The sequence below is a fragment of the Microaerobacter geothermalis genome (assembly GCF_021608135.1).
Classification (GTDB): domain Bacteria; phylum Bacillota; class Bacilli; order DSM-22679; family DSM-22679; genus Microaerobacter; species Microaerobacter geothermalis.
This window is the reverse complement of sequence record NZ_JAKIHL010000024.1, coordinates 1-49,525: the sequence shown is the minus strand read 5'-3', so window position 1 is coordinate 49,525 and position 49,525 is coordinate 1. Positions and strand designations below refer to the sequence as shown.

The 49,525-nt window shown below is 41.1% G+C and carries 43 protein-coding genes, 1 tRNA gene, 1 pseudogene and 1 riboswitch; of the genes and pseudogenes, 36 read left to right on the top strand and 9 right to left on the bottom strand.

Annotated elements, in window-relative coordinates; translation table 11 throughout:
- A pseudogene (locus L1765_RS10075) lies at positions 1-126 on the bottom strand (transposase); the annotation flags it as partial.
- A gap of 178 nt (positions 127-304) precedes the next feature.
- On the opposite strand from L1765_RS10075, the gene L1765_RS10070 reads away from it, so the two are divergent.
- The 7 genes from L1765_RS10070 (at position 305) to L1765_RS10040 (ending at position 7,579) form a co-directional block, all read left to right on the top strand.
- Complete coding sequence (locus tag L1765_RS10070; RefSeq protein ID WP_236406847.1) at positions 305-1,324, top strand: HD-GYP domain-containing protein; 1,020 nt, start codon at positions 305-307, stop codon at positions 1,322-1,324.
- A 170-nt stretch (positions 1,325-1,494) separates the two neighbouring features.
- On the top strand, positions 1,495-2,379 hold the full coding sequence (gene phnD, locus L1765_RS10065; RefSeq protein WP_236406844.1) for a phosphate/phosphite/phosphonate ABC transporter substrate-binding protein: 885 nt from the start codon (positions 1,495-1,497) through the stop codon (positions 2,377-2,379).
- A 62-nt stretch (positions 2,380-2,441) separates the two neighbouring features.
- Positions 2,442-3,200: a phosphonate ABC transporter, permease protein PhnE gene (phnE, locus tag L1765_RS10060; RefSeq protein ID WP_236406855.1), complete on the top strand. Its 759-nt coding sequence runs from the start codon at positions 2,442-2,444 to the stop codon at positions 3,198-3,200.
- Entirely contained in the window at positions 3,200-3,937 is a 738-nt protein-coding gene (gene phnC, locus L1765_RS10055; RefSeq protein ID WP_236406841.1) for a phosphonate ABC transporter ATP-binding protein, read from the top strand. Before phnE ends, phnC begins: the two co-directional genes overlap by 1 nt.
- A gap of 107 nt (positions 3,938-4,044) precedes the next feature.
- Positions 4,045-4,156, top strand: a riboswitch (SAM riboswitch).
- 72 nt (positions 4,157-4,228) lie between these two features.
- Positions 4,229-5,995: a PLP-dependent aspartate aminotransferase family protein gene (locus L1765_RS10050; RefSeq protein WP_236406840.1), complete on the top strand. Its 1,767-nt coding sequence runs from the start codon at positions 4,229-4,231 to the stop codon at positions 5,993-5,995.
- Positions 5,996-6,186: 191 nt separating this feature from the next.
- On the top strand, positions 6,187-7,356 hold the full coding sequence (locus L1765_RS10045) for a trans-sulfuration enzyme family protein (protein ID WP_236406837.1): 1,170 nt from the start codon (positions 6,187-6,189) through the stop codon (positions 7,354-7,356).
- A gap of 126 nt (positions 7,357-7,482) precedes the next feature.
- Positions 7,483-7,579: transfer RNA gene (locus L1765_RS10040), tRNA-Sec, on the top strand.
- A gap of 76 nt (positions 7,580-7,655) precedes the next feature.
- On the opposite strand, the gene L1765_RS10035 is transcribed toward L1765_RS10040, so the two are convergent.
- Positions 7,656-8,174: a DUF7310 family coiled-coil domain-containing protein gene (locus L1765_RS10035; RefSeq protein WP_236406836.1), complete on the bottom strand. Its 519-nt coding sequence runs from the start codon at positions 8,172-8,174 to the stop codon at positions 7,656-7,658.
- A 330-nt stretch (positions 8,175-8,504) separates the two neighbouring features.
- Here L1765_RS10035 and ric point away from each other — a divergent pair, with 330 nt between their 5' ends.
- From ric to L1765_RS09970, 13 genes are all read left to right on the top strand, one after another.
- The gene (ric, locus tag L1765_RS10030; RefSeq protein ID WP_236406834.1) at positions 8,505-9,215 is read left to right on the top strand and encodes an iron-sulfur cluster repair di-iron protein; all 711 of its coding nucleotides are present in this window, start codon (positions 8,505-8,507) and stop codon (positions 9,213-9,215) included.
- Positions 9,216-9,540: 325 nt separating this feature from the next.
- Complete coding sequence (locus tag L1765_RS10025; protein ID WP_236406833.1) at positions 9,541-10,011, top strand: low molecular weight protein-tyrosine-phosphatase; 471 nt, start codon at positions 9,541-9,543, stop codon at positions 10,009-10,011.
- Positions 10,012-10,071: 60 nt separating this feature from the next.
- Positions 10,072-10,449: a 4'-phosphopantetheinyl transferase family protein gene (locus L1765_RS10020; RefSeq protein ID WP_236406831.1), complete on the top strand. Its 378-nt coding sequence runs from the start codon at positions 10,072-10,074 to the stop codon at positions 10,447-10,449.
- 562 nt (positions 10,450-11,011) lie between these two features.
- Entirely contained in the window at positions 11,012-11,290 is a 279-nt protein-coding gene (locus L1765_RS10015) for an SDR family oxidoreductase (protein WP_236406829.1), read from the top strand.
- 36 nt (positions 11,291-11,326) lie between these two features.
- Complete coding sequence (locus L1765_RS10010; RefSeq protein WP_236406828.1) at positions 11,327-11,830, top strand: Rossmann-fold NAD(P)-binding domain-containing protein; 504 nt, start codon at positions 11,327-11,329, stop codon at positions 11,828-11,830.
- A gap of 391 nt (positions 11,831-12,221) precedes the next feature.
- Positions 12,222-12,968, top strand: coding sequence for a tetratricopeptide repeat protein (locus L1765_RS10005; RefSeq protein WP_236406826.1), 747 nt, complete (start codon positions 12,222-12,224; stop codon positions 12,966-12,968).
- Between the two features lie 611 nt (positions 12,969-13,579).
- Positions 13,580-14,911 (top strand): S8 family serine peptidase, encoded by a 1,332-nt coding sequence (locus L1765_RS10000; RefSeq protein WP_236406824.1) that lies wholly within the window; start codon positions 13,580-13,582, stop codon positions 14,909-14,911.
- A gap of 129 nt (positions 14,912-15,040) precedes the next feature.
- Positions 15,041-16,390, top strand: a complete 1,350-nt coding sequence (gene bioA / locus L1765_RS09995) for an adenosylmethionine--8-amino-7-oxononanoate transaminase (protein ID WP_236406821.1) — start codon at positions 15,041-15,043, stop codon at positions 16,388-16,390.
- Positions 16,391-16,458: 68 nt separating this feature from the next.
- Positions 16,459-17,148: a dethiobiotin synthase gene (bioD, locus tag L1765_RS09990; protein ID WP_236406819.1), complete on the top strand. Its 690-nt coding sequence runs from the start codon at positions 16,459-16,461 to the stop codon at positions 17,146-17,148.
- Positions 17,149-17,187: 39 nt separating this feature from the next.
- A complete protein-coding gene (gene bioF / locus L1765_RS09985; RefSeq protein ID WP_236406817.1) occupies positions 17,188-18,387 on the top strand; it encodes an 8-amino-7-oxononanoate synthase in 1,200 nt (399 codons plus the stop codon).
- Positions 18,384-19,148 (top strand): alpha/beta fold hydrolase, encoded by a 765-nt coding sequence (locus L1765_RS09980; RefSeq protein ID WP_236406816.1) that lies wholly within the window; start codon positions 18,384-18,386, stop codon positions 19,146-19,148. Before bioF ends, L1765_RS09980 begins: the two co-directional genes overlap by 4 nt.
- Positions 19,141-19,965, top strand: a complete 825-nt coding sequence (bioC, locus tag L1765_RS09975) for a malonyl-ACP O-methyltransferase BioC (protein WP_236406814.1) — start codon at positions 19,141-19,143, stop codon at positions 19,963-19,965. The genes L1765_RS09980 and bioC overlap by 8 nt, the downstream gene beginning before the upstream one ends.
- A 67-nt stretch (positions 19,966-20,032) precedes the next feature.
- Positions 20,033-20,818: an FRG domain-containing protein gene (locus tag L1765_RS09970; RefSeq protein WP_236406813.1), complete on the top strand. Its 786-nt coding sequence runs from the start codon at positions 20,033-20,035 to the stop codon at positions 20,816-20,818.
- Between the two features lie 74 nt (positions 20,819-20,892).
- On the opposite strand, the gene L1765_RS09965 is transcribed toward L1765_RS09970, so the two are convergent.
- Together L1765_RS09965 and L1765_RS09960 are read right to left on the bottom strand one after the other, a co-directional pair.
- On the bottom strand, positions 20,893-22,194 hold the full coding sequence (locus tag L1765_RS09965; protein WP_236406811.1) for an ammonium transporter: 1,302 nt from the start codon (positions 22,192-22,194) through the stop codon (positions 20,893-20,895).
- A 1-nt stretch (position 22,195) separates the two neighbouring features.
- On the bottom strand, positions 22,196-22,561 hold the full coding sequence (locus tag L1765_RS09960; protein WP_236406809.1) for a P-II family nitrogen regulator: 366 nt from the start codon (positions 22,559-22,561) through the stop codon (positions 22,196-22,198).
- Positions 22,562-22,770: 209 nt separating this feature from the next.
- Here L1765_RS09960 and L1765_RS09955 point away from each other — a divergent pair, with 209 nt between their 5' ends.
- Together L1765_RS09955 and L1765_RS09950 are read left to right on the top strand one after the other, a co-directional pair.
- Positions 22,771-24,135: a glucose-6-phosphate isomerase gene (locus L1765_RS09955; protein ID WP_236406807.1), complete on the top strand. Its 1,365-nt coding sequence runs from the start codon at positions 22,771-22,773 to the stop codon at positions 24,133-24,135.
- 137 nt (positions 24,136-24,272) lie between these two features.
- Positions 24,273-24,860, top strand: coding sequence for a TetR/AcrR family transcriptional regulator (locus tag L1765_RS09950; RefSeq protein ID WP_236406805.1), 588 nt, complete (start codon positions 24,273-24,275; stop codon positions 24,858-24,860).
- 95 nt (positions 24,861-24,955) lie between these two features.
- Here L1765_RS09950 and L1765_RS09945 read toward each other — a convergent pair whose 3' ends face one another.
- A complete protein-coding gene (locus tag L1765_RS09945) occupies positions 24,956-25,690 on the bottom strand; it encodes an N-acetylmuramoyl-L-alanine amidase family protein (RefSeq protein WP_236406802.1) in 735 nt (244 codons plus the stop codon).
- Between the two features lie 241 nt (positions 25,691-25,931).
- Between L1765_RS09945 and L1765_RS09940 the strand changes: the two genes are divergently transcribed.
- From L1765_RS09940 to pfkA, 4 genes are all read left to right on the top strand, one after another.
- Complete coding sequence (locus tag L1765_RS09940; protein ID WP_236406800.1) at positions 25,932-27,128, top strand: ROK family protein; 1,197 nt, start codon at positions 25,932-25,934, stop codon at positions 27,126-27,128.
- A gap of 281 nt (positions 27,129-27,409) precedes the next feature.
- A complete protein-coding gene (locus L1765_RS09935; RefSeq protein WP_236406797.1) occupies positions 27,410-28,519 on the top strand; it encodes an ABC transporter ATP-binding protein in 1,110 nt (369 codons plus the stop codon).
- 12 nt (positions 28,520-28,531) lie between these two features.
- Positions 28,532-29,500, top strand: coding sequence for an ROK family glucokinase (locus L1765_RS09930; protein ID WP_236406794.1), 969 nt, complete (start codon positions 28,532-28,534; stop codon positions 29,498-29,500).
- 198 nt (positions 29,501-29,698) lie between these two features.
- Complete coding sequence (pfkA, locus tag L1765_RS09925; RefSeq protein ID WP_236406792.1) at positions 29,699-30,658, top strand: 6-phosphofructokinase; 960 nt, start codon at positions 29,699-29,701, stop codon at positions 30,656-30,658.
- A 295-nt stretch (positions 30,659-30,953) separates the two neighbouring features.
- On the opposite strand, the gene L1765_RS09920 is transcribed toward pfkA, so the two are convergent.
- Positions 30,954-31,967, bottom strand: a complete 1,014-nt coding sequence (locus tag L1765_RS09920; RefSeq protein WP_236406852.1) for a LacI family DNA-binding transcriptional regulator — start codon at positions 31,965-31,967, stop codon at positions 30,954-30,956.
- A 308-nt stretch (positions 31,968-32,275) separates the two neighbouring features.
- On the opposite strand from L1765_RS09920, the gene L1765_RS09915 reads away from it, so the two are divergent.
- From L1765_RS09915 to L1765_RS09875, 9 genes are all read left to right on the top strand, one after another.
- Entirely contained in the window at positions 32,276-33,829 is a 1,554-nt protein-coding gene (locus L1765_RS09915) for an alpha-amylase family glycosyl hydrolase (protein ID WP_236406790.1), read from the top strand.
- Positions 33,830-34,087: 258 nt separating this feature from the next.
- Complete coding sequence (locus L1765_RS09910) at positions 34,088-35,404, top strand: sugar ABC transporter substrate-binding protein (RefSeq protein ID WP_236406788.1); 1,317 nt, start codon at positions 34,088-34,090, stop codon at positions 35,402-35,404.
- A 90-nt stretch (positions 35,405-35,494) separates the two neighbouring features.
- Positions 35,495-36,802, top strand: coding sequence for a carbohydrate ABC transporter permease (locus L1765_RS09905; RefSeq protein ID WP_236406784.1), 1,308 nt, complete (start codon positions 35,495-35,497; stop codon positions 36,800-36,802).
- 17 nt (positions 36,803-36,819) lie between these two features.
- Positions 36,820-37,656, top strand: coding sequence for a sugar ABC transporter permease (locus L1765_RS09900; protein ID WP_236406848.1), 837 nt, complete (start codon positions 36,820-36,822; stop codon positions 37,654-37,656).
- 85 nt (positions 37,657-37,741) lie between these two features.
- Positions 37,742-39,490: a glycoside hydrolase family 13 protein gene (locus L1765_RS09895; protein ID WP_236406783.1), complete on the top strand. Its 1,749-nt coding sequence runs from the start codon at positions 37,742-37,744 to the stop codon at positions 39,488-39,490.
- A 69-nt stretch (positions 39,491-39,559) separates the two neighbouring features.
- Positions 39,560-41,227, top strand: a complete 1,668-nt coding sequence (locus L1765_RS09890; RefSeq protein ID WP_236406778.1) for a glycoside hydrolase family 13 protein — start codon at positions 39,560-39,562, stop codon at positions 41,225-41,227.
- A 108-nt stretch (positions 41,228-41,335) separates the two neighbouring features.
- Complete coding sequence (locus tag L1765_RS09885; RefSeq protein ID WP_236406777.1) at positions 41,336-43,018, top strand: glycoside hydrolase family 13 protein; 1,683 nt, start codon at positions 41,336-41,338, stop codon at positions 43,016-43,018.
- A gap of 209 nt (positions 43,019-43,227) precedes the next feature.
- Positions 43,228-44,268: a sugar-binding transcriptional regulator gene (locus tag L1765_RS09880; RefSeq protein WP_236406774.1), complete on the top strand. Its 1,041-nt coding sequence runs from the start codon at positions 43,228-43,230 to the stop codon at positions 44,266-44,268.
- Positions 44,269-44,397: 129 nt separating this feature from the next.
- Positions 44,398-45,399, top strand: coding sequence for an ArsJ-associated glyceraldehyde-3-phosphate dehydrogenase (locus L1765_RS09875; protein WP_236406770.1), 1,002 nt, complete (start codon positions 44,398-44,400; stop codon positions 45,397-45,399).
- Between the two features lie 141 nt (positions 45,400-45,540).
- On the opposite strand, the gene L1765_RS09870 is transcribed toward L1765_RS09875, so the two are convergent.
- The 3 genes from L1765_RS09870 to L1765_RS09860 all read right to left on the bottom strand — a co-directional run bounded on the left by L1765_RS09870 (position 45,541) and on the right by L1765_RS09860 (position 48,698).
- Positions 45,541-45,732 carry a hypothetical protein gene (locus tag L1765_RS09870; protein WP_236406767.1) on the bottom strand — a complete coding sequence of 64 codons (192 nt, stop codon included), beginning with the start codon at positions 45,730-45,732 and terminating at the stop codon, positions 45,541-45,543.
- Positions 45,733-45,912: 180 nt separating this feature from the next.
- On the bottom strand, positions 45,913-46,791 hold the full coding sequence (locus L1765_RS09865) for a GGDEF domain-containing protein (protein ID WP_236406766.1): 879 nt from the start codon (positions 46,789-46,791) through the stop codon (positions 45,913-45,915).
- A 20-nt stretch (positions 46,792-46,811) separates the two neighbouring features.
- The gene (locus L1765_RS09860; protein WP_236406764.1) at positions 46,812-48,698 is read right to left on the bottom strand and encodes an EAL domain-containing protein; all 1,887 of its coding nucleotides are present in this window, start codon (positions 48,696-48,698) and stop codon (positions 46,812-46,814) included.
- A 393-nt stretch (positions 48,699-49,091) separates the two neighbouring features.
- Between L1765_RS09860 and L1765_RS09855 the strand changes: the two genes are divergently transcribed.
- Positions 49,092-49,334 (top strand): DUF2249 domain-containing protein, encoded by a 243-nt coding sequence (locus tag L1765_RS09855; protein WP_236406762.1) that lies wholly within the window; start codon positions 49,092-49,094, stop codon positions 49,332-49,334.
- Positions 49,335-49,525: the final 191 nt, after the last annotated feature.

Here is a 49,525-nt window from a genome sequence, read left to right as displayed (position 1 = left end):
ATGATTACCGGGACATACACCTGCCCATGAAGCAAGATGCTGGGCTGTCGGAAACTTGGTCATATCGATTCCGATCTCTGCAATAATTACAGCAGCTACGTTCCGATCAACTCCTGGAATGGCATCCTTGACCCTTCGGGTCATGTAAGTTTAGTTCCGTCCATATAGAATCTTTGAACATCTCTATAAGATAAGAGGTATGTTCGAATGGAGATAACCTCTTATTTTTTTGGGGTAGGAGAATAGTCTTATTTTATTTTTATTGTTATCATAGGGTTGTGAACTTTGGATTTGGGGGAAAACCATGAGATATATTCATTTGGATAATACAGAACCGGGACAGATTTTAGGAAAAAGTATATATACAAGTGAAGGAAGGACTTTGCTGAATTCGGGCGTTCAACTAACTGTAGGAATGATCAATAAGCTCCGCCGGGTTGGAGTATCCATGTTATACATTTTGGATGACCGGTTTGACGATTTGGTGATGGAAGATGTTGTTGCAGAGGAGACGAGAAGAGAGGCCTTAAAGAATATCTCTGAGGCCGTTCATTGTGTTCAATCCGGAAAGGATTTTGATACAAAGGAGATCACAAATTCTGTTAAAAATATTATCGATGAAATCTTAAGAAACAAAAACGTTCTACTTAATTTAACGGATGTCAGAACCCAGGACAACCAGCTTTTTGTTCATTGTTTAAACGTGGGAATAATGGCGACCATTATTGGAGTCAACATGGGCTTTAATCAGAATCAGCTTCAGGATTTGGCTATTGGTGCTTTTCTTCATGATATCGGCAAATTGGTAAAGGATAATAGTTTGCAGGAAGATCATACATGGAAAGGATTTAATCTGCTGAGGAAAAAACATGAATTTAGCATCTTGTCCGCCCATGTTGCCTTACAGCATCATGAAAATGTGGATGGAAGTGGAACGCCCAGGGGAATTGACGGGGAAGAAATTCATCAATTTGCCAAGATTACTAGCGTCGCCAATTATTATGATAATTTAATATCCCCTTTTTCGGGAGAGAGGCCCTATCTTCCCCATGAGGCGACGGAGCGGATAATGGCATTGGCCAACAAAATGTTTGATCATGACATTGTGATTCAATTTTTACGGTCCATCGCCATATATCCCACCGGCGTATCCGTCAAGCTAAGTTCGGGAGAAATTGGTGTGGTTGTAGGACAGCATAGAGGGCTTCCAGCCCGGCCTATTGTTCGGATTATCGGTCAAACGGATGAAGCTGACTATAACGAGGTAAAGGAAATTGATCTGGCTAAGGCAACCACTTTGTTTATCAAGCAAGTTCTTCAATAATTTTACATCTCTCTTTACAAAATATTGACTTAGGTATATATTGTTTTATGTTACTATAATATTTATAGTAGATTTTTTTGAATATACCCTTGTTTTTGCAAATAAAGAGATGGAACCAAAGATTTACACGTCTTATATAGTTGGTGAAATATTGGTGGGGAGGGTTTTTTATGAAAAAATGGAGTCATTCCTTTTTAATTATTTTTTTGGTTGGTATTTTAAGCGTTCTCCTGTTATCAGGGTGCAGTTCAAAAGAGGGGGAACCATCGTTTAAAATTGGTGTGATTCCCTCCCAAAACCAGGGAAAAATGCAACAGGCCATGGACAAATTGACGGAAGCTCTGGAAAAAGGGACCGGGATGGATGTGTCTATTGAAGTATATCCGGACTATAACGGCGTAGTGGAAGCAATGAATAATGGAATGATTAACATGGCATACTTCGGTCCCCTTACTTATGTCATTGCCAATGCAGAGAACGGAGCACAGGCCATTGTTACTCAACTGGTGGATGGAGAACCCTTCTATTATTCCTATATCATCACCCATAAGGATGCACCGTATAATTCTTTAGAGGATTTATTGGCAGATAAAGAAAATGTAACCTTTGCCTTTGGAGACATCAATTCCACTTCCGGCTCCCTAATTCCCGGAATTGAATTAAAAAAACGGGGGGTATTCAAGGATGCCAATGATCATCAATTTAAAAATGTATTTTATACCGGCGGCCACGATGCAACAGCCATTGCTGTAGAAAACAAGCAAGTGACGGCAGGTGCCATTGACAGTGCCATCTTTAATATTTTAATAAAGAATGGTAAAGTAGATGGAGATCTTTTTAAAGTAATTTGGAAGTCAGACAAATTATTTCAATATCCATGGGCTGTGGCAAAAGGAACTGATCAAGCGACGATTGAAAAGTTACAAGAGGCTTTTTTAGGCATCACGGATCCAGAAATTTTAAATGCCTTTGGAGCGTCCGGATTTATAAAAGCTTCAGACAGCGATTATGAATCCATTCGCCAGGCTGCTAAAGCCGATGGCAGAATCAAGTAATACCCTTACTTTCTCATTTTTGAACAGGATTTTATTCGAGTAGAGTACCATACTGACAGGTGATGATGGTGAAAAAATGGAACTGGATAGTACTGGCCTTGTTGTCAGTGCTTTTTTTATCGTGGAGCATGAGAGTCACCCAATTTGATTGGAGTGCTTTATTAGATATAGAAAAAAGTTGGAACTTTTTAAAAACCAAATGGTTCCCTCCAGACTGGAGTGTTCTGCCCCTTGCTTTTAAGAATACGGGCATTACTCTGGCTATTGCTTTTTTAGGAACTTTTTTGGCGGTAATTGCGGCTATACCTGTCAGTTTTTTGGCTGCATATAATACCAGTCCTAAGGGGCTTTATCATCTTATCAGAAGCATCCTGACCTTTATCAGGACGATTCCGGAAATTGTGCTAGGACTTATATTTATTGCCACCTTTGGACTGGGGCCCTTCCCTGCCGTCATCGCGATTATGGTTCATAATATAGGAGTATTGGGAAAACTTATTTCTGAATTGGTGGAATCCAGCGACAGGGGACCGGTAGAGGCGATCACCTCAGTGGGAGCTAAAAAGACTATTATTGCTCTCTATGGTATCCTGCCGCAAATCTTGCCCAACATTTTGTCCCATTACTTTTACAGGTTTGAAGTAGCGATCAGAACCTCATTGATTTTAGGTTTGATTGGCGGCGGTGGATTGGGGAACATGTTGTTTATTGATTACAAAATTTTCAATTATACAGCCGTTACGGCAGAAGTGGTTGTATTTATGGTATTGGTTTTTTTGGTGGATTACCTTAGCACCTTTGTTCGGAAGAAGGTGATTTAATGCTACTGGTTCAGAACTTGGTAAAACATTATCATAAAGAAATCGCTCTGGATGGTGTATCCATGGAAATTAATGAAGGGGAATTTGTCGCCATTCTTGGCTCCAGCGGAGCCGGAAAGTCCACTTTTATTCGATGTATTAACCGGTTGCTAGAACCCACATCAGGTTCGATTATTTATAAAGGGATGGATATGGGACAGCTGAGGAAGAAACAGCTAAGGGAAATTCGCAGGGAAATGGGCATGATCTTTCAGGATTTTCATCTGATTTCGAGATTTAATACCCTTCAAAATGTTCTGGTTGGAAGCTATGGTCGATATCCGGTTTGGAGAATTTTATTAAACCGATTACCGAGGAAAGAGTGGAAACTGGCCGAAGAGTTAATCTCCAAGGTAGGAATGGCGCCATTTGCCAAGAAACAGGTAAGGGATTTAAGCGGAGGACAACGGCAAAGGGTGGGAATTGCAAGAACATTAATGCAGTATCCGTCTATAATCCTTGGGGATGAGCCGGTAGCCAGCTTGGATCCGGTCACCAGCCGGGCCATTATGGATTTATTAAAAGAAATTAATGAGAAGGACCGCATCACCATGATTATTAATCTCCATGATACGGAAATCGCCAGACGGTATGCCACCCGTATCATTGGTCTGGCAAAAGGAAGGATCGTTTTCGATGGCCAGCCTGATGCATTAACCGAAGAACAGATCTTAAGAATATATGGAGAAGCTGGATAGGCCGTAGAATAGACCGTAGAAAGAATTTTTCTTGACGATGGGCTTAAACTGAATTACAATAAATTTCAAGTTAAGAAATTGCCTTTAAAATTTCATATATGTTTCGCCTTTTATCCAGAGAGGTGGAGGGACTGGCCCGATGAAACCCGGCAACCGCTATTTCCGTGTGGAATTAGACAGGTGCCAATTCCTGCAGGATGTTTTCCTGAAAGATAAGAGGAAGGAGGAAAATTGTGAACATTGGACCTTCTTCTTATTGAAGAAGGTTTTTTATTTTAAGGAGGGGAATAAATGAGTAAACAACCGGAAACTTATCAATTGGAGACATTATTGCTGCATGGAGGGCAGGCAGTTGATCCTACGACCGGATCGAGGGCTGTCCCCATTTACCAAACCAGTTCTTATGCCTTCACAAGCACAGAACATGCCCAGAGATTATTTTCTCTGGATGAAGCAGGGAATATTTACACACGTATTGGGAATCCCACATCAGATGTGTTAGAAAAAAGAGTGGCCCTGCTGGAGGGAGGAGTTGGGGCATTGGCCACTTCAAGCGGTCAAGCAGCCATCAGCCTTTCTATCATGAATATTGCGGAAGCAGGGGATGAAATTGTTGCGGCCACAACCTTGTATGGGGGAACCTACAATTTATTCTCTACAACTCTCCCTCGCTATGGAATTAAGGTGAAGTTCGTTGATCCATCCAATCCAGACAATTTTAAAGAGGCCATTACGGAAAAAACAAAAGCCATATTTGGTGAGACTATTGGGAATCCGCGATTAAATGTATTAGATATCGAAGCGGTAGCCAAGGTAGCCCATGATGCAGGAATTCCTCTCATCATCGACAATACTTTTGCCACGCCTTATCTGTGCAGACCCATTGAATGGGGAGCGGATATCGTGGTTCATTCGGCGACAAAGTGGATTGGAGGCCATGGAACCTCCATTGGTGGAGTGATTGTGGATGGAGGGCGCTTCCCATGGAATAACGGGAAATTCCCCCGCTTTACCCAAGAGGATACCAGTTATCATGGGGTTCGCTATCATGAGGATTTTGGTTCATTAGCTTTTATTACGAAGGTTAGGGTCCAGCTTCTGCGTGATCTAGGTTCTTGTATCAGTCCCTTCAACGCGTTTATGCTCCTTCAGGGGCTGGAGACCCTTCATGTGAGAATGAAAGAACATTCCAACAATGCAAGGGAGATTGCTTCCTATTTGAAAGAGCATCCAGCCGTGGAGTGGGTCTCTTATCCGGGATTTGAAGATCATCCTACCCATCATTTAGCCGTGAAATATCTGGATAAAGGCTTTGGTGGAATGGTTATTTTTGGGATTCAAGGGGGAAGGGAAGCTGGTGCTAAGTTCATCGACAGTCTTTCTCTTTGGTCCCACCTGGCCAATGTGGGAGACGCCAAATCCCTGGTGATTCATCCGGCAAGTACCACTCACCAGCAATTATCTAAGGAAGAATTAATTGCAGCAGGAGTCTCTGAGGATCTGATTCGTCTGTCTGTGGGATTGGAATCCCCTGTTGACTTAATGACGGATTTGGATAATGCCTTAAGGAAAGCCAACGGGTTAGGTTATTCTCCCACTGGAGAAGGACCGGATGGAAGAAGAATCATCGTCAATGACGAAGGAATCATTAAATGGGTTTGTCAGAACCCCAGGACCATTGCCATCGTCGGCTTATCTGGCAATCCGGCCCGACCCAGCTATAGAACTGCAAGAAAAATTCAGCGGCTTGGGTATAAAATTATCCCTGTAAATCCAAAGGAAACGGAGATTTTGGGTGAAAAGGTATATCCTGATCTAGCGTCGATACCTGAACCGGTAGATGTGGTTCTGGTATTCCGGGCTCCTGAATATGCCGTGGAAGTTGCCCATAAAGCAGCCAAAATTAACCCCCATGTATTCTGGCTACAAGAAGGAGTAATCAGCCCTGAAGCGGTGGAAGTGGCCGCCAGCCATGGTATGGAAGTGGTGCACAATCGATGCATTTATAAGGAAACTCAAAGGCTAAAAGGGACGATCATCACATACTGTCCTATTTAAATTCCATCAATCCCGACTATAGATATGGAATTAAAGGTACACACGTTTGCTAGTCGAGTTTGAGCGAGAAGTGTTCAGGTCCGCTCGAAGACGAAAGAACGGAGTCTTCAAAAACATTCCATCAATAATAGTATGCGTGTGAATGTTAAGTTGACCTAAGGATATGTTAGAGTAATGAGAGGCGGTAAAAGATGAAACAGGGATTTTCAACCACATCTGTCCATGGCGGAAAAAAGAAAGAAGAATTAAACGGGTCCAAAACCTTACCTATTTATCAAACGTCTGTATTTACGTTTAAGGATTTGGATGAATCAGAAGCCTATTACCAACACGGGGATCGGTATATGTATACCCGAATGGGAAATCCCAATCAACGGGCTCTGGGGGAAGCAGTGGCTCAACTGGAAGATGGAAGTGATGGAGTTGCAACCTCTTCCGGTATGTCTGCGATATTGGCTGCCATTCTTACTTATGTCGGTCAAGGGGATCATATCTTATGCAATGAGGAAATTTATGGAGGAACCTCCACTCTCCTTGAACATGAATTAAGCCGTTTCGGCATTGAAACTACCTTTGTGGATTTGACCGATGAGCTTTCCTGGTCAAAGGCCATTAAGAAAGAAACGAAGCTTCTCATTACTGAGGTGATTACCAATCCCCTGTTAAAGGTAATTGATATCAGAAGGGTGGTGGAGATTGCCAGAAACCATGGTATAAAGGTAGTAGTAGACAATACCTTTACCACTCCCTATCTCACCAAGCCTTTACAGATTGGGGCAGATTTGGTGGTGCATAGCGCAACCAAATATATAGGGGGTCATAGTGATGTGACCGCTGGAGTGGTTGTAGGTCATCAACCGGATATTAACAGGGTAAAGGAGATTACCGTCCGCTATGGAAGTTCTTTAAGTCCTTTTGAAGCTTGGCTTGGCTCCAGAGGATTAAAAACGTTGGCCCTCAGAATGGAAAAGCAGTGTTCTAATGCACTGCAAGTAGCTAATTTTTTGGATGCCCATCCAAAGGTAAAGGAAGTTTATTTTCCGGGATTGATCACCCATCCCCATCATTTACTGGCAACGGATTGGTTTGGTGAAAAATATGGGGCGGTGGTGAGCTTTACCATTTCCGATGAGAGCAGGATAAATGAGGTGTTTCGAGGTTTCTCCCTGATTAAATATGCTCCGACGTTAGCGGGAGTTGAGTCGATTGTCTCCCATCCTGAAACCACTTCACACCGATATTGGGATGAGGATAGAAGAATAAAAGCCGGGATTACCAAAGGGTTAATCCGATTATCCGTAGGGGTTGAAGATGTGGAGGATATTATCGAGGATCTGGATCGAGCACTTAACATGCGGTGATCTGGGATTTATTTTTTCTCTTTTATCAACGAGGTTTACAAATTTGGAAATGATTCATTTTGCGAAATCTCGCTGGATATGGTAACATAATGTCTGGTTCCTTAATGGAATGTTTTTTCCCAAAGTGGGGGTGGATGGAGTTCTGGTGTCTCCCCCGGTCTTCAAAACCGAGTGAGGGGCGCGTGCCGTCCCTGGTGGGTTCGATTCCCACCCACTCCCGCCAATACTTAAAATGCTAACAACCACAAGGGTTTGTGGTTGTTTTTTGTGTTGAAAATTGAAATAATGCTCAGGTAAATTTATTGTTTTTTTAAACGCATTAGTTCCAATTCGTTTTGGGCAGCTTTATGATATGTAAATTCAACATCACTTTTAAGATTCTTTAATTCTTGAATAAGATCGGTATGATTGGCAGATACAGTTGATTCTAAAGCACCTACCTTATGTTCTAGGGAATCAACCTTGTGCTCTAGGGAATCAACCTTGTGCTCTAGGGAATCAACCTTGTGCTCTAGGGAATCAACCTTGTGCTCCAGGGAATCAACCTTGTGCTCTAGGGAATCAACCTTGTGCTCCAGGGAATCAACCTTGTGCTCCAGGGAATCAACCTTGTGCTCCAGGGAATCAACCTTATGTTCCAGGGAATCAACCTTGTGCTCTAGGGAATCAACCTTATGTTCCAGGGAATCAACCTTATGTTCTAGAGAGTCCATTTTAGTATCCAAACGGTTGATGTCTTGTTTCATTCCCTTTATTTCCGCAGTTTGAATATCTAGCCGTTCTATAATACTTTGAAACAGATTTCTAATCTCTTCCAATTTTTTCACCTCTCCCATTGATCAATTAATTTTCTAAGTAAAAGTATAATTAACTGACCTATTTGGTACTAGTTTACTTTAATAATTACCGATAGACAATAATAATCTTGAAAGAGCGAAAAATTGTTCTTAAATAAATAAAGCAATTTCCAGATAAGTGGATAGGGTAGTATGATTCCAAACATAATATTCCCCGAGAGATGCAAGCTATTCATAATAGAACTAGCATTTTTACATATACTTAGTGTGACAATAGTCACAATGAGGAATATAAGATTATTATAAAATGTTACTATAACATGCCAATACAAATATTGGAGGTAGGATGTAATGGAAATGACTCTTGATCGTTCGATAAAAATAGGAGACATTGTCACGCAAGTTCCAAAAACAGCAGATATATTCAAAGAATATCGAATTGATTTTTGCTGTGGAGGAAACCGGCCGTTGGGTGAGGTAATTGATGAAATGAATCTGAATGAAGGAGAATTGATGCAACAGTTGAATCAGATATTGATCGAAAGAAGCACTGCCAACGAAAATATCAAAAATTGGGGTGAAGCTGGATACGGTGAACTGATTGACTATGTAGTAAATAAACATCATGCTTACCTGAATAAAGAATTGCCTTCCATTAGTCAGCTAACTGCAAAAATATTGCGTGTCCATGGTTCCAAACATCCTGAGCTGAGCCAGGTGTATCAGCTATTTCACAAACTGAAAATGGAGATGGAACAGCATATGATTAGAGAGGAAGTAGATGCCTTCCCGTTAATCAAACAATATGAAAAGAATAAATCCTCTTTGCAATTGGATAAAATTATTCGGATGATTAAAAAACTGGAAAGCGAGCATGATGATGCAGGAAACCTTTTAAAAGAATTAAGGAAGGGGACAAAAGATTATCAACTTCCGGATGATGCTTGCATGTCCTATCAATTAACATACCAAAAACTTGAAGAATTAGAAAACGACCTTTTCCAGCACGTCCATTTAGAAAATAATATACTATTTCCTCGCTGGTTGAAAGAACGGGCATAAATATGAAAAGGAGCCCTCAAAAACATCTGGTTACATTGATGAGTTGAGGGCTTTTGTACGACCTCGGAAGCTGTGATGATCTTAATTTTTTTTCACAGGTTCAACAAACTGTAGCAATTCTTGAATTAATCTTTCATGCAAGCGGGAGTTCCATAAAGTAGACCTCCAAATATAAAGTTTTCTTTTAACATGTACATGTTGTTCTTCTTGACTTATTGGTGATTTTATCGTTGACTATTCAAGGATACCTTATTTTTTTTCTCGCTTTGAAATATTTTATCAGAGACGATTGCAGCAATAAATTTTGGGGAAAGAGGGGGTTGTTTTGATTCGCGTATTATTCGTATGCTTGGGGAATATTTGCCGCTCACCGATGGCCGAGGCCATTTTTCGTCAAATGGTGAAGAAAAACAAATTGCAGGATAAAATTTTTGTAGATTCAGCCGGGACAGGCCATTGGCATATCGGTGAAAAACCTCATAAGGGGACAAGAGAAATCTTAGATGCGTATCATATTGATTATCATGGAATCTATGCAAGACAAATTGATAAAAAGGATCTGTTTCAATTTGATTACATCATTGGAATGGACACGAACAATGTAGAAGACTTGCGCCGCATGGCAGGAGCAGCACAAACCGGTTATATTGCCCGTTTGCTTGATTTTGTTCCGGAAACGGATCAATCCGATGTACCGGATCCCTATTTTACAGGGAACTTTACGGAGGTATATGAACTGGTGTCAGAAGGATGTGAAAGGCTTCTTCAGTTTATCCGACAGCGGGAAGGGATATAAGATCTATCAGGATATAGGAGATAATAATGGATCATCTGTTGTATCACGAATGAGGGAAAAGTGGGAGTTGATATTGAACAAATCCGTCCGATAGATATGGAAATTGCCAATCGTTTTTTTACTCAGGAAGAAAGGGAAGTATTGTTTCACCTTCCAGGAAACGATCAATTATCCTTCTTTTACGAGTTGTGGACTCTAAAGGAATCTTTCGTGAAGGCAATTGGCCAAGGGCTTTCCTGTCCCTTAGATTCCTTTGGTTTTGATATGAGAAATTATCCTCATACGATCACCCTGCTAGATATAAAAGGTAGAGATAAAATGGAATGGCACTTTAAAAAATATTTTTTAAACAAAGATTACTGTGTGGCTATTTGTGCCAATTTTCGCTATGTTCCTGATAACGCACGTGTTCTTAATCGTGATTTGTTTCTGTTATAGACCATTTTCGAAAAAATTTTATCTCCTTGATACCAAATAGGTATAAAAAATGGCTAGGACCAGAAAACCTTGTATTTTCTGGTCCTTTTTTGTTTTCCCCTCAAAATTTTACTTCTAAAATTTTACAGAAAACAACTCATAGGAACATTATCCATTAAATCGAAATACCCGGTATACTGACAAACTGCGTGTTTTAATTTCGCATAATCCAATTGTAGGGCGGCATCAAAAAAAGAAAAATGTGAAGGGAGTGAAACCATATGGTTATGACCAGCGTGGAGAACGTGACAAAGCGTATTGCGACTGATCAGAATGTATCTCCTTTATCCTAGGTACAGAAAAGATTGTATTTTTATTACAAGTTAAACCCTGAATCTCCCGTTTATAATCTTTCGTTTTGCTATAAGAAAGAGGGAAATTTGGATGCCGGGAAAATACAGGGTAAAAGAAGCAATCTGAAAGAAAAAATAGAAGACTTAAAAAAATAGGAGAGTTTAAGTGGTGGCGGTTTGATAAAAGCGCCATAGAGCTATTGCGGATTGCCCGGGGAACATATAAAAAAATGAACAAAAGATGTGAAGATATCCCATTGTTGGAAAGGGAGAAATACCATGAAAAATACCAAAAAAGGATATTTGTTTTAAGTGGAACCCTTACTGAGAATCTTTTCGGTTGGTCCCATGATTTGTACGATGAGCTTGACCATACAATTGTGATTATTCATTCGGCGGCCAATGTAAAGCATTACGGAGAATATCAGGATTTTTATGATATCAATGTAAAAGGGACTAAAAGGCTGCTGGACTTTGCGAAAACATTAGCTTCGCCTCAGGGGCAATAGAGAATCAGAATCAGGTCCTGTTTACAGAATACGATTGTGACAGGAAAATTTCAAGTAAATATCGAAGATAATGCTTTTTATCAGATGATTCGATCCTTCATTAACTTGGGGGTGATTCCTCAAATCGAACAAAATATCCTGGATCTCACGTTTATAGACTATGCCAGCAGGGCCGTCCGTCTACTTTACGATCGGAAAGAATTGAAAAATGAGATCTATCATATCATAAATCCCAATTCTGTAAGCTTAACAACGGTCGCCAAATTATTGAACCAGATTGGTGTAACATTAAACACGTTGCCGATACTTGAATTTTTGGATTATCTATGTGATAAGGATGACGGCAACAAATTCCGGGAATTTTCGGAAAAAATACTGCTTCACTATAACCTGATGGAGAATCTGAATTCTACAAAATTAGTCGTCCATTCAAAGAAAACAGACCTGCTTTTAAACAGATTGGGATTTCATTGGCCTGTGATTAAAGAAAATCATGTCGAAAAGATGATCGTCCATTGTAAGGAAGTCAATTTCCTGTAAGCAGAAATCATTGAATAAAGATTATCGAAAGGAGAAGAAGTTTGTGTGGAAACCTGGTGAAATTTAGACTATGCCCCTGCCGAAATGAGGGGAGGCAAATTGGTGAGAAGCGGAACGTTGGCTGGAGGGGACAAGTCTTGTAATTTCTGATTTATCCCTTATACCGGAGATGAAGTTCCGAAGAGCGTATAGGTAAATCCCAATTAGCTGGCTGAATAAAATTTACAGTTTATGGAAAAATTTTCGAAAAAAATTTTACGATTTGTCTCTTAAACCCATAGATACTCAATAATTTATACCGGAAAAAACTTGTTATTCCGGTCTTTTCTTTACATGTTGCGTAAAATTTTCGTGAAGAAATTTTATTGAGCATGAAGTGGCCGGAACTTTCATGTCCATTGCCAAATTAAGCAATATTGAAAACGGCAAGGTTCAGCCTGACCTTGAGACTTGGGAATATCTTAAGAATAAACTAGGTCTTTCCGATGAGATGATTTACGAAAAAGGGTCAACAGATTCGGTTGATTACATCCTGGAGCAGGCAGAAACCTACTATAGTACAGGATTTATCGAAAAGGCAAAAGAAAAGTATGAAAATGCGTTGCAGTTGGCGGAAAAATCCATGTTTATCGAACAATCCGCTAAAGCCCACAAGGCACTTGGTTTAATGTATTTGGAGGAGGAGAATTACAAGGAAGCTCAACTGTTTTTGGAAAAGGCTATAGAATTGTTTGAGCAGGAAAATGATGAAGAGAATGTTATAGAATGCAAAATAAAGATTGGAGCTATCTATTTTCGCCAGGAAAAGTATACAAAAGCCTTAGACCAAATTTATAAAATATTCGAGAATATTCCTAGCAATCAACTTAGAATGAAAGGTATTTTATATTACAATATGGCGTCTACTTTTTATGCTTTAAAAGACATGATTAATGCGAATTATGCATGTGAAAGGGCCCTTCATTATTTAACAGAAAATGAAACGGATTCGCTAATTTCAGCCTTAAATCTCCAAGGTATTCTCTTAAGATCTCAAAAAATGTATTTGCTTGCTCGTGAGAAACTAGAAAAAGCAAAGCAGATAGCAATAAAACATAAGCTTTTTATACCAAAGAAATTGAATTATACGAAACAGTAGCCAAATACTTTCACGAAATGGGAGATAAATATCATTGTTCAGAAAAGCTGTATAAGGCTTTTTTAGTAAAACTAAAAATGAATCAGGAATAGGGGGTGAAAGAATGAAACGTTTATTAATAGCGATCCTTATAATTGCTGCTATAGGTTTTGGGGCATCAGCGGTATATGCGGGTGATGATGTAGGATATTCAGTAACAGTGGATCAGAGATCTTAAGTTGCCATCATTCATGTTAAAACTTTCAAAAAAATTTACATCAACAGTCAAAGAATGAAAGAGGACAAATTTTTTCAGATCAGAAAACCTTGAGTTTTCTGGTCTCTTTTTTTTACGTAAAATTTTATCGAAAAATTCTGATAGGGAACTTGTCTATTATTCGCGAAACTTGGAGTACAATTTCATACTTTTTTCCTGCCTCTGTGCAACAAACAGGGTTTATGACCAATGTGGTCATTTCTTCGGGCTTTGTCAATCTTCAAAAGAGAGGAGGCTGATTCTTAAGAAAGTAAGAATCAGAAAGTAAAACCCTCGTCGTTCGATGGTGATGATTCGTCATGTCTGAATTGTCTGATTTACTTTTAGATTTAATTAAAAAATGGGAGGATTTATGATGGGAAAAAGAAAAGTAATGTTGTCCATCTTTTTGGTTGCAGTGCTGTTTCTTTCTCCAGTATACGGATTTGCCCAGGGGAATCAGCCGCAACCTGTGAAGCCGAAGAGTGTTTTTGAGAAGCCGGATGTTGCCATGACAAACAAAAACGGAAACAAACTGTTTGATAATCTTGAAGAAAAACTTCAGGGAATCAATGAAGGGGACAAGCTCCCTGTTATTGTAAAGTTTGACCGTTCTCAGTTGAAAGGGAAAGCTGCAGACGTACTTCAGCAACATATCGGGATTTTCCAAACCAAATATGAGTACAGCATCATTGACGGATTTGCGGCAACTCTTACCAAAAAACAAATTGAGATGCTGGACAAAATCCCTTTCATCAATCAGGTGGAATATGACGGGGAAGTCAAAGCCTCTCTTGCTACCGCCAACCAATGGTTTGGAACAACTAAAGCAAAAGCTGATTTTGGTCTCACAGGGGACGGCGATGGCAACGTCAATTCTTATTCCAAAAACGATATTGTAATCGCTGTCATTGATACAGGAATTGATGGTAATCATAAAGATTTAAACAATGGAAAAGTAATTGGCTGGAAGGATTATGTAAAAGGTAAAACAACTCCATATGACGACAATGGACATGGTACCCATGTTGCCAGCATTGCAGCTGATTTCTCCAGCCGCGGATATACGGCTGATGGACGAATCAAACCCGATATCGCTGCCCCGGGATACAATATTACGGCTGCCAAAGCAAATACGACTACAGGATATATTACTTATAGCGGAACCAGTATGGCAACCCCCTTTACCGCTGGAACTGTGGCGTTGATGTTGGATGCGAATCCGAGCCAGACTCCCACTCAGGTGAAGAATAATCTGTACAATACCGCATTAGACTGGGGTCCGACACGTAAAGATATTGATTATGGCAATGGCCGTCTGGACGGATATGCTGCGATAAAGAGTGCCGGCGGATTTTCAGGAACCAACATCATCGTGCCCAATCATTTCTATAAATCCGGCAGCTTAACTGGAACCGGTACCAGCAATGGGTTCAATATCAGCGTCAACAATACCGGATATCCGATTGCAGTTACATTTATCATTCCTGACTGGACATCCAGCTTCTTCTCAACTTATCCAGATTTTGATATCTACGTTTACAATCCTTCTGGAACCCTGGTGGCCAGTTCGGAAGGAACTAAACGTCAGGAAACCATTACGTTTACCCCTACAACCACCGGAACCTATCAGCTAAGAGTGTATTCCTATAACGGAAGCGGAAGCTATTTCTTTGACGTAAGTGCTGGAGCCACTTCGGTTAATTAGCAATAAACAGGATTGACGATCACTAGACTTCATGATTAAATATAAGTTAACCTGATGATTAATTAGGTTAACTTATATTTTTAAGGTTCGATAGATTCGTGGTTAGCACGAAACAGGAAGGTGATACTTATGTCCAAACATCAACAATTGATAGATAAAAGCAGAAAATATCTCTGGCTTCCCTTTACACAAATGAAAGATTACGAGAAAGATCCGCTGATTATTGAATCAGGAAGCGGGGTGAAGGTGAAAGACACTGAGGGAAACGAATACTATGACGGATTTTCATCAGTGTGGTTAAATGTTCACGGTCATTGTAAAAGAGAGTTAGATGAGGCTATTCGGATGCAACTTGAGAAAATTGCCCATTCAACATTGCTTGGCATGACTAACATCCCGGCCACAGAATTGGCGGAACAGCTCGTACATATAACTCCGGATGGTTTGGAGCGGGTTTTTTATTCTGACAGTGGGGCAGAAGCGGTTGAAATTGCTTTGAAGATGGCTTTTCAATATTGGTGTAATAAGGGGGTTCGGGAGAAACAAAAGTTTGTCACGATGAGAAATGGGTACCACGGAGATACCATAGGTGCTGTCAGCGTTGGTTCCATTGATATTTTTCATCAAATCTACCAGCCGCTTCTTTTCGATAGTTTTAAAGTTTCTTACCCCTATGTATATCGCCACCCCAGCAGCAATCCCGAAATTTGCAGGGAAGAATGCTTACAGGAATTGAAAGCGACTTTGGAGAGACATCATCGGGAAATTGCCGCGGTAATATTGGAGCCGATGATACAGGGAGCGGGCGGGATGATTACTATGCCCCAAGGTTTTTTGTCAGGTGTAGAGAGTTTGTGCAGAGAATATGATGTGCTGCTGATAGCCGATGAAGTTGCCACGGGATTCGGACGGACGGGGCGGATGTTTGCCTGTGACCATGAAGGGGTAAGGCCGGACATTATGACAATCGCCAAGGGAATTACAGGAGGATACCTGCCCGTTGCGGCGACAATAACGACCGGTCAAATTTATGATGCCTTTTATGCCGATTATAGGGAACTGAAGACTTTTTTCCACGGACATTCCTATACTGGAAATCAGTTAGGATGTGCGGTTGCACTGTCCAATCTGGAATTATTTAAAAAAGAGAATGTCATAGAAAATGTGCGAAAAAAATCTGTTTTTATTCGGAAAGAACTGAAAACGTTGCATGATTTAGAACATGTTGGAGATATTCGGCAGCTCGGATTTATGGCAGGGATTGAATTGGTGGAAGAGAAGGAGACCAAACGTCCCTATGAGTGGGGAAGGCGCTTGGGATATCAAGTGACGTTGAAAATGCGGCAGTTGGGAATGCTTTCACGGCCGTTGGGAGATACGATCGTGTTTATGCCTCCTCTATCAAGCTCCGAAGAGGAATTAAAGGAAATGATTAGAATTATGAAAGAAGCCATATTCCAGATAACGGAAGATGAGTAAATTACAATCAATTAACGAACCATAAAAAATCTTATCCTTAATAAATCAGGAATAAATGAGGTGAGATCTTGCGAAAGGGATTGTTTGTCACAGGTACTGATACTGACGTTGGAAAAACATTTGTTACGTCAGCTATCGCCGGTGCTTTACGTAAGATGGGAATTGACGTAGGTGTTTTTAAACCGATGCAGAGCGGAACGAGACGGGAAGACCCGAACAGTGACGCTTTTATTCTTAAAGCAACGTCTGAAGACAGCAGTCCATTGGAAGACATTGCACCCTTTACTTTTGAAGAACCCCTGGCTCCATATGTTGCTGCCAAAAGACAGGGACTTGATATTTCTTTGGAAGAAGTTCTGCAAGTTTGGCGAAGAAGGGAAAAGGAACATGAATTTTTTTTGGTTGAGGGGGCGGGAGGATTAGCTGTCCCTTTGGGAAGGAGTTATCTAGTGTCAGATGTAGCCAAAGCCATCGGTTTACCTCTGCTGATAGTAGCAAGACCTGATTTGGGTACTGTTAATCACACTCTGTTGACGATTCAATTCGCTAAAAGTATGGGTCTTGAAATCGTTGGTGTTATTGTTAATGGTCTTATGGAGGAACAACAGAGTGTTGCTGAACAGACTAATCCGGCTTTGATTGAAGAGTTTTCAGGCATTCCAGTATTGGGAGTGATTCCTCGTGTCTATCAGAAGGATTTTGAATGGATAATCCGAATGCTCTGTGATCACATTTCCATGAACAAAATTTTGCTATAAATGGCTAGGGGAATTAAATGGGGGGGAAGTGTGGGACGAATGGATTCAATAGAGAAACAATGGACATGGGAAGAAGAAATAAAAGGGAAATTGTCCTTTTTACAACAGATTTCCCAGATTCGTCAATTGGTGAATGTTGAACAAGCCGAACAGACTTGGCTCAAAATTAACGACCGTAAATTATTAAATCTTGCTTCTAATAACTATTTGGGGCTAGCTGGGGATGAACGATTGAAAAAAGCAGCTATAGAGGCTGTCCAAAAGCGGGGGTGTGGTTCGACGGCATCCCGTTTGATTGTTGGGAACCATCCTGGTTATCAAGAGGCGGAATCAGCACTAATTAACTGGAAAGGGTTAGAAGCAGGGCTTATTTTGGGCAGCGGGTATTTGTTAAATACCGGGATTATTTCCTGTATTGTCGGACGAGATGATATTGTATTCAGCGATCGCTTAAATCATGCCAGTATAGTGGACGGCGTTCGTTTAAGTAGGGCTGAGCATAAACGTTACCGTCATAATGACATGAACCATCTGGAATCACTTTTAAAAAAGGCATCAGGATATAAGCGGAAATTAATTGTTACCGATACTGTCTTTAGCATGGATGGAGATATCGCTCCGCTTTCAGACTTAGTTACATTAAAGGAGCGTTATCAGGCTATTTTGATGGTTGATGAAGCTCACAGCAGCGGGATTTACGGAATGGACGGAAAAGGATATGTTCACCATCTCGGACTACAGGATCAAGTTGAGGTTCAAATGGGTACTTTTAGTAAAGCCTTAGGTTGTTATGGGGCCTATGTAGTGGGAAGCAAGTGGTTTGTAGATTATTTGGTGAATAAAATGAGAAGTTTTATTTTTACGACTGCATTGCCCTCCGCCGTTCTCGGTTCTATCCAAGCATCCATTCAAATTGTACAAAAAGAAGGGATACGCCGTGAGGCACTATTAAACCATGCTGAATATTTTCGGGAAAAATTATCACATTTGGGCTTTAATATTTGTCATAGCCAAACTCAAATCGTTCCGATACTCATCGGTCCAAATGATCAAGCAATGCAGTTTAGCCAACTTTTGCAGGAAAATGGAATTTTTGCGGTTGCCATTCGCCCACCCACTGTTCCTAATAATCAGGCAAGGATTCGCTTTACAATCATGGCAACCCATAAAAAACATGAATTGGATTGGGCGATTGAGAAAATTGCTGCCGTTGGAAAGAAATTGGGTGTAATCTCATGAATAAACCGCAAATAATCATGTTACCCGGTTGGGGGATGGAAGCTTCAGTATGGGGGCTGTTTCAGGATAAGCTTAGTAAATATTTTGATTTGTCTTTTATAGAGTGGCGGGGAGTCAGCTCTCTTACCTGTTTTCGGGAAAGAGTAATTCAGCAAATAGAAACAAAAATAGAAGCAGAAAATAAATCATCCCTTATTTTGTTAGGATGGTCTTTAGGTTCACTGGTTGCCTTTGAGATTGCAACCCGTTATCCATCAATAATTAATCGTTTGATTATCCTTGGTGGAACCAGTCGTTTTATCAAGGACGAATCTGAACAATATCATGTTGGGTGGCATCGGAGAATGGTAGAAAGAATGAAATTCCAACTTCAACGTGATAAGCAGAAATGCTTGTCTGCTTTTTATCAGTCTATGTTTTCATCAGGTGAACAAGAACGGGGAGATCATGAACGTTTTCTACGAATTGTGAAGGAAAAATTTTGCGGGGACGACACCACTTCACTGCTGGTTGGATTAGATTATTTAATTCAAATAGACTTGAGAGATAAACTAAAGTTAATCCAGGCTCCCTTACTGTTAATTCACGGGGAGGATGATCGGATTTGTCCTGTATCTGCCGTTCAGCACATCTCAGGAGTTGTAAAAGGTTCCGAAATAAAAATATTGTCCGGTGTTGGTCATGTACCATTTTTCACTAGTGTGGATGAATGTTTTGTGACGATTAGGGAGTTTGTCGAAAAGGAGCAAAGAAATGATTGATAAACAGTTGTTGAAAAAACGCTTCAGTACAAACGCAAAATCGTATGATCGATACGCAAATGTTCAAAAGAAAATGGCCCTAGAGTTGATAAAGTTGCTTCAATTGAATAAAGGGATCAGAAAGACGGAAATGAATATACTTGAGGTTGGGTGTGGAACTGGTTATTTAACAGAACAATTATGCCATCTTTATCCTAAAGCCAATATTACGGCAGTTGATTTGGCACCGGGAATGATTGAAATGGCCAGGCAGCGGGTGGTAAAAAACGTTACCTTTTGTTGCGGGGATATTGAAGAAATGATAATGAGTGACCCATATGATATGATTATTTCTAATGCAACCTTTCAATGGCTTAATCATCTTGAAAGTACATTGAGACGATTGTTTACTTGGTTAACAAATGACGGAGGAATTTATTTTTCCACTTTTGGAAACCAGACGTTCACAGAATTGCATACCTCTTTTCAATTGGCAAAACAGCGTCTTCAAATTGATTCGACGGGTTCTCTAGGGCAATCGTTCTATAGTTTGGACGATCTGAATGGATTGTGCCAGCGTTCTTTGCATGATTCGAACTGGGATTCAACATTTACCATTCAGGCTTATGAAAAGATGGAGTACGAATACTTCCCTACGATGCAGGATTTTTTTACATCGATTAGAAGGATTGGAGCAAATAACAGTAATCAGGGAGAATACTGCCTACGACCGACGCTTTTTAAGGAAATGATCAGGATTTATGAAACAAACTTTCGTAAAGAAAGTCAGATGCAGGTTTCTTACCATTGTCTTTTTCTAAGTATTATAAAAACTTGATATCGGGAAAGGATAAGAATTGTGTTAATGAAATGGAGGGAACCAAATTTAAGGGAGAATTAGAATAATGGAGAATAATATACCATTATTTGAGATAACCAGTATCTCAGACTTTCTTGAAAAAATAAGGTTGATTCGTCATAAAGAAAGATTGTTATGGTTCAGAGGGCAAAAATCAGATACCTATTCGCTGCTCCCTTCCATTTATCGGAATCCTTATCATGTGGAACTGGAATATGAGTTGATTAGCCGATTTAAAGCCAGAGCCATTCCTTTTCTCGATCGTCTCCCTCAAACCGATTGGGAGTGGATGTTTTTGATGCAGCATTATGGAGTTCCTACCAGATTGCTGGATTGGTCGGAGGGGGCTCTGATCGCCCTTGCTTTTGCCGTTCAGGTTAGAAAAGAAAAGCACAAAAATCATGGAGCTGTTGTTTGGGCCCTTGACCCCATCGCTTTAAATCAGTTTTCTATCGATACCCATGAACATTCCGTTGGATTAATTCTCAATATGAATGACTATCAAGTGATTGAAAGAAATTACAGCATCAAATCACAGGAAGTTCCCGATATTTTATTGCCCGTTGCCATTGTAGGTCCGCAAAATAACAGGAGAATCGTTGCCCAAAAGGGAGTATTCACCTTGTTTTCTCCAAAAGGTGGGGCGACTATGGAAACTTTTGAGAAAGCTCCTGAGTTTTTATCAAAATTATATATTCCGCAAGAAAGTGTCCAACGAATAGAAAGGGAGTTATATGATTTGGGAATCACCGAAACTAGCTTGTTTCCCGACCTGGATGCCGTGGCAAGGGAGATTGTCAGGGAAGTGGGTGAACAATTAATAGAAAAATAAAAAATAAGTCAGGAATAACCTGCCTGACTTAGTGCCCTTAATTAACGCATATTAACCTGCTTAGCTTATCTATCTCAGCTTACCTTTGTTGTCTTGGGTTGTACCACATTAACGCCGGTGGTTGCCTGAAAATCATAGAGGCTGCTTGGCACATCAACGAAGCGTTCCAAATCATTATAGGCCGGGATCCCATGATAAGCCATATCCAAACCTTCTTCTTCTTCCTTGGCAGAAGCACGCAAGCCAACGGTTATTCTGGTGAAATGGGCCATGGCAAATCCTCCGGCAAACCCCCAGATGCTTAATACCAGTGCTCCAAGAATCTGAACGAAGAGCAAGGATGTGTTTCCGGTTGTAAAAAAACCTTCCGCCGAATCAAACAGTCCTACGGCAATGGTTCCAAAAATTCCGTTAAAGCCGTGAACAGCAACAGCACCCACGGGGTCGTCAATTTTCAAACGGTCAACAAGCAAAGTAGCGCCGATTACCAGAATACCTCCGATAGCTCCAATAATAATCGCACTTAAGGATTCCACGTAAGCTACCCCTGCCGTGATAGCGACAAGGCCGGCTAAAGCGCCGTTCATGGTCATACTGGGGTCTGCCTTTCCGTATTTAAACATCGTGAACAAGAGCGCTGAAGAACCTCCTGCAGCAGCAGCCAGCATGGTATTCAGGGCGATCACCGATAGTGCGGGACTTGATGCATCCAATGTACTTCCAGCATTAAAACCGAACCATCCGAACCATAGAATAAAGGTTCCACAGGAGGCCAATGGAATGTTGCTGGGGGCAAAAACGTTGGCACTACCATCGGAATTAAACCGGCCTCTTCTTGGGCCGAGTACCCAAGCCATGGCTAAAGCAGCAAAGCCAGCCATTGCATGAATAACCCCTGAACCGGCAAAATCCTTCATGCCCAGTTTTGCCAACCAACCATCTGCTTGCCAAACCCAATGGCCGGAGATGGGATAGAGGAACATGGCCACAAGGGCAGCCATAAGAATATAGGCTTTAAAATTCATTCGTTCTGCCACAGCGCCGGAAATAATAGAGATGCTAGCAACGGCAAAACCCAGCTGGAATAGAATAAAGGCTGCTGACGGCAGTTGAAGGTCGAGGGCGATATTTTGCGGAGATCCGAACAAACTGGTTCCGATAAAGCCCATCTTATCAGCTCCAAACATAAATCCAAATCCAACCAACCAGAAGGCCAGAGCGCCGATGGTTAAATCAACAAAAATTTTCATGGTGACATTCACCGCATTTTTGGTTCTTACCAGACCAGCCTCCAATAAACTGAATCCGCCTTCCATGAACAATACCATGGCGGCTGCCAAAACTACCCATATGGTATTCAGATACAAGAATTCCACCCTAGTTCCCCTCCCTGACTTTCTTTAATTCATCGATGGTATCATCGATCATGCCCGATCGAATGTTGTAAGCTTCTAGAACTGGTGTAACAAATATTTTCCCGTCGCCATCTTCTCCAGTTTGAGCAGAGGCAATGATGGTTTTGATGGTAATGGGAACCATATAATCGGATAATACGATTTCCAGCTTTACTTTTGGGTGTAAATTTACCGTATAGTTATGTCCGCGGTAAACACCACGTAAATCTTTCTGACGCCCCCGGCCTACCACTTGAGAAACGGTAAATCCGGTGACTCCAATTTCTTGCAGAGCTTTAATAGTATCCGTTAGTTTTTGCGGACGTAAAATAGCTTCCACCTTCTTCATGATATACACCCCATGTTTGCTATATTTACATTCAATTGTTATGAAATATAACATTATACTTAGGAAGTGTCAATGGTTAATGTTTAAAAATTCTGTTCAATCAATTGGAAAATTCATGAGTGACTGATTTATCGTCTCACTTCTTGAATTGTTCGACCGATTGCTATAAAGTTATTTGTAACGAATGGAATGATTTAGGGGGAGAGGGAATGGTTCAGACAATCAGATTTGATTATTCCAATGCATTATCTTTTGTTGACAAAGAAGAAATGTTCAGATTGCAGCCTTTTGTTTCATCTGCCCATGACATGCTACATCAAAAAACGGGTGCGGGGAAGGATTACCTCGGATGGGTGGATTGGCCTGTTCAATATGATAAGGAAGAATTTGGGCGTATAAAGGAAGTGGCAAAGAGAATCGTATCCCAATCGGATGTATTGTTGGTCATTGGGATCGGTGGTTCTTATTTGGGGGCAAGGGCAGCCATTGAAATGTTATCCCATACCTTTTACAATCAACTGTCAAAGGAGAAAAGAGGGACTCCTGAAATTTATTTTGCAGGACATCATTTAAGTTCCATTTATTTGACGCATTTGTTGGAACTGCTGGACGGAAAAGAAATATCAATCAATGTGATTTCCAAATCAGGAACAACAACTGAACCGGCCATTGCTTTTCGGATGATTCGAGAATATATGGAAAAAAGATATGGAAAGGATGGGGCAAGAAAGCGAATATTTGCATCAACGGATAGGAAAAAGGGAGCACTAAAGATATTAGCTGACCAAGAAGGCTATGAAACCTTTGTTATACCAGATGATATTGGAGGGAGGTATTCTGTCCTTACGGCGGTTGGCCTACTTCCCATTGCTGTCAGTGGAATTGATATTGGAGAATTGATGGCAGGAGCACAAGAAGGGTATACGCTGTATTCGCTTCCAAACCTTGAAGAAAACCCCTGTTATCAGTATGCGGCAATTCGAAACGTCCTTTATCACAAAGGAAAAAACATTGAACTATTGGTAAACTACGAGCCTTCTTTGCAGTATTTTTCCGAGTGGTGGAAGCAGCTTTTTGGGGAGAGTGAAGGAAAGGATCATAAGGGGATATTCCCGGCATCCGTTAATTTTACAACGGATCTCCATTCTATGGGACAGTACATACAAGATGGTAGACGGAATCTATTTGAAACGGTGCTTCATGTAGAGAAGGTAAGGGAAGAATTATTCATTAAATCTGAAGAAACCAATTTGGATGGACTCAATTTCCTTGCTGGAAAATCTCTTCACGATGTGAATCAACGGGCCATGGAAGGTACGCTGCTTGCCCATAGCGATGGAGGTGTACCCAATTTGCTTATTCGAGTTTCCGAATTGACTCCATATCTATTTGGAAAAATGGTCTACTTTTTTGAAAAAGCGTGCGGGCTCAGCGGTTATCTCCTTGGTATAAATCCATTTGATCAACCGGGTGTAGAGGCATACAAAAGAAATATGTTTGCCTTGCTGGGCAAACCAGGATATGAAAAAGAAAAGAATGAATTGGAAAAAAGATTAAAAGAACAACGTTTCTAATTAACTGGAACGAATCGCTGTTCTTTTATTTCACTTTAACCTCATATAAATCATGCAACGTCAACAATTGACGCTATTTATATAAATAATATATACTAAGCGAGGGACTGACATGTCAATCAGGGGGACTATCCAAGATGAAAGAAAGAAGAGAGTCGCTGCTGGAAGCAGCTGTCACTTGTTTTGCAAAAAAGGGTTTCCATGGGACAAGGGTTTCAGATATCGTTGCTGAGGCCGGAGTTGCCCAGGGTACCTTTTACTGGTATTTTAAAAGCAAAGAGGAAATATTTAGTGAGTTAATTGATCATTTTTTAAATCGTATCAATCAATCCTTTTCCGTGGCTCACTGGGAAGACGTTAGAACGCTGGACCAATTAAAGGATGCCCTGATTACAATGGTTGAAAATATGTTTAATATTTCCTGGGAAAACAAAGAGGTTTTTTCTATATTTTTAAAAGTTGGGCCCTCGGTTGGGCAGGAATTTGAAGAAAAGTTGAATGAATTTTTAAATTTGGCGGTCGAAACATCTAAAAGTATTGTAAGAATGATTCCAAACGACAATTTAATTCGTTCAGATCTCGATGTCGTATGTGATGCGATTGTTGGAATGTATTTTTACGTTATTCAGCGAAGAATTCTTCAAGCAAAAGAGAAACCAGATATAAAAAAATTAGCCTGTGAGATGGTTGAAATGGAGTTGTACGGGATAAGCGGCCATTTATAAACAGTGTTGTAAAACCTCTCCATTCCTTCATCTCCTGCGCTAACCATGAACTCGAAGGCCCTTTTTAGCAAATTTCTTCGTTCCGTCCATATAGACTATTTTCGTTGATTTGTTTTCAAATATTTTATGATACCCATAGCAATCGCTTCACCTGCTTTTTTCTGATAGGCAGGATCAACTAATTTCATTTCCTCCTCCGGGTGGGATAGAAATCCCACTTCAATTAAAACAGAGGGAACCGTGTTTTGATCCAAAACCCTATAATTTTCTTCTTTTACACCCAAAGGTTTGGAACCGAGTTTGGAGATCAATTCATCAAAAATGACTTCTCCTAAGATTTGGCTTTCCTTTACCTTTGGGTTTTTATCACTGTAAAAAATACGGGTCCCTTCTATTTCTTTATCGAACTGATCGCTATGAATACTGACGAAAAGATCTGCTGCAATTTTTTCCGCAAATTGGGCACGAGCGGTAAGGTCGGCATTGAGGTCCTTATCATCCATCATTTCATCCAGATATCTTGTCATTGCGACTTCCACATGATTATTTTCAAGATAATCCTTCGCATAGGTGGCAATGGCTAAGTTAATCTCCTTTTCAGGAACCTCTGACTTCCACCCTACGGCCCCCCATTCTTTTCCACCGTGGCCTGGATCAATTATCACTTTTCCAATGGGTAAATTGGCTTCTTGAAATAGGGGAATAACAGTATCGGTTTTATCCCTTTTATCAATCTCAGTTACGGATTCTGGAGTTAGATAAAACTTAAGAACCAGAAACAAAGAGAGGACAGATAAGATGAGTATGAAGAGAAGATACCTGGTTTTCATGGGATAAACTCCTTCAAAAAAATTCTCTTCTATTGTAACATCATCTAGTCCCCTTCGGGAAGATTGCCCATATATTGGGCGGTCATGGTGAGTCTTGCCAACATTTTTTACGCAGTCTGCGGTGTTTCAGAATTTTTTTCAAAGAATTGAATTGAATTTATTAGATTGATCACTTATTATAGTTTTATAATATATTTTAATACTTAAGAAAACAATTAAATTAAATGATTGGAGTGTCCAAATGGTAACGGGGAACTATGAAGTGATTAAATCAGTTAATATATCGCTTATCTTGGATGCTCTGCGCCATCATGGGGAACTGTCAAGATCCGATATTTCAAGAATAACCGGTCTGACCACAGGAACAATCACCAATCTTGTAAACAAGCTTCTAGAATATGGGATTGTGGAAGAAATTGGTGCTGTCTCTTCACCTATAGGTGGAAGGAAGCCGATATTGCTTCGTTTAAACCCCCGGGGCGGCTATGCCATTGGCATAGAGATTACGACAACAAGAATAAAAGCAATATTATTTAATCTGCTGGCTGAACCGATGATGCGATTAGAAAGGGAGGGAAGTTATCGATACCATGAAGGTTTGGAAATCATCTTAGAAATCATTGAAAAATTTAAACGGAGTTTGGGAAAAGCTGAGAATCAACTGCTGGGGGTGGGTGTTAGTGTACCGGGTTGGGTTCATTTTTCCTCCGGAAAAATTTATAACTTACCCAATTTATCTGGATGGGTAAATGTTCAGTTGAAGGATAATTTGGAGCAAGCCATCCGATTGCCCGTTTTTGTGGATAATGATGCTAATTTGGCAGCTCTTGGAGAACTATGGTTTGGACAGGGGAAAAATGTGGATCAGTTGATTTACATTCTCGTTGATGACGGTATTGGAGCCGGTTTTGTCTTACAGCATCAAGTTTACCATGGAAAAGGCTATAGTGTAGGAGAATTGGGACATGTTTCCTTTGGAATCAGTGATGAAGAGTGTCCATGCGGAAATAAAGGTTGCTTGGATGTCACTGCATCAGCCAAGGCAATGGAAAGAACATATAAAAAGTTAACAGGTGAAGAAATTTCTATTGACCAATTAAATCAACGATTTGCATCCGGGGATGAAAATGCTCGGCGGATTCTTATGGATTCAGCAGAATTATTGGGTCGAGGGTTAGGATCCCTTATCAATCTATATGGTCCGGATACGGTGATTTTGGGTGGTCGGATGATTTACCAGAATCCGTTTTACGGAGAATTATTAAAGGAAGCGGCATTAAAAAATGCACTTCCGGTCATGACACAACAGGTGTCCATCACAAACACCCAATTGAAAGAGGACAGCAGTATATATGGTTGTGTGGCGATGGTCTTTCAATCAACTTTACAGCCCTACTCATTACGTGCTTTGGGAACTCATTCAGTTCATTTAACATAATTCTTTAATTCTATAGATGTGGAACTAAAGATTCACACGTCTGCTAGTCGAGTTTGCCAAGAAGAGATTCATGTCCGCTTCAATTCTAAAGAACGGAGCCCTCAAAAACATTTGGGGATTTCAAAGTTGGTAACAGTTTGAGGGCCAGATCCCCGTTCTTTAGCCTCTCCACTTAGTACAAACTCGAAGGCTGTCCTTAGTGAATTCTTAGTTCCGTCTATATAATCTAAGCCAGTGTGCACGAAACCAAAGATTAAAAAATGAAAGAGGGGAAATCAATTATGGCAGGTGTTAAACTGAATCATGTTTGGAAGCGTTATGGGGATGTGGAAGCAGTCAAAGATTTTCATTTGGATATTCAGGACAAAGAGTTTATTGTGTTTGTCGGTCCCTCCGGTTGTGGTAAGTCTACCACCTTGCGCATGATTGCTGGCTTGGAGGAGATATCGGAAGGGGAACTGTATATCGGGGAACGCAAAGTGAATGACGTGGCTCCAAAAGACAGAGATATCGCCATGGTGTTTCAGAACTACGCACTGTATCCCCATATGAACGTGTATGATAATATGGCCTTTGGACTAAAATTAAGGAAATTTCCCAAGAAAGACATCGAAAAACGTGTGAAGGAAGCGGCAAAAATTTTGGGAATTGAGCCGTATCTTAAAAGGAAACCAAAGGAACTCTCAGGAGGCCAGAGACAACGGGTTGCCCTAGGAAGAGCGATTGTAAGGGAACCTCAAGTGTTTTTGATGGATGAACCTTTATCCAATCTTGATGCAAAGCTCCGGGTACAAATGAGGGCGGAAATTCTTAAATTGCATGAGCGGATTCAAACGACCACGATTTATGTTACCCATGACCAGACAGAAGCCATGACCATGGCAACCCGAATTGTAATTATGAAAGATGGAATCATACAGCAAGTAGGAACCCCCCAGGAAGTGTATGATGTTCCGGTAAATCGGTTTGTAGGAGGATTTATCGGCTCTCCTGCGATGAATTTCATAAAAGGGAATCTGAAGGAAGAAAGTGGGAAAATACTCTTTCAGGCAGAAGGGATTCAGGTTGAGATACCTGCTGGAAAGGCACAAAAAATAAAGGAGCAGGGATATGTAGATCGAGCGGTTTATCTTGGTATCCGGCCTGAAGACATCCATGATGAACCATTGGTTTTGGAATCCTCTCCAAAAACCCACGTTCATGCAAAGGTAGAAGTGGTGGAACTAACGGGTGCTGAAAAATATCTCCATATATCCGTGGCTGGAGAAGTGATCATAGCTAGGGTGGATGCCCGATCCAATGTGAAGGTGGGGACTGAGGTGGAGATGGCATTTGATCCCAATAAATTGCACTTTTTTGATGCTGATACAGATCAACGAATTGACGCTTAGGGAGAATCAGCGATGAAAGAACAAAAATATATAGGAATAGATCTGGGTGGTACATCGATCAAAATGGGACTTGTTGACCAGAAAGGGAGTCTCCTTTATACTTTAGAAAGTCCTACACCCGAAAACAAAGAATTTTATTCAGTAATTAACACTTTTGATGGAATGGTCGACCGTCTTCTTCAGGAGAACGGATTGGAATGGAAAGAGATTACTGGAATAGGCGTAGGTGCCCCTGCTTTTTTTGACTTGAAAAAAGGTGAAGTGGTAGAGGCTGTCAATCTTGGTTGGCATCATGTCCCTTTAATGGAAACTCTGATGGAAAGATGGAAATTACCTGTCTGTGTTGACAATGATGCGAATGTTGCAGCATTGGGTGAAATGTGGGTAGGGGCAGGAATTGGGGCAACCCATATCCTTTGTATTACCATCGGCACGGGTATTGGCGGGGGAGTGATCATTAATGGAGACATTTACCACGGCGCCAACGGCAGCGCCGGTGAAGTTGGACATGTTACCGTCAGACATCAAGACGGTAGACTCTGCAACTGCGGGAAAACGGGATGTTTGGAAACGGAAGCCTCTGCCACCGCCATTGTTTTGGATGCGATGGATAAGCTGAAACATCTATCAGATGGACCTTTGAAAGAAGCTTATGATAAATCGGGAACCTTGACAGCGAAAATGGTTGTAGAATTAGCTCTAAAAGGAGAACCTACCTGTAAAGAAATTATTCAGAAAGCAGGAAAGGTTCTTGGACGCTCATTGGCGGAAATGTGTTACCTGCTAAATCCTGAATTGATTATTATCGGAGGGGGTATATCCTACGCAGGAGAGATGTTGTTTAACCCCCTCACTGAGGCATTTTATCAGACTGCATTCCCAAGGGTAGCTGAGGATACTTCCATAGTTCCAGCTAGACTTGGCAACCAGGCTGGAATGATCGGGGCGGCACGATTAGTACATGTGCGGGTAAATCATTAATTCGACTTTTATAGATGTGGAATGGAGCCCTCAAAAACATCCGGGTATTTCAAAGGTGGAGTCAGTTTGAGGGCTAATTTCCATTCTTTAGCCTCAACGCATAAGTACGAATTCGAAGGCTGTCCTTAGTGAATTTTTTATTCCGTCTATACATTTTAAAGGAAGTATTGTGACAAGGAATACAAGGGGGGATTATTAGTGAAAAGAATTGCTGTTTTGACAAGTGGTGGAGATGCTCCAGGAATGAATGCGGCTATTCGTGCTGTTGTTAGGAGAGGAATATTTAATAATTTAGAAATTTTTGGTGTTCGTCATGGATACCAGGGATTGATGGAAGGTTCCTTTGTCCCCCTGGAGCTGGGAAGTGTTGGAGATATTATCCATAGAGGCGGAACAATTTTGTACAGTGCCAGAAGTGAGAAATTTAAAACTGAAGAAGGACAGAAATCAGCTTTAGACCAATTGAAGGGAAACGGAATTGAAGGTTTGATCGTGATTGGTGGAGATGGGTCCTTTCGTGGTGCTTTACAATTAACCAAAAAAGGGTTTCCTACCATCGGAATCCCCGGAACCATTGACAATGATATTCCCTGTACAGATTTTACTTTAGGTTTTGATACTGCGGTGAATACGGTGATTGATGCAATTGACAAAATAAGGGATACTGCTACTTCCCATGAACGAACCTATGTCATCGAAGTGATGGGGAGAGATGCCGGAGACATTGCTCTCTGGTCGGGATTAGCCGGAGGGGCAGAGTCCATATTAATACCGGAAGCGGAGACTAATTTGGATGATCTCTGCCAACGATTGATTCAAGGTCATAAACGGGGTAAAAAGCACAGTATCATTATTGTAGCCGAAGGGGTTTCAAGTGGTTCCGAAATAGGCAATCTGATACGAGAGCGGACAGGATTTGAAACTAGAGTAACCGTTTTGGGTCATATCCAGCGAGGGGGCTCACCTTCTGCTTTTGACAGGTTACTGGGAAGTAGAATGGGAGCAGAGGCAGTCGATCTTCTTCTCGCCGGGGAAGCAGGGGTTATGGTGGGAATACAGAACAATCATATGATAGCTGTTCCCTTTGAAGAGGCCCTTAGCCAGACCCATCAGCCTTCACTTGATTTATATGATTTGGCCCGCACCTTGTCGATATAGATTTCGCTAACCGCCACTTATTTCATACGAATGAGTAGGGAATATAAGTGGCGGTTAGCTGTTCTTGCCATTTTCTTGCCATATATAGGGCAAGGCTTTTTAGCACGCCAACCCTCCCTGCACGCTGACTCACCTTCCGAGAACAAAACGAGAGTATAGTTCATGCAAACGTTTGTATTCTAATCCTACATAATATTTCTCTATAAATATTATGATCCTATGCATTGGGAATCTATTATGGGTGGGGACTCGGTCAAAAAATAAACAAGGCTAAAGCCTTATTGGATGAATTGAACTACTTGATAGAAGATTGACGGATAACCAAGCGATGAGGAATGATTGTTGTTTTCTGATGCAAGGTTTCTTCATTAATTTGCTTTATAAGTAATTGTGCAGTGGTATATCCAAGATGATATATTCCGATATCAATTGTAGTTAGAGGAGGTGTGGTCAAATCTGACATAGATACGTTATTAAAACTGACGAGAGCAACATCCTCAGGAACCCTATAATTTAATTCGTAGAGACCTCGTAATACTCCAAATGTGATCAGATCATCAGATACTACAAGGGCTGTTGGTTTTTCAGGCTGCTCAAATAAAGTTGAAATTGCTTGATACCCGCTCTCAAGTAAAAATTTAGCCTCGAACACCCAATCTGTATGAAAAGGAAGATTATTTTCCTTCAGGGCATCCTGATAACCTTTAATTCGATCTTGCGAAACAACCAGGTCCCTCGGACCACTGATAAATCCAATTCGAACATGTCCTTGTTTAATTAAATGCATCGTTGCATCATACGCCGCCTTTACATTGTTTGTATCAACACAGACAATATCGGGGTGTTCTAAAGATCTCCCGATTAAAACAAATGGAAAATTTCTTTTTTTCAGAAGAGGAATAAGTGGATCATTCACACGAGAGGCAAGCAAAATGACTCCATCCACTCTTCCCCCGAAAACCATTCGATTGAAAGCTTCCTTTTCTTCTTGTTCTGTACTTCCAGCAGACATTAATAAATCATAACCAGTATAATTTGCATAAGCATTGATTCCGCGCAATACTTCAGGAAAAAAGGGATTAAGAAAAAGTTCATCCGCCGAGCGCGGCAAAATAATACCCAATGTTTGAGTACTTCGTGAAACTAGACTTTTAGCCATGACATTTGGATGGTAACCAAGATGTTCCATAGCTTCTTTTACTTTTCGGGATGTAGCTGGGCTAATTCGCGGGTTATTCGCAATCACTCTGGAAACGGTTGATGGGGATACACCAGCTAGCTTAGCAACATCTTTGATAGTAACGGACATAAAAATTCCTCCAAATAGTAACTCATTGTTAAGGATGTTGTACATGTCAAAGAAAATTGAGGCAAACGTTTTCCTTCGATAGATAAATCATAAAGATTTTATTATAATAAGTCAATCTAAAGAATTCACGATATTACTAACAAAGACAATGAACAGAATTTAATAGCTACACGAGGAAAGTTCGAAAAAACGCAAACCAAATGATTGCAACAAGTTGGATAAGACATTAAAATGAACGTGATGTTTAAGAAAACGTTTGCACGAATTGATAACAGAGTACAGAATCCAACGGAAGAGGTGAGGAGAAATTGGTACCGGTTTTTCAACATGGAAAGAAAGCGCTTACATTGGTTATCCTACTAAGTTTGTTAGTAGCGGGGTGCAACTTTCAGCAAGAAAAACAGCGGGTGTCCGAGTGGCCGAATGCCGTTTTCTATGAAATTTTTGTAAGGGCCTTCTATGATTCAAACGGGGATGGAATTGGTGATCTGAAAGGGGTTATTGCCAAGCTGGATTATTTGCAAGAACTCGGCGTCGAGGGAATTTGGCTTATGCCGATCAATCCCTCCCCCAGTTATCACAAGTATGACGTAATCAATTATTATGATATCGATCCGGAATATGGAACACTAGAAGACATGAAAATACTTGTTGCCGAAGCAAAAAAGCGTGACATTAAAATCATAATAGATTTGGTAGTGAACCATACAAGCAATCAGAATCCATGGTTTCAGGAAGCGATCAAGGATGAAAACAGTCCCTACCGCGATTGGTATATTTGGGCAGATGAAAAGACAAACTTACTGGAACGAGGAGATTGGAATCAACAGCTCTGGTATGGTTTAGGAAAGAACAAATATTACAGTACATTCTGGGAAGGAATGCCAGATTTAAACTATGATAATCCGGATGTACGAGCGGAAATAATCAAAATTGGGAAGTTCTGGCTGCAAGAAGTAGGTGTCGAGGGATTCCGTTTAGATGCTGCAAAATATATATATCCCGATCAAGAAAAAGAGAAAAATTATGCCTGGTGGAAAGAATTCCGTAAAGCGATGCAGACGGTAAAGGAAGATGTATTCCTTGTCGGTGAAGTATGGGATACAGCAACAGTGACCGCACCTTACTTGCAAGACGATGGCCTCAATTCGACCTTTAATTTTGATTTAGCCGAAAGAATTGTGAGAGCTGTTCAGCAGGGAAAAGATACTGGCATCGTTTCGGGTTTAAAAAGGATGCGAGAATATTTCAAAAAAATGGACGAAAATTACGTCGATTCAATCTTTCTTACCAATCATGATCAGAATCGCGTAATGAGTCTATTTAAAGGAGACGTAAACAAGGCGAGAATGGCTGCTGCCATACTGCTTACATTGCCTGGATCGCCATTTCTTTATTATGGAGAAGAGATTGGTATGCAGGGGATGAAACCGGATGAATATATCCGAGAACCATTTGTTTGGTCTACAGATAAAAAAGAGGGTGAAAGTCGATGGATCGTATCCAAATACAACAGAGAGAGGGAAAAGATCGCCCTCGAAACTCAAATTGAAGAGGAAAACTCATTGTATCAGTATTATAAAAAACTAATTCAGGTGCGTAGGTCTAGCGATATCTTAGTTTTGGGGGAAATTGAACGTTCCAAGGTGAATGAAATCGGAATTGTTGCCTTCAAACGGGTTTTAGGTAATCAATCCCTTCTTGTGTTACATAACCTAAGCGGTGTAACAAAAACTTTTTCACTACCGGAAGACGAGTCGGTCTATAAGAAGAAATTCTTTACCAGTGACAAAGGCTCAGCAGATAAATTAAATCGTATCGTGGAAATGCAGCCCTACAGTACGCTGATTTTAGCTCAGTAATCAAGAGGGATAGTAGACTAAATATCGAAATATCGTACGAAGAACCAATAGGAGTAATGCTATGCGTTTGCGCAAAATTTAAAAAAAGAAAGAAAAAAGAGATTGTTTTTTTGCCCATAACATATTAAAATGGAAACAAATACCTTATGAAAACCCTTTCAGATAGAGGTTAAATTTTTTAGCTAATGTGCAAACGTTTGCTCAACACCAGGGCGGAATAAGGTACGAAATTTTTAACAAAAAAGGAGAGGGGATCAAATGAGACACAAAAAACTGGTAGTCATAGCAGCTGTTTTAGTGCTGCTCATGAGTGTACTCGTGGCTTGTGCGAAACCTCCGCAACAAGCTGGGGGGAATCTAGTGGAGAGTGAGACATCGGGCACTGGAATTGATTCGGCAACAGGAGCTGAATCGGAACTAAAACCTGAAGACGGTGCAGAACTTATAGTTTGGAGTAACGGTGACGCTGAAAGTGAATGGGCAAGGTATGTGTCGGAAGAGTTCACGAAGAAATACGGAGTGCCAGTTACCGTTGAAGAAGTTGGACACACCGATGCGCCTGGCAAGCTACAAACCGATGGACCTGCAGGGCTAGGGGCTGATGTATTTTTGGGAGCCCATGACCATACCGGAAACATGGAGGCAGCTGGTTTAATTCTTGAGAATTTCTATCCCGATGAGTACAAAGAGAGATTCATGGAGAATGTCATCCAAGGTGTTTCGGCAAATGATACGCTCTATGGCTATCCTGTTTCCATTGAGACCTATGCCCTTTACTACAACAAAGATTTGGTAAAACAAGTACCTGAAACATGGGAAGAGCTGATTGAGCAATCCAAAGCATTTAATGATCTCAAGTCTGAAGATAAAAAATTTGGTTTTATGATGGAACCCGGAAACTTCTATTTTACGTATGCCTTTCTGGGCGGATATGGAGGTTACATCTTCGGTAATAACAATACTGATCCATCCGATCTTGGCTTAAACAACGAAGGTGCCTTAAAAGCCGGTGAGTTTATGAAGCGTCTGCAAAATGAAATTCTCCCGCTGAAAGTGGAAGATGTTACTTACGACGTAAAAGGTCAATTTTTTAAAGAAGGAAAGCTGATGTTTGATATGAACGGTCCTTGGGCCCTTAAGGATTATCGGGATGCTGGCGTCAACTTTGGGGTTATCCCACTACCAAAATTGGATAATGGAAAAAATCCGACTAGTTTCATGGGAATTAAGGCTTACTACGTAAATGCGTATACCAAGTATCCAAATGCAGCAACCTTATATGCGAAATTTTCAACCAGTGAGGAAATGCTGTTCAAACGCTATGAAATGACAGGTCAAATTCCGGCGACGAAATCGGCACTTAACAATGAAATGATTAAACAAGATGAAGTTGGTCGTGCATTCTTAGAGCAAGCTTTAGTTGCGGTACCGATGCCAAACATCCCACAAATGCAAACCGTTTGGGGACCGATGGGCCAGGCATTTAATGCCATCTGGAATGGCCAGGCTGAACCCAAAGCAGCATTAGATTCAGCTGTTCAACAAATTACGGATGCGATTCAGACTTTTAAATAATTACAATTAAGAATAAAATACAGGCCAGTACCTTACGGTATTGGCTTGTGTTCCATATAAAGGATTTTTTATATGAAAGAGGGAAAAGTGATGAAATCAAAAGCGAAAGTCGGCGCGCTTCTTTCATTGCTGTTTATGGGTTTGGGACAACTATACCATCGGCAGTTTGCAAAAGGAATATTTTTGCTTTTGCTGGAAGCCTACGTGCTCATCTTTTGGTCTCTCCCGTTCCAATGGGCGATGTGGGGACTTACAACGCTTGGGGAAACCCCGCAAATCCGCAAAGCTGGTAGAATCGTTTATCCTGGGGATCACTCCATCTTCTTAATGATCGAGGGGATCATCTATCTTATAGCGTTCTTGCTTTTTATATGGATCTACTATTTAAACATTCGCGATGCGTACAAAACAGGAAAGATAAGGGATGAGGGCGGAGTTCCTAACAATATTAAACAAACTTTGAGAAATATTTGGGAAAACGGTTTTCCCTACGTGATGCTTACTCCAGCGGTTCTTTTTACCGCATTTTTAACAATTCTGCCTTTAATTTTTGGGATAGCCATTGCTTTTACCAACTATTCTGGCCCCAATTATTTGCCACCGAAAAATTTGGTTGATTGGGTTGGCTTTAAGAGCTTTGTTGATTTGTTTCAGCTCAAAACATGGAGTAGAACTTTTTATGGCGTTTTTATCTGGACATTTATTTGGGCGATAATCTCCACGATTTCGATTTATTTTGTCGGCATGTTATTTGCCTCCTTACTGGGTCACCGAAAGATCCGTTTTAAACGGTTTTGGCGGGCAATTTTTATTCTACCATGGGCGGTGCCTGGATTTATCTCTACATTGATCATGCGCAATATTTTTAACGGGGAGTTTGGTCCTTTAAATAAGTATTTGCAAGTGATCGGATTTGATCCGATTCCGTGGTTTTCCGATCCCTTCTGGGCGAAGATGACTTTATTCATGGTGAATCTATGGCTCGGGTTTCCTTTCTGGATGTTGTTGATGTCTGGTGTCATGACCTCAATTGACAAAGAGTTGTATGAGGCGGCAGAAGTAGATGGGGCAACTGCTTGGCAAAAATTTTGGAAAATTATGTTCCCAATTGTAGTTTTTTCAACTACACCGCTTTTGATTATGGGTTTTGCCGGAAACTTTAACAATTTCGGGCTGATTTACTTCTTAACCTCAGGCGGACCTGTCAACCCGGATTATACTTATGCAGGGTCAACAGATATTCTCATTACCTGGCTTTATAAACTAACCCTAGAACAGAATAAGTTTAACATCGCCTCTGTGGTATCAATCCTCATCTTTATTGTTGTGGCAGCCCTATCAATTTACAATTTCAGAAGAACGAGAGCCTTCAGAGAGGAGGATATGATGTCACAATGAGTATCAAAAAGTTTCACATGAATATGGTATGGAGAGAGCGAATCACGCTCTTGATCATCTATACCATTTTAACCGCCACGGCGATCGCCATTATTTATCCTGTTTTGTGGGTAATCATGGGTTCCTTAAATCCAGGGGATACCTTAAGTGCAACCAAGCTTCTCCCTGATAAACTGACCTTTAAGCACTTTGAACGGCTATGGAGTGGGACCGAGTATGTCTTATGGTATAAGAATACATTGTTTATTGCCTTCTGGAATATGATCCTGTCTACGTTTCTTGTTGTTACGGCAGCATACGCCTTCTCAAGGTACCGCTTCCCCGGCAGAAGGCAAGGATTGATGGCGATGCTTGTTCTGCAAATGTTTCCGGGGTTTATGGGGATGATTGCGATCTATATCTTGTTGCTACAGCTTAACTTGTTAGACAACCATTGGGGCTTAATCCTTGTTTATGCAGGGGGTTCGATCCCGTTTGGAGCCTGGCTGGTAAAGGGATATTTTGATGCTTTGCCCAGAAGTTTGGAGGAAGCGGCTAAACTGGATGGTGCCGGAAATTTGACGATTTTCTTCAAAGTGATGATGCCTTTGTCGAAACCGATTCTCGTGTTTGTCGCGGTAAGCAACTTCATCGGCCCATGGATGGATTTCATTTTTGCACGCTTGGTTCTTCGTTCAGATGAGAAGAAGACACTTGCGGTTGGCTTATTCGAGATGGTTACGGGACGGGGAAATACGGAGTTCACCACCTTTGCTGCAGGGGCCGTACTTGTTGCCGTACCGATCACGATCCTCTTTCTGCTTTTCCAGAAACATTTGGTTGAAGGTTTAAAAGCGGGCGCGAACAAGGGCTGATTCAATCCTCTAATGAATCGGAATCTGATTGAATGTCAGTTGCAAATGAATAAATGATATCTTTCTATAGGAGGAAAAGAAATCTATGCATTTGGAGGCTATCTATCACGACGCTTTTGGTTCATATGCCTTTCCTTTGGATCGGCAAAGATTAAAGGTTAGATTACGGGCAAAAAAGGGAGATCTGCAAAAAGTAGAGGTGGTACATGGCGATCGTTATACATCTTATGAAACAGGGAAAGAGCAAATCGTGGTCTTAGAGAAAGTAGGCTCTACTGATCTTCACGATTATTTTGAAGCGGTGCTTAAGACGGAAACCGGAAGACTGCGCTATGTCTTTTACCTAAGCGATGGAGAAAAGGGAATCTGGTATGGAGAGAGGGGGTTTGCTGAATCCTTTTTCACGTGTCAGCCATTCCAATATGCCTATATTACTGAACAGGATTTATTTGAAATTCCGGAGTGGGTGGATGGAAGCATTGTTTATCAAATATTCCCGGAACGGTTTGCTAACGGCAACCCGGATAATGATCCGGAAGGTGTGTTGCCTTGGGGCGGAGAACCAAAATGGAACAACTTCTTCGGAGGTGATATACAGGGGATTATCCAAAACTTGGATTATCTAGCCGATTTGGGAATCAATGTGATTTACTTAACGCCGATTTTTGAATCTCCCTCTAATCATAAATACAATACAACCGATTATTATCGAATCGATCCCCATTTTGGGGACCTGGAAGACGTAAAAGAGATGGTGGCGAAAGCTCATAAATTAGGCATCCGCGTTATTTTTGATGCAGTCTTCAACCATTGCGGATACGACTTTTTTGCTTTCCAGGATGTCGTGGAAAAGGGTAAGAAATCTCCTTATTGGGACTGGTTTTTTGTTGAAGATGAACCGGTGATAACAGAACCTCGTCCCAACTATGAAACATTTGCCTGCAACGTTTGGGAGATGCCTAAATTAAACACAAAAAATCCCAAAGTGAAGAAGTATTTGCTCGATGTGGCCCGTTACTGGATTGAAGAAGCGGATATCGACGGCTGGCGCCTCGATGTTTCTAATGAGGTGGATCACGTATTCTGGCGCGAATTCCGCCAAGTGGTGAAAGGAGCCAAAGCCGACGCGCTGATTATCGGCGAAGTTTGGCATAATGCCAATCCATGGCTGCAAGGGGATCAATACGATTCGGTGATGAATTACCTCTTCCGCGATGCGATGCTCGAATTCTTCGCCAAGCAATCCATCGGGGTGGAAAAATTTAATGCTCTCTTGATTCAGGCACAAATGTGTTATAAAGACCAGGCTAACCGCGGCATGTTCAATCTCATTGACAGCCATGATACGGAGCGGTTCTTGACCACTTGTGATGAGAAAGAAGAGCGAATGCGCCTTGCGGTATTATTCCAGATGGCTTATCCGGGCATGCCGATGATCTATTACGGCGATGAAATCGGAATGAAGGGCAAAAACGATCCGGACTGCCGTCGCACCTTTATCTGGAAAGAAGAAGAACAGAATCAGGAGATGCTGAATTGGTATAAAAAATGCATTCAAATTCGCAAATCGTTGCCGGCACTCACCAAAGGAAATTACCGCACCTGGGTGATCCGTCCTACGGGCAATATTTTTGGGATCATGCGCGGAACTGATACAGACCAACCTGTAGGAGTATTGATTAATAATAGCTCTTTGCAGCAAGAATTGACTGTTCCCGTATTATGGAAGCAGAGCGACCGTTTGCAAGACTTGATCAGCGGAGAAACGTATCCACTTAAGAATCAGGAGATTCGACTCGTATTAAAACCATATCAAGGGGTATTGCTCGTCTAATGTTTAGATTTCATTTTTTGATTCACGTAAATAATAATAGATTGAAGTCATGAGAGAGGAACGAACATCATGAAGAAGAAATGGTGGAAAGAAGCGGTTGTCTACCAAATCTATCTGAGGAGTTTTATGGATAGTAATGGGGATGGTATTGGAGATTTGCACGGCGTTATCTCTAAGCTGGATTATCTAAAAGAATTGGGTATCGATGTGATCTGGATTTGTCCGATGTATAAGTCGCCTAATGACGATAATGGCTATGATATCTCTGATTATCAAGAAATTATGGATGAGTTCGGAACCATGGAAGATTTTGATCGTCTGCTTGCGGAAGTTCACGCCCGCGGGATGAAGTTGATCCTAGACTTAGTCGTGAATCATACGAGTGATGAGCATCCATGGTTTATCGAGTCACGTTCGTCTAAAGAGAGTCCCAAACGGGATTGGTATATTTGGAGGGACGGGAAAGACGGGCGTGAACCGAATAACTGGGAAAGCATCTTCAGTGGTTCTGCCTGGGAATATGACGAAGGGACTGGCCAATATTACTTGCACATCTTTTCACGCAAGCAGCCCGATTTAAACTGGGAAAATCGGGAGGTTCGCGAGGAGATTTATAAAATGATCAACTGGTGGCTAGATAAAGGAATCGATGGATTCCGCGTGGATGCCATAAGCCATATCAAAAAGCTACCGGGCTTGCCTGATCTACCCAATCCCAAAGGACTTCCCTATGTTCCCTCGTTTGAAGGCCATATGAATCGCGAGGGGATTCAGGAATTCTTGGCTGAGTTAAAAGAAAGAACCTTTGCCCACTACGACATCATGACCGTCGGCGAAGCAAACGGAGTAAAGATAGAACAAGCCGATGAATGGGTAGGGGAAGAGAACGGAAAATTTAATATGATATTTCAGTTTGAACATTTGAGGCTTTGGGACAAAGGACCAAACCAAACGGTGGACGTGCTCGGACTAAAGAGGACATTAGCCAAGTGGCAAAAAGGTCTCGAAAATGTCGGCTGGAATGCACTATTTTTTGAGAATCACGATCAACCGCGTTCGGTCTCTACCTGGGGCAATGATCAGGAATTCCATGTACAAAGTGCCAAAATGCTTGGCGCGTGTTACTTTTTCATGCAGGGAACTCCTTACATTTACCAGGGACAGGAGATTGGTATGACCAATGTGAAGTTTAACTCCATCGAGGAATACAATGATGTCGGAATGAAAAATTATTACAGAATTGAGCGCGAAAAGGGAAACTCCCATGAGAAGATTATGCAGGTGATCTGGGAGCGAGGCCGAGATAATTCGAGAACGCCGATGCAGTGGTCGGACAGAGAGAATGGTGGATTTACCACCGGAAAACCCTGGTTAGGCGTAAATCCCAACTATACGGAAATCAATGTAGAAAAGCAACTAAATGATCCGGATTCGATCCTGAATTTCTATAAAAAAATGATACAATTGCGGAAAAATCACGAGATATTCGTTTACGGCCAATTTGATCTCATTATGGAAAAGCATAAGGAGATTTTTGCCTATACAAGAACTTTAAGTGGGCAAAAAGCACTGGTGATTTGCAATTTTGGGCAGAAACAACCGATTTTTAAACTGCCTGCTGAGCTCGCCGCTGAAGGCTGGCAATTATTGCTTGCTAACTATGAGGTAAAAGGGCAGAAAACATTAAATCATTTTAAGTTAAAGCCATATGAAACAAGGGTATATTTGCTTGGATAATTTACCTTTCGAAAGTAGCCATCCTGGGGTGGTATTTCATTCACTGGCTGCTTGTGTGAACGTTAGGGTATACGAATCATTTTCATGAAATCATCGTGGAGGTTTAAAATGAAAAAGGCATGGTGGAAAGAGGCGGTTGTATATCAAATCTATCCCCGCAGTTTTATGGACAGCAATGGGGATGGCATAGGCGATATAAAAGGCATCACTTCCAAGCTCGACTATCTCAAGGAACTAGGGATCGAGGTGATTTGGCTCTCACCGGTATATCAGTCACCGAATGATGACAATGGATACGACATCAGTGATTATCGGGATATTATGACCGAATTCGGAACAATGGAAGATTTTGAGGAGATGTTGGCCGAAGCGCATCGACGGAGCATCAAGATTATGATGGATCTCGTAGTTAACCATTCTTCCGACGAACATATTTGGTTTATTGAGTCCCGCTCGTCTAAGGAAAGTCCGTATCGTGATTACTATATCTGGCGTCCGGGCAAAGATGGTAGGGAGCCTAATAATTGGGGCGCTTGCTTTGGTGGATCTGCCTGGGAATACGATGAACATACGGGAGAATATTATCTTCACCTATTTAGTAAGAAGCAACCCGATCTGAATTGGGAAAATCCGCAGCTTCGTCGGGAAATCTACGATATGATGACCTGGTGGTTGGATAAAGGAGTCGACGGGTTCCGCATGGATGTAATTAATCTTATTTCCAAAGTGGAAGAATTGCCGGATGGTAATGTGCATAAGGGACATAAGTATGGCGATGGCAGTCCATACTTCTTAAATGGTCCCAAAATTCATGATTACCTTCAAGAAATGCGCCGTGAAGTTCTTTCTAAATATGACACCATTACCGTAGGGGAAATGCCTGGCGTCGATGTGGAGCAGGCGAAGCTATACACTGGAGCGAATCGTAAAGAACTGAATATGGTGTTCCATTTTGAACATGTGTCTTTAGGTGATGGCCAATTCGGAAAGTGGAGCCCTGGTTCATGGAAATTATCCGATTTAAAGAAAGTTTTTGCCCGCTGGCAATATGGATTGATGGAAGACGGTTGGAACAGCCTTTATTGGAGTAACCACGATCAACCGAGAGCGGTTTCCCGATTCGGAAATGACAGCAAGTCGTATCGTGAAATTTCGGCTAAGATGCTCGCCACTTGTTTGCACATGCATCAAGGAACCCCTTATATTTACCAGGGGGAAGAAATCGGAATGACCAATGTTGCCTTTGATTCACTCGAAGATTATCGTGATATTGAAACCTTGAATGCTTATCGTGAATATGTAGGGGATGGCAGAATTTCGCATGGGGATATGATGCGTGCCATTCATGAGCGCGGACGAGATAATGCGCGCACCCCGATGCAGTGGTCTGATGAGGACAACGCAGGATTTACTACAGGAACTCCTTGGATACGTGTCAATCCAAATTATGTCCAAATCAATGTGAAACGAGCGATGGCTGATCCAAATTCGATTTTCAATTACTATAAGAAACTGATTCAATTGCGTAAACAATATGACATAATTGTTTATGGAAAATACCACTTACTCATACCGGACCATGAACAGATTTATGCGTTTACTCGTACGCTTGGCCATGAAAAATTGTTGGTGATCTGTAATTTCTCGCAGGAGACCCCCGTTCTGGAACTGCCCGTTGAGTTAACCGATGTGAAAAAAGAAATACTCATCAGCAACTACGATGTAACTGGGGAGGGGCCCTTTAAGGAAATCTATCTACGTCCCTATGAAGCAAGAGTTTACCTTCTATAGATGATTGCATCAAACATTCAGATCCAGAATATCACATTCGCCGGATGCTCTGCCGTAGCTATTTTTTCTCTTGACTTTTTGGCAAAAAAATGTATTCTAGATCTAGAATGTTTTTTTACATGCGTGGGACATTTATTGTATATACGGGACAAAAAAAGTCCTAATTTGGGATTGATCCATATAAGTTCCCTTAAGTGGAGGTTATTCACTTGAACAAGACCATCTTTATCCTTCAGAAGATACATCCCGATTTGCTCCAGATTATGATGAAAAGACATGGAATTTTGCGATATATTCGTCTGCTTCAGCCTGTGGGACGCAGAGTATTGGCTTCCTATCTTAAAACCACGGAAAGAATATTGCGCGGAGAAGTCGAACTGCTTAAGGAGCAGAATTTAATTTTAATCGAGCCAGTTGGAATGTCTTTAACAGGAGAAGGGAATCGTATTTTACAGGAGCTTGATTTGATCATAAGGGACTTTGCGGAGCAATCTCCTTTAGAAAAACATGTAAAAGAACTTTTTCAGTTGGATGATGTCTTCATCATTCCAGGAAATTCCGATGTTGACGAACTGGTAAAGAAGGAAATGGGTCGAATCGTTGCCCAGAAATTGAATAAATCGGTTCAGTCGGGTGATATCGTCGCGGTAACCGGAGGAACCAGTATCGCCATGGTTGCGGAAATGATGCAGACATCTCAGTTATATAAAGATGTATGGTTCGTTCCAGCAAGGGGCGGGTTGGGTGAGAAGATGGAATTTCAGGCCAATACCTTGGCTTCCATCATGGCTGCGAAAACAGGGGGATCCTATCGTCTATTGCATGTTCCTGACCGTTTAAGCGAAACATCTTACCAATCATTAGTCATGGAGCCAGAAGTGCAAGAAATTCTTCATCTCATTAAAAGTTCCAAAGTAATCGTTCATGGAATTGGAGAGGCTCTAAAGATGGCGAAGAAACGGCAAGCAGATGAGGAAGTGATTAAACTGTTAAAGGAAAGAAAGGCGGTCGGTGAAGCTTTTGGTTATTATTTCAATCTTCAAGGAGAAATCACATACAAGATGCCGACCATTGGCCTGAGAATGGAAGATGTCAAGAATGCGGAAACCGTTATTGCTGTGGCTGGGGGCAGTTCAAAGGCCGAAGCAATTTACTCCGTAATTCAGCAGAACCTGAGACATATTCTTGTCACGGATCAGGCAGCGGCAGAAGCTTTAGTTCAGTTACATCAGAATATCAATGCAAGATAGAGGAAAATTACTTCAGGAGTTTAGTTGAACTTATCCACTTGCGGACGTGAAATTTTTAGTTCCATCGGGAATCTTAGTGACACTTGGTAAATTTTGCGATGTTATTTAAAGAAAGGGAGGAAGGAATGTATGATTAAAGTAGCAATTAATGGATTTGGTCGAATTGGAAGGAACGTATTTCGGGCGGCAATCAACTCCAGTGAATTGGAAATCGTCGCAGTAAATGATTTAACTGATGCGAAAATGTTAGCTCATTTATTGAAGTATGACTCTGTTCATGGGACCTTTAATGCAGAGGTTAAATCCGGAGAAAACGAAATCATTGTGAATGGAAAATCGGTCAAGGTGCTGGCTGAAAGGGATCCTTCGCAACTACCCTGGAAACAAATGGGGATCGATATCGTAGTCGAATCTACAGGTCGATTTACAAAAAGGGAAGATGCTTCTAAACATTTGCAGGCAGGGGCAAAAAAAGTGATCATTTCTGCCCCGGCAACAAATGAGGATATCACCATCGTTATGGGTGTTAATGAAGACCGGTATGATCCGGAAAGTCATCATATTATTTCAAATGCATCCTGCACAACAAACTGCCTGGCCCCTTTTACCAAAGTATTGCATGAAGCTTTCGGAATCAAACGGGGACTTATGACTACCGTTCATGCATATACCAATGACCAGCAAATTTTGGATCTTCCCCATAAGGATTATCGCAGGGCAAGGGCAGCCGGGATGTCCATCATCCCAACGACTACTGGAGCAGCTAGGGCTGTTGCCCTTGTGTTGCCTGAATTAAAGGGGAAATTAAATGGATTTGCCATGAGAGTCCCTGTTCCCAATGTTTCAGTTGTTGATTTAGTTGCAGAACTGGAGAAACCTGCAACCGTTGAAAGTATCAATGCTACATTAAAGGAAGCGGCTGAGAATCAGTTAAAAGGAATTTTGGGTTACAGCGAGGAACCTTTGGTTTCAAGGGATTATTCCGGTGATCCAAGATCTTCAATTATTGATGCGCTATCAACAATGGTTCTGGAAGATAACTTGGTAAAAATTGTCTCCTGGTACGACAATGAATGGGGATACTCCAATCGGGTGGTTGATTTGGCCCGGTATATCGGAAAAAAACTTTAGTGACCTTGACTATAGATATGGCATTAAAGATTCACACGTCCGCTAGTCGAGTTCGAGGGAGAAGTGATTCATGTCCACTTCGAGGCTAAAGAACGGAGCATTCTAAAACATCCGTCCATACCATAGCAAAAAAAAGGATGCCTAGTGAACCCAGGCATCCTTCTCTTTATTCCTTTCTATACTTGCTTCAACAATCTCGATCACACTTTCCTTGTCAAGTGACTGTAGTCCATATTTTAGAACAATAAAGGACTCTAATTCATCTGGTGTCAACAATGGGTAAAGCTCAGGCGAAAATGTTAATACAATGGTTGAAAGTTTAACGGTTTCCACTAGCACCACCCCATCAATCGTTATTTTCGATTCGATAAAGCAACTTGCTAACGAAAAAGCCTGGCCTATGGAATTGACACTTGCATGATATATTTTCAGTATAACATAAAATAAACCGTAATTGTAGTTATAATACTAGAGATTTACACGTCATCTTGTCGAGTTCGGCAAAGATGTGATTCATGTCCGCTTCATTCGATACATGGACATGTCTGCCACAGATACTAATTGATCCAGGTCATTTCCATCATCGGGGAAAATGGAGCAACCCCACGAGAAGGAAATGGGTTCCGATATGGTTGATAAGAAACGGTGGGTAAACTGCTTTTGCAGAGAGTCTATCTGTCGTTTGATCATAGACATGTCATCTCCCCCTGTATCCGGTAAAAATAGATAAAATTCATCTCCGCCAACTCTGGAAACTATATTGGGATAGGGAAAATGGTCCTGCAAAAGATGCCCAAAGGTTTCAATAACTTGATCACCCATCACATGTCCGTATTTATCGTTAATCAGTTTAAAATTGTTCAGATCAATTACAAGAATATAACCGCGGCAGTTAGATGTTATTTTTACATTTGCCTGTTCAAAAAAATATCTACGGTTGAACAGCCCTGTTAATCCGTCTACATTAGCCAAGTAATGAAGTTTTTGCTGGTAATGGAAAGTTGCTAGAGCCGAAGAGGCATAATGAGCCATAATTTTTAGCATATCCTTATAATATTTTTTCATATGACTCCTATTGTCCTTGTACCCAATGATAATCGTTCCAAGAAACTGGCGAGATTCCACCAGACCCATGGCAAAAAAAGTTTCAAAACCCAATGTTTTTACAAATGGCAAGAAGGTGGATGGGAAACGGGATAAGTCCCTAGAATCAAAGTGAATCGGTTCACCGCTCATTAATTCATCGATAATTTGTGAAGATAAAGAAGTGGTGATATTCCACATGTTATCCTCTATCGGGTAATGCCTCAGTTTGATGGATTTTACTTTTACCACTTTTTCCTGTTCATCGGTAGTCCGAATCATCAACAGATCACTGTCAAAGAGCCTCATGGCGGATTCGGCGATGACATTCACAATTTCCTGTTCGCTATGATTTTTAGAAAAATGCGACTAATGTTTGCATAGGTTTGAAGGGCTTGTAAATGTTTCCTTTCTTCTTCCCTGCGCTCAGCCTGGAAAAGAAGAATACTGGCTAAAGTAGCAAAGCTTTGCAATTCATTTACCATGCCTTGCTGAAAATATCGGGGTTCTTCAGAATAAGCGGAAAGAATCCCAAAGACTTGATCTCCAAAATCCAAGGGGAGTGTTGCCATGCTTCTTATCCCTTGCCCGCCTACGAGATCTCTCCATGGTCTGTATTCTTCTTCTGTCAGCAGGTCATTTAGAATAATCGGTTTCTTTTCCCGATAGGCCTTTCCCCAAGATCCATTTCCATAGGGGTGCCCCTCCAAGGGGGATACTTTTATTTTTGATGCGGTCACCTTTAATCTATCCAACAGCCCCCGATCATTTCCGGCGATCACCTTAATTTCAAACCACTCCCCTTTAGGAATGGCTAGGATTACGGCTACAGAACTGGTCAGGGTCTGAGCATATCTGGTGATATCCGCTAATAACTGGTCTGTCTTTTCAGCAGTCACAAGCTGAATCAGTATACTCCAAAGATTTCTTGCCATATCGGATTGATGTTTAGGAAGGATGGACCTCCAGGAATGGATCACATCAAGGCTTCGCCGTTGAATGGTTCGAAGGAAAATACCGAATATATCAGAATAGGATCTTCCAATACGCATCTGATTTTCCATATTCATTTTGGCAGAGCGGTAAGCAAAGGTTAACGTTCCGCAGAGGTTGTCCTTAAACACAACAGGGATATCAAAAAAAGAGAAATACCCCTTATTCTTTACATACCTGCTGATTTGAAATGGAGAATGATTAACATCAGGTACAGTAAGAATAGATGTATATAAATTTCTTCCTGTTTCCCACGGCAGAACTGTTCGGTCAGGAGATGAGGGTTCATTGGTGGCTATTAAAGTAAATGAATTCGTTTTTTCGCAGTATACCCATAATCCAACCCAATCTGCTTTAACAGTTTCTTGTGAGGTTTTACATAATTGTTGAAAAAGATGATGATCACTTTCCAATAGTGTTGAATCGGCCCAATGGAAGGATTTGTCTGATTGATATATAATGTCAGTATCTTTAACAACATAGGCGGGACGTTCTTTTTTTGAACTGGGTATTTCAAAAGAAAACATATTCAAAAGGTTTGGTGGAGAGGGTTTTCCAAGAATATATCCTTGAATCCCGCTGATCCCCAGGGAAAGGAGCTCATGGATATACTGCTCATTCTCTACACCCTCTGCAACAACGGATGCGCCAAACTTTTTAGCCCACCTTGTTAATGACCGAATAAAATCAATTTGAGATAAATCGGCAGTTAGGTCATGGATCAACCACTTATCCAACTTAATGAAATCTGGCTTTAACCGGGAAAAAGCATTCAAACTAAACTTTCCCTGGCCAAAGTCGTCGATGGCAACCAGTCCTTTCTTTTTTTTCCATCGATGAACGAAGGGAATGATTTCTTCTATGGAACCTTCCATTTGCTCCGAGAGTTCGATGCAAATTCGGTAAATTCCAAACTTCTCTATTTTTCCTTTTACTTTTGAAGAATTTAAATGTTTTAGGCCGTCGGTGGTGGAAATATTGACAAATAATAGGCTGTCATTTGGAAGATCTTTTGCTCCATCAAAAGCAGATTCCAAAAGGTGACAGTCTAATTTTCCTATCCATCCTTCTAATTTAGCTTTCATGATCCAGGGATAAATGGATTCTACATTAATAGTTGAAGTCATAACTCTTCCCAATGCTTCAAATCCCACTTTTTGATTTTCGTAAAAGAGAATGGGTTGGTAGTATGTTGTGATCTTCGTCATAATCTGTGAAAACATCCAAGTTCTCCTCCTTTACAAGATTAAATTCTACATGTTCTCTAAAAAAACCTTCGAATAGTTCAAATTATTCCAGAAAAATAGGAAAAAATAAATGATATATAGACGGAATTAAAGAATTCACTAAGGATTACTTTCGAGTTCGAGTGTAGCGGAGAGGCTAAAGAACGGGAATTAGCCCTCAAACTGACTCCACCATTGAAATACCCAGATGTTTTTGAGGGCTCCGTTCTTTAGACTTGAAGCGGACGTGGATCACTTCTTGACGAACTCGACAAGCGGACGTGTGAATCTTTAATTCCACATCTATATATTGAAGTTGTGACAAATGTCACGTTTCCCTATTTAACACTATGTTAAACTTATTTCGAATAATGAAGGAGGATGATCCAAATGGCAGAAATTCAATTCGCAGCCCGTGTAGATGCCAGGGAATATGAACCAAGGGATAAACACCGGGTGATCTTTGAAACCTTCGATGCATTAGAGGTTGGTACTACCATGGAACTTTTAAATGATCATGATCCTAGGCCATTACAGTATCAATTTATGATGGAAAGAGAAGGCGCTTTTTCCTGGGAGTATCTGGAGCAGGGGCCGGAGGTTTGGCGAGTCGCCATAGGAAAAGTGAAATAGTCAGATTTACGTACTTGTTTTGGGGGGAGTGATGATTATCACATTCTCCTCTTTTTTTAGCTATTAGACATCCATGCCGCTGACGCGGCACCATCAGATGATGAAAATAAGCAATATGCGATATAATGGACTTGCGGCTGGCGAGGGAGGTCGCTTAATCTTGGTGCTTACAAGCCCGTTTATTAGACAGA

Bases quoted from the DNA above. Each gene is read 5' to 3' on its own strand.
- phnD (WP_236406844.1), top strand. From the start codon at position 1,495: ATGAAAAAATGGAGTCATTCCTTTTTAATTATTTTTTTGGTTGGTATT.
- L1765_RS09960 (WP_236406809.1), bottom strand. From the start codon at position 22,561: ATGAAGAAGGTGGAAGCTATTTTACGTCCGCAAAAACTAACGGATACT.
- L1765_RS09940 (WP_236406800.1), top strand. From the start codon at position 25,932: ATGGTAACGGGGAACTATGAAGTGATTAAATCAGTTAATATATCGCTT.
- L1765_RS10070 (WP_236406847.1), top strand. From the start codon at position 305: ATGAGATATATTCATTTGGATAATACAGAACCGGGACAGATTTTAGGA.
- L1765_RS09865 (WP_236406766.1), bottom strand. From the start codon at position 46,791: ATGAGGCTCTTTGACAGTGATCTGTTGATGATTCGGACTACCGATGAA.
- phnE (WP_236406855.1), top strand. From the start codon at position 2,442: ATGATGGTGAAAAAATGGAACTGGATAGTACTGGCCTTGTTGTCAGTG.
- L1765_RS09920 (WP_236406852.1), bottom strand. From the start codon at position 31,967: ATGTCCGTTACTATCAAAGATGTTGCTAAGCTAGCTGGTGTATCCCCA.
- L1765_RS09955 (WP_236406807.1), top strand. From the start codon at position 22,771: ATGGTTCAGACAATCAGATTTGATTATTCCAATGCATTATCTTTTGTT.
- L1765_RS09895 (WP_236406783.1), top strand. From the start codon at position 37,742: ATGCATTTGGAGGCTATCTATCACGACGCTTTTGGTTCATATGCCTTT.
- L1765_RS09885 (WP_236406777.1), top strand. From the start codon at position 41,336: ATGAAAAAGGCATGGTGGAAAGAGGCGGTTGTATATCAAATCTATCCC.
- L1765_RS09970 (WP_236406813.1), top strand. From the start codon at position 20,033: ATGGAGAATAATATACCATTATTTGAGATAACCAGTATCTCAGACTTT.
- bioA (WP_236406821.1), top strand. From the start codon at position 15,041: ATGTCCAAACATCAACAATTGATAGATAAAAGCAGAAAATATCTCTGG.
- L1765_RS10000 (WP_236406824.1), top strand. From the start codon at position 13,580: ATGGGAAAAAGAAAAGTAATGTTGTCCATCTTTTTGGTTGCAGTGCTG.
- L1765_RS09905 (WP_236406784.1), top strand. From the start codon at position 35,495: ATGAAATCAAAAGCGAAAGTCGGCGCGCTTCTTTCATTGCTGTTTATG.
- bioC (WP_236406814.1), top strand. From the start codon at position 19,141: ATGATTGATAAACAGTTGTTGAAAAAACGCTTCAGTACAAACGCAAAA.
- L1765_RS10015 (WP_236406829.1), top strand. From the start codon at position 11,012: ATGAACAAAAGATGTGAAGATATCCCATTGTTGGAAAGGGAGAAATAC.
- L1765_RS09875 (WP_236406770.1), top strand. From the start codon at position 44,398: ATGATTAAAGTAGCAATTAATGGATTTGGTCGAATTGGAAGGAACGTA.
- L1765_RS09890 (WP_236406778.1), top strand. From the start codon at position 39,560: ATGAAGAAGAAATGGTGGAAAGAAGCGGTTGTCTACCAAATCTATCTG.
- L1765_RS09860 (WP_236406764.1), bottom strand. From the start codon at position 48,698: ATGTTTTCACAGATTATGACGAAGATCACAACATACTACCAACCCATT.
- ric (WP_236406834.1), top strand. From the start codon at position 8,505: ATGGAAATGACTCTTGATCGTTCGATAAAAATAGGAGACATTGTCACG.
- L1765_RS09910 (WP_236406788.1), top strand. From the start codon at position 34,088: ATGAGACACAAAAAACTGGTAGTCATAGCAGCTGTTTTAGTGCTGCTC.
- bioF (WP_236406817.1), top strand. From the start codon at position 17,188: ATGGATTCAATAGAGAAACAATGGACATGGGAAGAAGAAATAAAAGGG.
- L1765_RS10045 (WP_236406837.1), top strand. From the start codon at position 6,187: ATGAAACAGGGATTTTCAACCACATCTGTCCATGGCGGAAAAAAGAAA.
- L1765_RS09900 (WP_236406848.1), top strand. From the start codon at position 36,820: ATGAATATGGTATGGAGAGAGCGAATCACGCTCTTGATCATCTATACC.
- L1765_RS09935 (WP_236406797.1), top strand. From the start codon at position 27,410: ATGGCAGGTGTTAAACTGAATCATGTTTGGAAGCGTTATGGGGATGTG.
- L1765_RS09945 (WP_236406802.1), bottom strand. From the start codon at position 25,690: ATGAAAACCAGGTATCTTCTCTTCATACTCATCTTATCTGTCCTCTCT.
- L1765_RS09980 (WP_236406816.1), top strand. From the start codon at position 18,384: ATGAATAAACCGCAAATAATCATGTTACCCGGTTGGGGGATGGAAGCT.
- L1765_RS09950 (WP_236406805.1), top strand. From the start codon at position 24,273: ATGAAAGAAAGAAGAGAGTCGCTGCTGGAAGCAGCTGTCACTTGTTTT.
- L1765_RS09930 (WP_236406794.1), top strand. From the start codon at position 28,532: ATGAAAGAACAAAAATATATAGGAATAGATCTGGGTGGTACATCGATC.
- phnC (WP_236406841.1), top strand. From the start codon at position 3,200: ATGCTACTGGTTCAGAACTTGGTAAAACATTATCATAAAGAAATCGCT.
- L1765_RS10005 (WP_236406826.1), top strand. From the start codon at position 12,222: ATGTCCATTGCCAAATTAAGCAATATTGAAAACGGCAAGGTTCAGCCT.
- L1765_RS10050 (WP_236406840.1), top strand. From the start codon at position 4,229: ATGAGTAAACAACCGGAAACTTATCAATTGGAGACATTATTGCTGCAT.
- L1765_RS09855 (WP_236406762.1), top strand. From the start codon at position 49,092: ATGGCAGAAATTCAATTCGCAGCCCGTGTAGATGCCAGGGAATATGAA.